Origin of the sequence: Nocardia sp. 348MFTsu5.1 (assembly GCF_000383535.1) — a bacterium.
Classification (GTDB): domain Bacteria; phylum Actinomycetota; class Actinomycetes; order Mycobacteriales; family Mycobacteriaceae; genus Williamsia; species Williamsia faeni.
Window position 1 is genome coordinate 288,358 of sequence record NZ_KB911512.1, and the last position, 56,385, is coordinate 344,742.

Sequence of the window (56,385 nt, forward strand, 5' to 3'; positions counted from 1 at the left end):
TCGAGCGGGAAGAACGCATTCCCGATGAATACGTCAAGGGTTTCGCAGAACTAGGGTGCTTCGGTCTGAAGATCTCTGAAGATTACGGCGGAGTGGGTCTCACGCAAGTTGCCTACAACAGGGCACTGATGCTCATCGGCTCGGTGCATCCCTCCCTGGGTGCACTCATGTCCGCCCATCAGTCGATCGGCGTGCCCGAGCCGCTCAAGCTTGCCGGTACGCCGGAGCAGAAGGCGCGGTTCCTGCCGCGCTGCGCGAAGGGTGCGATCTCGGCCTTCCTGCTCACGGAACCAGACGTCGGATCCGATCCCGCTCGAATGGCGAGTGCCGCGGTCCCGATCGAGAACGGCGAAGCCTACGAACTCGATGGTGTGAAGTTGTGGACCACCAATGGCGTCGTCGCGGAGTTATTGGTAGTGATGGCACGGGTGCCCAAGAGCGAGGGTCATCGCGGCGGAATCTCTGCCTTTGTCGTCGAGGCGGCCGCCCCTGGAATCACTGTTGAACGGCGCAATAGGTTCATGGGATTGCGTGGTATCGAAAACGGTGTCACCCGAATGCACCAGGTCCGTGTGCCGAAGGAGAACTTGATCGGGAGTGAGGGTGACGGCCTGAAGATCGCCCTCACCACGTTGAACGCTGGGCGGCTGGCGATTCCCGCGATGTGCTCGGCCGCCAGTAAGTGGAGCCAGAAGATCGCACGTGAATGGTCTGCAGAGCGCGTGCAGTGGGGCCGGCCTGTGGGTGAGCATGCGGCTGTCGCGAGCAAACTTTCGTTCATCGCGGCGACCAACTACGCACTCGAAGCTGTCCTCGACCTGTCGGGGCAGATGGCCGACGAGGGTCGCAACGACATCCGGATCGAGGCGGCGCTCGCGAAGCTGTGGGCCAGCGAGATGTCGTGGCTCGTCGTCGATGAGTTGGTTCAGATCCGTGGCGGACGGGGTTACGAGACGGCCGATTCGCTCAAAGCGCGCGGCGAGCGAGCTGTCCCGGCAGAGCAGATGCTGCGCGATATGCGGATCAACCGCATTTTCGAAGGGTCGAGCGAGATCATGCGGCTCCTCGTCGCGCGCGAGGCGTCCGATGCGCACGTCGTTGTGGCCGGTGACCTGTTGAATTCCGAGGCAGCTCTGAGAGCGAAGGCGAAGTCTGCAGTCAAGGCCGGCGGCTTCTACGCCAAGTGGATGCCGCAACTCGTCGCAGGCAAGGGGCAGTTGCCGAGGTCGTACAGCGAGTTCGGCTCGCTGGCAACACATCTGCGCTTCATCGAGCGCAGTTCCCGCAAACTGGCTCGCTCGATGCTGTACGGGATGGCCCGTTGGCAGGCCAAGCTGGAGTATCGGCAAGGTTTCCTCGGCCGGATCGTGGACATCGGCGCCGAGTTGTTCGCCATGTCCGCGGTGATCGTTCGCGCGGAAAGTCAGCGCACCGACGACGCTGCACAAGGCGAAGCGGCCTACCAGTTGGCCGAGGCCTTCTGCGAGCAAGCAACGCTGCGAGTGGAGACACTGTTTGCTGCGCTGTGGCGCAACACCGACGATACCGACGGCAGGATCGCTGCCGGCCTGCTCGACGGTAAGTACACCTGGATGGAGGAAGGTGTGCTCGACCAGAGCGAGGGGACCGGACCGTGGATCTCGGGGTGGCAACCCGGTGCGTCGACAGAAGAAAACGTATCGAAGCCATTCTTGCCCTCCACCAAGCCTGTCATTTAACGCTTTTGGTGGAGCTGCCGGAAAACCCTGACCTTCGGCGCGTTCGGTCAGTTGCCCATGTCGACTATGGCGACCGTTGACTCGCCGCGGCCCGGTGGAGGAGTGTGAGTGAGTCGGGTTCGACCCGTCGGCGCCGCTGGGCGCCTCCCGAGGAGAAGGGTGTCGACCGTGTATGCACGCTCTACGACCATTCATGCACATCCGTCGTTTATCGACGTCGGGATCGTGCACATTCGCGATACCGTGATGCCCGCGCTCGCCGGCATCGAAGGCTGCGCCGGACTGTCTCTGCTGGTCGACCACGGCTCCGGCCGATGCATCGCCACCAGCTCCTGGATGGACGAGGACTCTCTTCGCGCGAGCGAAGGGCAGGTCTCGCAACTCCGCGACGCCGCGGCCGGCGTCTTCCACGCCACCATGACCGTTGCGCAGTGGGAGATCGCCGTTGTGCACCGCGAACATCGCTCGCACCGCGGCGCCGGTGTGCGCGTCACATGGCTCGAGTTCGAGCCGGGTGACCAGGACCGCGCTGTCGATGTGTACAAGTCGGAGTCCGTCTCCGCGATGGCGGAGCTCAGTGGGTTCTGCAGTGCCAGCCTGCTGGTCGATCCTGCCGCTGGTCGCGCGGTGTCGTCGGTGACCTTCGACACCGCCCAGGCGATGAGCGGCAGCAGGGACAAGTCCGAGACCATCAGAACGTCGGGAATACGCCAGTCTGGTGCGCGGCTGCTCGAGGTCGCAGAGTTCGAGTTGGCGATCGCTCATCTGCACGTACCTGAAATGGCCTGACAACGATCGACGCTGCATGCGCAGCTCGCCATGCCGCGTATGCGTACAGCTCATGGTGGCGCACCGCCCTCGCGCTGGGGACGAGCGAACCCACACCTCCGCGCCGATGTCCTCTGCGGACATCCGACCTCCGGGCTGCGCAGCCGTCGAGAGCGAGATCGAAACCCTCGCGGCGGGACGGAGGGCTTTTCTCATTTCTGTGGCCGAGGGGGGTCGCGAAGTGAATTGATATGACCTCGGCGACAATTGGGTCCATGACCATTTATGTCTCGAGTCCGCAGATCCCGTACATCCTGACCTTCGAGGATGCCGAGCGCGATGACGTCGCGCGGGAGATCGAACGCAGCATCGTCGGCGCGAACGAGACCATCGCGGTGCCGGGAACGTCCGACTACATCGAAGAGGTCGTGCCGCCGCTGGTGCTCACCCTCGACGCCGACGACTCCGCGTTTGTCATCAACTGGGGTCAGGTGGCGTTTGTGGAGATCACCGAGGACGACCCGAACGAGGTCGCCGCCAGCGCGTTCCAGCGGCCGTATCTGGAACTCAGCGCGTCAGACGAGGCCATCGATGACGACGACGAAGACTTCGACGAGGATACCGAGGCGAGTTAGTTGTTGACCTGTAGGTCGAGAACTGGGCGAACCACTTCTGACGCGGTTTCGGCGGCGGAGTGCAGCGACACGATCGGGTACATCGGTGGCTCGTCACCAGGGAACAGGGCTGTGGGGCCGTAGATCCAGTCGGTGTACGAGTAGTCGTGGGTGTCGCGGGCACGCAGCAAGACATTGCGTTGTTCCCGTGCCACACCTTCGAGATGCCACAGCTCTCCCCACTCGCGTGCGGTCGTCAAGACCCGTCGGCAGTGCTCAGGACGCACGGCTTCGTATGCGGTCAGGGCGGCATCCCAGTTGATCGTGTCCTCGGAGTTGCGCTGGCGGGCAACGTGTTCGGCGAGTACCCAGCCATCTTCGATGGCCATGATCGCGCCCTGGGCCATGTATTGCAACGGTGGATGCGCCGCGTCGCCGAGCAGCGCGATCCGCCCCTTGACCCACGTCATGATGGGGTCGCGGTCGTACATCCGCCACCACTTGTCGCGCCACATGAGGGGGATACCTTCACGCACGGCAGAACACGCGCTGCTGAACGAGCCGTCGAGCTCGTCGGGTGTGCCCCAGTCGTCCTCACCGGCAAGGGCTTTGGGTGATTCGAAGACGGCGACCTGGTTGAGCATTTCTCCGCCACGTAGTCCGTAGTGAACAAAGTGGTGGCGGGGCCCGACATAGACCACGACCTCGGACAGGTCGATGGGACGATCGACCAGCTCAGCCACCGGAACCGTGCCACGGTACGCGACGTAGGACGACGAGACCGGTTCGTCGTCGACCAGCAGCTTGCGGGCGACCGAGTGCAGGCCATCGGCTGCGATGACCACCCCGGCCTCATGCTCGTCACCGTTGGCCAGGCGCACCCGCGCGCCGGTGGCGGTGTTTTCGTAGGCGACCGCCTTGGCGTCGGTGACCAGCTCGACACCGGCCCGCTCGCAGGCCCGCAGGAACAGACCGTGGAGATCGCTGCGGTGAATGACCATGTACGGGAATCCATATCGACGTTCGAGGTCGACCAGGTCCAACTTGGTCAGATCGGTGGAGTCGACGGCATCGCGCATGACCATCGCCCGCGGGACGACGCCGAGGCTCTTGGCCTCGTCGAGCAAGCCGTAGTCATCGAGGATTCGCGTGCAGTTCGGTGCGAGCTGCAGGCCTGCGCCCACTTCACCGAACTCCGCCGACCGCTCGAGGACTCGCACGGTGAGACCCTGCCGGGTCAAGGCGAATGCAGCGCTGAGGCCGCCGATTCCGCCGCCGACGACGATGACGTCAGGTGTAGTCATGATGTGGTCCGTTCAGAGCCAGGCCGGCAGTGCCGGCGCGGGAGATCCGTCAGAGGTCGACAGGTCGATGGTGCGGCCGCTCAAATAGGCGACCAGATCGGACAGCGGTGCCGTGATGGCCACCGCGGGTTCTGCGCCCGGCAGATCCCACGCGATGGCGCTGTCGGTGGGTTCGAGGTGCAGTGCCACCGCTGGCGTAGCGGAGCGTTTGGCCACGATGTCCGTACCGATCGCCGCCAGGAAGTCCGTGGGCAGGTCGGCGAAGGTGACGGCCATGCCGAGGTCAACAGCGTGGACGCACACCTCCCTCGCCCGCAGCCACGGGATCTCCGTGGCCGGGACGGTCCGACCTTGAGCGGTCACGATCGACCGCTCCCACTGCTCGTCGGAAAGCTGGGACATGGCTTCCTCGAGCTGGTCCACAGACGATCGCGCCCACGCGAGCAGCGCAGACGTCGATCGCCGAGATCCTTCTTCGATCCCTTGGGCGCGGGCCTCGGGGGACGCGTACATCGGAGTCTCGACACCGGTCTTCGCCCAGTGCACGAGGTTGCCGAGCGCATCGGCATTCGCGGCGACATGGGCGACCAGTTGCCGGCGAGTCCAGTCCGGTAGAGCTGACCCGGCAGCCAATCCGGCTTCGTCGAGGCGGTCGACCGCGGAGAGGTAGAGTTCGGTTCCCCGCTGCATCCACCGCCGCGCGTCGGCAAAGCTGCGGCTCATTCCTTCACGACCTTGTTGGTGCACGAACCGAGGCCCGAGACACTGGTCACGACGGTCTCGCCGCCGACCAGGTAGACCTTCGGGTCGCGGGCGTGCCCGACACCGGCGGGGGTGCCGGACGCGATGAGGTCGCCGGGGTTGAGCCGGATGACGGTCGAGATGTATTTGACGAGTGTGACCGGGTCGAACAGCAGGGTGCCGGTGTCGTCGCGCTGCATGACCTCGCCGTCGACGGTGGTGGTGACCTCGAGGGCCGGGCGCACTCCGCCGACCTCGTCGGGCGTCACGACAAACGGGCCGACCGGGGTGGAGGAGTCCCAGATCTTGCCCTGGGTCCACTCGATGGTGCGGAACTGCCAGTCGCGTACCGACACATCGTTCATCACGGTGAAGCCGGCAATCGCTGACTCGGCCTCGGCATCGTCAGCGCGGCGCACCTGCTTGCCGATGACAACAACCAACTCGACCTCCCAGTCGAGGGCATCGGTCTCGGCAGGTTTGACGATGTCGTCGTTCGCGCCGATCAGGGTGTCGGCGAACTTGGGGAACAACGTCGGGTACGACGGGAGCTCGCGACCCATCTCCTTGATGTGGTTCTTGTAGTTGTGGCCGACGCACACAACCTTCGACGGCTGCGGGACCACCGGCGCGAAGTCGGCGCCTTCGAGTGGATAAGTCGTGGCGCCGTCGGCGTGCGCCGCCTGGGCCTGTTGCTCCCAATTGCCCTGGGAGAAGAAGACACCCAGGTCTGCGACGCCCAGGTCGATCAGCAGCTCGCCGTCGAGCTTGACCGCGCGGGTCGTTCCGTTGGAGCGGATGGTTGCGAGTTTCATCGGGTGACCTCCATGTGGTCGAGTTGAAGCGCCTCGAAGATCGGGGCGTCGGAAAAACAGAAGAGATCCAGGGCTCCGGAGTCGGAGTCGGTGGTTCCGGCCTGGGATTTCACCGAGAACGGCTGCCAGGACGGCACAACAAAGAGGTCTCCGCGGGACACGGTCCAGCTTCGGTCGCCGACCGTCGCGGTGCCCGAACCGTCGAACACCTGGTAGACGCACGAACCGGTCTGCTTGACCGGGGCCGTCTCGGCGCCGCGGACAACGCGGTGGAACTCGGTGCGCATTGTCGGGAGGACATCGCCGCCGGTGTGGGGGTTGGTGTAGCGGACCGCGGCATGGCCGGGTTCGACCGTGCCGCCGAAGCCTTCGGCCTCGATCGCGAGCTGGTCGTTCAGTGCGCGGTCGGTGAACTCCCACTTGTACGAGAGCAGTGGGCTGCCCGGCGTGAGTGTCGTGGCGCTCAGTGGGCGCAGGCCCGCATGACCCCACAGCCGTTCGGAGCGAGATCGTTCGGGTGTAATCCGCTCGGGGTCGCTGATCGAATCCCGACCGAACTCGAAGAACTGCACCTCGGACTGGTACTGGAAGGGGATGTCGAGGCCATCGATCCAGGCCATCGGCTTGTCGGTGGCGTTGTGATGTGCGTGCCAATTCCAGCCGGCCTGCGGCAGGAAGTCGCCGCGGTTCATCGGGATGGCGTCACCACCGACGACTGTCCAGACGCCGGACCCCTCGACGACAAATCGGAACGCGTGCTGGGTGTGGCGATGCTCGGGAGCGTCCTCGCCGGGCATCAGATATTGGATTGCCGCCCAGAGTGTGGGGGTGGCGAAGGGACGTCCGCCCAGGCCGGGGTTGGCCAGTGCGATCGCGCGGCGTTCACCGCCACGGCCGACGGGCACGAGGTCGCCGGCCTGTTCGGCAAGGCGCACCAGGTTCGACCACTTCCACAGATGCGGGACGGCGCGGGATCGCGGATGCGCCGGCATGAGGTCACCGATCTCGGTCCACAGTGGCACGAGCAGTTCGGACTCGAAGCCGCGGTAAAGCGCTTCCAGCGCCGGCGTCACATCGGGCTGATTCGGCGCAACCGCGGGGTGCAGCCGTACAGGATTGTCGGTCGAAGTCATGGCACAAGAGTGACCCAGGACCACACTGGCAGAACAACATATTCTGCTATACAGAATGACATGGAGAAGTCGCAGAAGAGTCTGCCGACCTATGCGATTGCCAGCGTGGACAGCGCGTTGAGGCTCGCCACCGTCCTGCAACTGGAAGGTGAACTCACCGTCGCGGAGGCGGCCGAGCGACTCGGCGTCGCGCGTTCGACGGCTCATCGGCTGTTGCAGATGCTGGTTTACCGCGACTTCGCGGTGCAATACCCGGGGCGACAGTACGGTGCCGGTCCGGTGCTCCAGTTGGCCGAACACTCCCGTTCGGCGACCTCTCGGCTCAGGTCAGTCGCGCTGCCTCATATGGAGCGACTGGTGCAGGCGGTGGACGAGTCGGCCAATCTGACCATCCGCACCGGTACCGAGGTGCGTTTCATTGCGTCGGTGGAGTCCGGGCAGGCGCTGCGGGTCGGGTCACGCGAAGGCATGGTCTTTGCCGCCGACCGCACCTCGGGCGGAATGTTGTTGCTGGCTGAGATGTCCGACGAGGAACTGGACGCGGCCTATTCGGTCCGCGACGACGCGGAGCCGGCCGAGCGTCCAGACCTGGCTCGCTTGCGGTCCGAACTGGCCCGGATCCGAAAGCAGAGATTCGCGGTCAACCAGGGTCGCTCCGAACGCGGCGTTGTCGCCGTGGGCGTCCCGGTGTGTGACTCCGCCGGTAAAGCCGTTGCTGCACTGTCGGTTTCGATCCCGTCAGTTCGCTATGACCGGCAACGGCTGCCGTCGCTGGTGGCCACTTTGCGCATGGGGGCCGATGGAATCGCATCGGACCTGGCCCACCGACTCTGACGGTGCCGCCGGTCGCCTCGGCAGGACCTCCAGGAGCAACGACATGCACTTCGTGCATGTTCTTCCATGCAAAATATGAGTTGGATTTATGTGAGTGGGATCACTTCACTGAGTGCATGTCCAAAAGCCAGCCCCCAACATCCGGCATCGATCTGTTTGCCGATGACATCCTGACCGACCCCTATCCCACTTTCGCCCAGCTCCGCGACCTCGGCGCGGTGGTCCATCTACCCACCAATAACGCCTTCGCCCTGACCCGATACGACGCCATCCGGGCTGCCCTCGGCGATCCCGAGACGTTCTCGTCTCGGACGATCGGCTTCAATCCAGCGGTCAACGAGGCGTTGCAGGGCACATCGTTGGCCTCTGATCCACCAGTCCACAAGGAATTGCGGAAGGCTCTCACCGAGAATCTCTCACCGCGAGCACTGCGAGGACTGAAGGTTCAGATCGACGCGAAGGCGCAGACGCTGGTCGCAGAGCTGGTTGCCAAGGGATCGTTCGAGGCGATCGATGCGCTCGCCCGCGCGCTTCCGCTCGAGATCGTCGCCGACCTGATCGGCTTCACCGGATCCGTGCGCGACAACATGTTGCGGTGGGGCCAGGCGGCAATGGAGGTCATCGGCCCGATGAATCAACGCACTGCGGAGAACTTCCCGATCGCCGGCGAGCTCTACGGCTGGTGCTCCGAGGTCAGGGCCGAGGACCTGGCGCCGGGCTCTGTCGGTCGAGGAATCTTCGATGCCGAGGAGAGGGGTGATATCCCGCAGAACGCCGCCGGCCACATAATCCATCAATACCTGGGGGCGGGCGTCGATACCACGATCGCCGCGATCGGCAACGTCGTCGCGCTCTTCTCGGCACACCCCGACCAGTTCGATCTTGTCCGAGAGAACCCAGCACTTGTACCGGCGGCGTTCAACGAGGTCCTCCGATTCTGGGCGCCCGTCCATGCCTGGGGCCGGTTCGTCACCAAGGACGTCGAGATCGAGGGGGCACTGGTGCCGGCCGGATCCCAGGTGGCGATCCTGTTCGGCGCCGGCAACCGTGACCCGAGGCACTACGACCATCCCGACACCTTCTCGATCGAACGGAATCCGATCGACCATCTCTCCTTCGGTTACGGCACCCATGGTTGTGCCGGCCAGGGCCTGGCCCGCCTGGAAGCGCACGCCGTCATCGGCGCGCTGGTCGACCAGGCCCGGCGGTTGGTGGCTGCCGAGCCGGTCCGGATTCCCAGCAACATCACTCGTTCCATCGATGAACTGAAGATTCTGGAGGTTGTCCCCGCATGAGAATCGTGCTTGATCGGATGCGCTGTGAGGGCCACGGCCTGTGTGAAAGTGTCGCTCCCGAGGTCGTGCACCTGGATGACGAGGGGGAACTCGTCGTCGATGTCGAAGACCTTCCCGATAGCAGTGCGGAACTCGCTGCCGCCGCTGTCCGGGCCTGCCCGGTGGCCGCGTTGAAGCTCACCGGTGTCTGACATCGGGGATTCGGCCCGCGGCCCGTGAGTACAGTCTGTGTGGATGAACCCGCCCCACGATCAGACGGCGAGCGACTCCGGTCTGGATCGCCTCGCTTCGGTGAACCTCAATCTGTTGGCGCCGATGCTGGCATTGCTCGAGGAAGTATCGGTCACCCGTGCCGCCGTGCGGGTGGGCATGTCGCAACCGGCGATGAGCCATGCGCTGGGGCGGATGCGCCGCCTGGTCGGTGATGATCTGGTGGAGCGGCAGGGGAGTGGGCTGGTGCTCACTCCCCGCGCCGTGGAGCTCATTGCACCCTTGCGTGAACTGCTGAGGCAGACAGCACGATTGGTGGACTTTCCAGGGTTCGATCCTCGTGAAGACAGCCGGACCATCACGGTGGCGATGACCAGCAGTACCGCGTTCGTGGTCGGCGCGCGTCTGGCGCGGCTGGTCGCCGAACGGGCTCCGAACGCGACTCTGCGGATACGCAACTTCACCTCGCCGCAGCCCCAGGACTTCATCGACGGCGGGGTCGATGCGGTCCTCGTGTCGGAGGCATTCACCTCGCCTTACCCGCGGCGGCGGTTGTACGAGAATCGTTGGGTCGTGATCGCGCATCCGGACACCGACCCCGATGCGTCGGCGCTGGACCTGCTCACCTCGCTGCCCCACGTCGCGTACGACACCCCGCAGCGAGTGTCGCCGTATGCAGCGATGGACGCGGGTGGTCTCGACTACCGGATCGGGCAGTTCGTGTCCGATTTCCTGCTCATTCCACATCTGGTTTCCGAAGTGAAAGGTGTTGCTGTGCATACCTTTCGGGTTGCCAGCGCGATGCGTGATCTGGTTGATATCCGGATCGAGGAGTTTCCGTTGCCGGTCCCGGCGCTGGGTGTCGACGTCGTCTGGAATCCGCGGCTGGCGGATGAGAAGTTCATCGCGTGGTTGTGGGAGATCTTCGTCGAGGTAGCGACTTTCGAGTAGGTGCCACCGAGATCTTCTGCACCACAAGCTGAATGGCGAACAGATCTACTCCGCCGCGCCGAGCAGGCGGGTCCAGGAGTCGATCAATTCGGAGATCATCTGCTCCTGTGTGAGTTTCCAGTCGGCCCCGTCCCAGCGTTGAGCGACAAAATCGAGTTCGGCCATGGCGAGGGTGCCGCGAAAATATCGAACCGAAGGGTCGAAACGGCCGGCCTGGTCGAGGCCGTCCTCAATATCGCTGATGGCCTCTGTCAACCACTGTTCGACGAGATCGCCCAAGGCGGGATCGATGACCACGGCGTCACGACCGATGCGGATGATCGGCCGGATGTCGGGCCAGTGCGTCACCGCGTCACGTAACCAGTCCCCGATCGCCTCTCGGGTGCCCTTGGCCACGACAGCGACCAGATCGGGTGCGGTCGAGCCATGTTCGGTCGACCGATTGCGCTGGAGGACCTCGTTCAATTGTTCATCGAACAGCGCCTTCATCAGGTCGGATTTGGACGGGAAGTACGCGTAGAACGTCGGGCGCGTGGTGCCGGCGGTGTTCGCGATGTCGTCGACTGTGGTGGTCGCGTAGCCCTTCACCTGAAAGAGATCCAGGGCCGAGGTCAGCAGAAGCTTGCGGGTCAGCTGCTTCTGCGCCGCACGGAGGTTGCTCATGAAGCAACCCTAGGCCAGGGCGATTGCCTTCCGTGGGGTGTGGACCACCGATTTCTGAAATCCTTGACACAACGTAAAGTTTTATGACACCTTGCTAAATCAGCGCGTGATTGGCATCACAGATGCCGATGGCGGCACATGAATCCCCGAGCAAGGAGCTCTCACACGATGAGTGACACAACTGCGCGATCACCGCGCTACCTGGCGACCCTCGTCGCCGCATGTCTGGCCGTCATGGTGGCCCAGGTGGCGTATTCGCTGCCCGGTTCACTGAACGGGACGTTTCAGCAGGAGTTCAACATCTCCGGGGCTGAGTTGACCTGGATCAGTGCGGCTTTCGCCACTGCGATGGTCGTCTTCGAGCTGACGTTCGGTGTGCTGGGCGACATGTTCGGCCGTAAGCGCCTGATGCTCGGTGGAGCGGGGCTGATCGTTGTCGGGGCGGCCTTGAGCGCAAGTGCGCAACAGGTCGAGGTGATGTGGATCGGGCAGATCATCTCGGGCATCGGTGCCGGTGCCCTCTATCCGATTTCGCTGGCCATGATCGCGGCAGTGGTGCCGGATGCCCAGGCGCGAGCCAAGGCGATTGCGCTGTGGGCGGGATTCCTGTCACTCGGTGCTGCTGTGTCGCCGATGATGGCCGCCGCACTCGCCGAGTACGCCAGCTGGCGCTGGGCATTTGGCGTTGTGATCGCCTTCGCGCTCTTCTCGTTGGTGGTGTCTCTCGGCGCGCAGGACTCGTCCTCCCCGGAAGGCCGCAAACTCGACATCCCAGGCCAGGTCACGCTCGCTGTCGGCCTGATCGCCCTGCTGTGGGCGTTGACCCAGGGCTCCGAAGAAGGCTGGGGTAATGCTGCGATCATTGCCGGTTTTGTCATCGGAGCGCTGTGCCTGATCGCGTTTGTCGTCATCGAGCTGCGCACCGAGGTGCCGCTGCTGCACCTGAACCTGTTCGCCAACCGCGCATTTGCCATCACCGGTCTCACCGCTGTTGTCGGGATGTTCGCCTTCCTCGGCACCTGCTTCTCGATGAGTATCTGGCTTGGTGCGGTGCAACATGTTTCGCCGCTCAAGATCGGCCTGCTGTTCCTGGTCATCCAGGGGCCGGCGTTCCTGTTGGTGCCGCTCGTGTCGCGGCTCATCCACAGTGTCTCGCCGCGCTGGGTGCTGACATCAGGCTTCGGGTTGATGGCCCTCGCCGGGTATATCTGCTCGCAATTCGATGTCGAGACCTCGACGTGGACCGACTTCATCGCGCCGATGTTGTTGCTCGGCATCGGATTTGCTTTCACGGTTGCCTCGATCACCGCCGTGGCGATCAACACCGTTCCGCTTCGTCTTGCCGGAATGGCCAGCGCCACGACCAACCTCTTGCGCGACTTCGGCTTTGCTCTCGGTCCCGTACTGGTCGCAGCGGTGGCGAACAGCGTCGCCAACGGCCTGCTCCGCGACGGCCTCGGAGCTGCAGCGGCGCAATCGAATCTGGGTGCGGCTCACACCGGTGCGGTCATGGGAATCGGTGAGGAGGGTGGCGCCATGGCGCTCAATTCGATGCCGGTGATCCCAGTGCCCACCGATCCGTCCCAGGCGCCCGGACCGGACAACCCCATGTTGCAGATGCCGGTGGCGATCAAGGAACTGGCGTTGACCTCACTCGGTAGTGGCTACAGCCTCGGGTTCCTGGTGTGCGCAGTGTGCGCTGCCGCCTCGGGTGTCCTGACATTGGTCGGCCTTTTCGGAGCGAAGCCGGAGTCGAAGCTGGCCGCTGACCTGGGTACCGATGTGCTCCACGAAGTGGCGGGCGTCGCTGGCGACGTGGGCGCTGATCCGGATCCGCGTAGCAAGCTGCGCCGGGAGGACTCCAGCGCCGCGCGTTGACTTTACGTTTAATTTGTTAAGTTTGCATACCGATAACCTACTTGACACTATGTAAAACAAAACATAGTGTGATGCTCACCACGCCATGCAGGGCATGGTGCCGACGAAAGGGAAGTGCCCGATGAAGAGCACGCAAAGCGCCGAGAGCAACGCTGTCAACACAGTGCTCGGCCCCGTCTCTGCTGATGAATTGGGTGTCATCTCGGTTCACGAAGCCTTGCTGTCCGTGATGCCGGGTGCGGAACATGCCTTCGACATCACCATCAACCGCGCCGAGATCTTCGAGACCCTCGCGGCGAAGCTGACGGGGTTCCGTGAGAACGGAGGGCAGACGATCGTCGACAGCAGCGGCATGTTCGGTGGGCGCGATGTGAAGCTGTACGAGGCTCTTTCGCGCACAACCGGTGTCCACATCGTCGCGTCCACGGGTATGGGCCCGGAAGAGATGCTCGGCGGGTACTTCCTCACACCGCAGACCAATCCGCCCACCCCGTGGCCGGCGGAGAAGTTCGCCGACCTGTTCACCAAGGAGGTCACCGAGGGCATGGTGGTTCCGCGGGTGGAGCGACGCGGTGCAGCGGGGCTGGTGGTGACCGCCGCGAACCACGCAGGCATGACGGCCACCGAGGAAAGCCTGTTCCGTGGCGCCGCCCGGACCGCACTCGCCACCGGCGTCGCGGTCTCCATTCGGTACGGCGCCGACGCGGTGGCCGACCTCGGCGTCGTCCTTGACGAGAATGTGCCCGCCGACCGTGTTGTCGTGGGCGGTCTCGATCGCAAGGATGCGGTTGCAGCCGGGGCGCCACTGCAGATCGCTCGCCGCGGCGCTTATGTCGCCCTGGACCACGTGGGTGCCGACGATGACGTCCACCTCACCGACCCCGAACGTGCCGCCCTCGTGATCGAGCTGGTCGAAGCCGGCTTCGGCGATCGGATCCTGCTGTCCAGCAACGCTATCGGCGTCGCCAAAGGTCAGCCCGAATATGATCTCCCGTTCAGCTACATACTGTCGACCTTCGCGCCGCTTCTCGCCGCGCAGGGTCTGTCCGACAAGGACGCCCAGCGCATTCTCGTCGGCAACCCGCGCGATCTACTGTCTGCGCGCTGATCTGCCGGCCTGGCCGAAATCCATGAATTCTTCGTCTTACCTGAGGTGATTGTTGTGTCGAGTGTGAACACCGTCCTGGGGCCGATCCCCGCCGAAGAGCTGGGAATCGTGGCCATCCACGAGCACATCGGGTACGGGATGCCCGGATCCGAGCTGGACACCAAATGGTGGAAGACCCCGGAGGAGCGGTACAACGAGACCGTTCCGAAGCTGCGCAAGTTCCATGAGTACGGGGGCGGCACCTTCGTCGATGTCACCGGTATCTGTAACGGTCGCGACATCGATTACTACAAGTCGTTGTCCGCCAAGACCGGCGTCAACATCGTCGCCTGCACCGGATTTGTCGGCGGCGACACCGCGTTACCGTTCTTCGAACGGGCGAGTGTCGAGTACCTCACGCAGCAGTTCATCCACGAGATCACCGTCGGCATCGGGAACACGGGCAGCCGTGCCGGCGTCATCAAGGTAGGCGTGAGCCGTGGTGGTCGGATGACGGACCTCGACAAGCGAATCTACCGTGCCGCCGCTCGCGCTGCCCTGACCGCCGGTGTACCGATCCTGACGCACCTGGCGATCGACGCCGAGAATGCCATCGCCATCTTCAACGAAGAGGGCCTCCCGCTTGATCGGGTTCTGTTCGGGCACGTCGACGACGGTGTGAACGCGGAGAAGACGCGCGACACCTGGATTGCCGAACAGGGCGGACGCGTCGGCTTCGACACCTTCGGTTACGAGACCGAACTCCCGGACCCGCCGTTCTGGGCCCGACCCCGCAAGGAACGCCTGGACCACTTCCTCCGCTTCCTGGGCAAGGGGCACCTGGACATGGCACTCGCCGGCGTCGACGCCAACTGCAGCCCGCTCGGGTGGCCGGGAGTCAAAGGCCACACCGTGAACTACCTCTTCGAGGACCTCATCCCGGACCTGCGCGAAGCCGGTCTGGACGAGGCCACCATCAGCAAGCTCTTCGTCGAGAACCCTGCCGACTTCCTGACGATCCAGAACTGACAGACGCTTTTCGAACAGAGAAGGACAAACCCATGAAGACCACAGAGCTCAACAATCTGAACATTGCGATCGTCGGCGCGGGTTACGCCGGTGCGGCGGCGGCCAAGGCCCTGAGCCTGCTCGGCGCCGACGTCAATGTGTACGAGCAGGCGAGCCAGATCCGAGAGGTCGGAGCCGGTATCGGTTTGCGTCCGTCCACCATGGCGCGTTTTCGCGAGTGGGGCATCTTCGATGCCGTCGCAAAGGTCAGTTCACCGAGCGACTACTTCGAGATCCTCACGGGCACCGGCGATCCGATCATGAAGGAAGGCTGGCCGGCCATCCCGGGGGACATCGAAGGGACCAAGACCCACCTGATCCATCGCGGCGATTTCATCGAAGCCCTCCTCGGTGTGCTCCCTGAAGGCATGGTGCACCTCGGTCACAAACTCTCGACCGTCGAGGACCTCGGTGACCGTTCGGTCCTGACCTTCGCGGACGGAAAAACCGTTGAAGCCGATCTTGTCATCGGTGCCGACGGCATCAAATCGGTTGTGCGTCAGCAACTGTTCAGCGACAAGGGTCCGGTCTTCTCCGGTGAGCACGCCTACCGCACGGTGATCTCCGCCGACGATGCCTACGGCATGGTTGTCGACGACAACCTCCGGATGTACATCGGGCACGGCACCAAGGTGTACCTGTTGCCGCTGCGCCACCGAAACCAGGTCTCCTTCGACATCACTGCCCTGCGTCCGGACAGCACGTGGGCGCCGCAGATCACGAAGGATGATCTCATCGCGACCGTGGAAGGCTTCGACGAGCGGCTCGTGAACATCGCTCGCAACCTCGACATGAACGCTGTGAGTGTTCGGGCGGTCTACGACATCGATCCGGTCGAGCTGTGGCACACGGACTCGGTGGCGCTCGTCGGCGACGCAGCACACTCGATGCTGCATCATCAGGGCCAGGGCGCGAACTCGGCGATCATGGACGCGGGCGGTCTCTCCGACGCCCTGCAACGGGCCGATTCCGTCAAGGAGGCGCTGGCGCTGTACCAGGCAACTCGTAAACCGGAGACCGATGAGCTGCAGCGGATTTCACGTCAAGGTTGGACCGAAGACGAAGTCGAGGATGTGTTCCCCGGGCAGAAGACCGGCGCCCACACGCCGGCAGCCAAGTAGAGACGAGGTCAACGACATGCCATTGAACTCCCAGATTGCGGACGTCCTCGCCAACCTGCCGGCACCACCCGAGGGTCCTCTCGACCCGGTAGTGATGCGGGCAGGGGAGGAGGATCAGGTCGCGCCGGTGAGTTTGCGTCTGCCGCTGCATGCCGTGGAGGACGTCGTGGCCGGGGAGGTGCCGGTCCGGATCTACACGCCGGCTGCCGCCGACTCCTATGGAGTGCTCGTCTACTTCCACGGTGGCGCGTTCTTCCTCGGCAGCGTCAGCACCCACGACCATGTCGCCAGGAACCTCGCGAAAGAGACCGGCCTGAAGGTCATTTCGGTCGATTACCGCAGGGCGCCGGAGGCGGCCTTTCCGGCCGGACTCGATGATTGCCTGGCCGTGGTGAAGTGGGTTGCCGACAACGGTGACGCGCTGACGTGGAATGGTCAGACGCTCGCGCTGGCCGGTGACAGTTCCGGCGGCACGTTTGTGGCGGCCGTTGCTGCACTGGCCCACGACGAGGGCTTCGATCGCATCACCCACCAGGTGCTGTTCTACCCGTCACTGGACCTGGACTTCGATGTCGATCGTTATGCGTCGTTGCGGCACAACGCCGAAGGCTATGGCGTGGAGACCGCCGGGCTGAAGTACTTCAACTCGTTCTACTTCGACAGTGGCGCGGACGCGGCTGACCCGCGGGTCTCTCCGATCAAGCGTGAGGACCTGACCGGACTGCCGCCGGCACTTGTCATCACCGCGGAGTTCGATCCCATGCGTGACGAGGGTGAGCTCTACGGTGAGCGGTTACAGAAGGCCGGAGTTGCGGCAACGATCAGCCGGTACGCCGGAGCCAACCACGGATTCATCCAGAATTTCTCGTGGATCCCGGAATACCACAAGGCTTTCGAGGAGACAGCAGCGTTCCTACGGTCCACAGGGGAGTGACATGACTTCCGACGTGAGAATCCATCCGCTCGTTTCCCCGTGGGGCCGATTCGGTCTCTATAGCTTCTTCATCGATTCGGAGCAGCCGGCGATTGTCGACACCGGGATCGCGTCCTCGCCCGCCGAAGGGATGGCTCCGGCGCTCGAGGCGCTGGGCCGCCGCATCGAGGATGTTCGCTGGATCTTGTTGACCCACGGACACATCGACCACATCGGTGGGGCACATGCGCTGTGGGAGATGGCCGGTCGCCGTGCACAAGTCGTGATCGGTGAGGCCGACGCGCCGCTGCTGCGGTCGCGGCGAGAGCATCTGCGCCAGTACACCGATGTGCGGAGGCAGTACCTGAACGACGCCGACGGCGAGGCCAAGCAGCTGGCCGCCGCCGAAGCGGTCATCTCCGGCGAGATGGAACCGACCATGGTGGTTCGCGGTGGTGAAACCATCTCTCTCGGTGGGGATGTCACGGTGACGGTGCACTCTATACCGGGCCACACCGCGGGGTCTGTCGCCTACGTCGTGAACGGTCAGAACGATGTCTTCGTCGGTGACGCCGTGCAGGTTCACGGCGCGGCCAACGGGTTTCCCGGCTACGAGGATCCGGTGGCCTACCGGTCGAGCCTGGAGTATCTGCGTGATGAGGTCCGTCCGAATCACCTGTATCTCGGACATCCGTATCGCCGGGCGGACGGTGTGCCCTACGGTGTCGAGCTCGATCGCGAGCAGGCGTCCGAGGCCCTCCGGCAGAGCGTCGACATCGAAGGTGGTGTCCAGGGTGCCGCGCACCGATGCCTCTGCGGGGGTCTGCAAGAGACGGATTCGGTGTATTCGCCGTTCGCACCGGTCGCCGGTGAGCTCGGATACGAGGGAGATCCGACCCTCGAACCGTCGCCATTCTTCACAACGTTGCACGGATACCGCACTCAATTCTCCCAGAAGCCTTGACAGAGAACAGGAGTCACGGACTCATGGACGTAATCAACACTTTTGACGCGGGTGGTCAGATCATCCGCATCCGCAAAGACCTCCGGATCCCGATGCGCGATGGGGTCGAGCTGGCGGCAGATGCCTACGAAGGTGTCGATGACAAACCCCGTCCCGCTCTGGTGGCATTGAGCCCCTACGGCAAGGAGTTGCAGGCGCTGGCCCTCACAACTCCGCCGCAGCGTCGCCCCAGCCCGATGTGGGACGGCTGCATCGAGGCCGGCGACATCGCTCGCATCGTCGACCAGGACTACGTCCACGTCATCGGCGACCTGCGCGGCTCCGGAGCTTCCGAGGGCGATCACATCGGCAACTACAACGCCGGTGGTGTCTCGCTCGGTCAGGACGCCTACGACTTCATCGAATGGGTTGCAGCACAACCATGGTGCGACGGCAACGTCGGCATGGTCGGCATCTCGTACTTCGGTTCGATGCAGGTTCTCGCCGCCGCAGAACGCCCACCGCATCTGAAGGCGATCTTCGTCAGCGGCGGACATTACGACTTCTATGAGACCACCTATCACGGTGGTGTCATGTGGTTCATGCCGCGTGCGGCCCGTGAAGGCCGAGGCGGCGACTCCGGTTGGGCGTTCACCGACAACGTGAAGTCGCGCATGCTGGAGACCTACTCCCCGGACGAGATCAAGAAACGCGTCGCCGAGCGCCTCACGGATCCCGACGTCGCGGCGTGGCCCAACCTGGTCCATACGCTGAATTACCCTAAGCACCACGAAGCCTGGTTCGACATCGTGATGAACGAGGTCGATGGTGACTGGTACGAGGAGCGCAATCCGATCACGTTGGCGCCGAACATCGACATCCCGGTCTATCTGCAGATCGACCAGGGTCGCGGCTGGACCATGGACGGCACGATCGAGCTCTTCGATGCGTTGAAGGGTCCCAAGAAGCTGGACATCGGGCCCTACCCGCCCATGCAGTCACGCCCGTTCATCGAAGAGCACGACAAGATGTTCCGCTGGTACGACTACTGGATCAAGGGCATCGACAACGGTGTGATGGACGAGCCGGCCGTGAGTGTGTTCGTGGAGGGCTCACGCGAGGTGGTCACCGCAGCGCAGTGGCCGCCGAAGGACGTCGAATACCGATCGCTGTATCTGCGTCCGCGCCAAAAGCTTTCGACCGAATCGGAGCTGATGGGTGCCGAATACGCCGTACCGGATGGCTTCTATCAGGCTCCGCTGACCGTCACCGACAAGGTCGAGATCCTGAGATGGGAGACGCCGGTGTTCGAAGAGCCTACGGAGATGATCGGCACCGGTGCCGCGCACATCTTCGCCGAGATCGATCAGTCGGACACGAATTTCATTCTGCGCCTGTGGGATTACGCCCCGAACGGCAAGCGGCAGCTCATCACGACCGGGTACCTCAAGGCCTCACACCGTGAGCTGGACGAGCGGACCACCGAGGGCAACCCGCATCACCCGCATACGCGTGCGGTGCCGGTGGAACCGGGCACGATCGAGGAGTATGTGTTGCGGCTCTACCCGTTCGCGAACACTTTCATGCCGGGCCACAAACTCACCGTGGAGTTGTCGAACGACGAACCGTTGGCCGACGAGCACAACGCGCTGCTGCCGCCCGATGCGTTCCATCTGCCGGTGGGTCGTCCGGTCACCCACAAGATCTACCGCGACGCCGCCCATCGGTCGCGGCTCGTGCTGCCGTTCACCACGCGCACGACCACCCCGTAACGATCGAAGCCACCGTGGTCATCGAGTGACCACGGTGGCTTCGGGGGTAGATCGTCGGGATCAGGCCGACCTGATCAGGCGAGCACGCTCTCGAGATCCGCGCTGATCTCTTCGGGGGTGACGGTGGGCTCGTAGCGCTTGATGACGGCGCCGTCGCGGCCGACGAGGAACTTGGTGAAGTTCCACTTGACCTCGTCGGTCCCGATGGCTTCCGGACGCGACTTCTTGACGTGGTCGTAGAGGAAGCCGGCATCGGGGCCGAACTCGCCGGGAGCCTCGGCACGCAGGTAGGTGTACAGCGGATCGGCACCCTCGCCGTTGACCTCGATCTTGCCGAAGATCGGGAAGGTGACGTCGAAGTTGACGTTGCAGAACTCGGCGATCTCGTCGGCGGTTCCGGGCTCCTGTCCACCGAACTGGTTGCAGGGGAAGCCGAGGATCTCGAGTCCCTTGTCCTTCTTGTCCCGGTAGAGCGCTTCGAGGCCCTCGTACTGCGGGGTCAGGCCGCACTTGCTCGCCACATTGACAACCAGGAGTACCTGGCCCTCGTATTCCTTCAGTGGCTTGGTGCCGCCATCGGCAGTGGTGGCGGCGAAGTCATGGGTGCTCATCGAGTTCTGTTCCTCACTATGGGGATCTGGGGGGCAAGTCCACTCCACGTTAGCGCGGGGAGACGGCGGTCGCCTCGGCGATGGTCGCTCAGCCCGGAATGAGCGCTTCCCGTGCCGCCGCAGCGAATTCCCGTCCGGGCTCGCCGAAAACCCGGGTATCGGGAAAGTACATCGAGGCCAAACCACTCAACAGCGAACCGCAGGCCCCCGGTCGAACCGCGACCTTGTACCACATCTCGATCGAACATCCGTGAATGGTCCGCGTCCAATCATTCCGATCCTCAATCGCTTTTTTGATCCGGTCAGCATCTGACCTCTTGACGCCGGGTACACCTGGCAGCTTCTCGACAGAGGTGGTGAGATCGGCAGTTGAAGAAGGGTAAGTGATCGAGTGCATCGCGCTCTCCCGTGTGACGGAAAATTGACCACTTGGCCAACCTTATGACGGTCGCACGGAACGGCAGGTCAAGCCACCCTTGATCGAAACTTTTGACATTTTTTTGCCGCGGATATTTGTGATCGTTCATGGAGCGGCCGAGCAACCCATGTTGAATGATCATGAAAATAGGATTTCTTTTAGTTGGACATCGAGGTCACGCGGATGCGGTGTGGAATCTGGGGTTGTTTTACCATCGTGATGACGGCCTCGAGTCGCCGCTGGTCGATCGCGGACGCGCAGTGTGATGGTCACCGCAGGAATCCCGCCGAATCGCACCCACTCCTCGGTGGTCCCAGACCGCCAGATCGACGTCGGCCAACACCGGTCAGATCAAGCCCTCTCGCATCGCGTAGGCGACCGCGTGCGAACGATTGCGCAGCTGCAATCGCGTTGTCACGTCATGCAGGACGTTCTTCACCGTCCGCTCGGAGTAGCACAGCCGACGTGCGATTGCCGTGGTGTCGAGGCCGTCGGCAACCAGTCGCAGGACCTCGACCTCACGTTCGGCCAGACCGGAGTACTGGAGGCCGCGGGGAGCGCGTGCTTGACGCTGCATCCGCCCGACCTGGTCGAGCAGACTGCCGAGCAGATCCGCGGGGACCACACCGCCACCGGCGGCCACCCGGCGGATCTGTGCGATCAGCGCGTCGGCATTCGCGTCGGCGCGACGCACCAGGCCGGCGACCCCGGACTCGGCTGCATCCACGACGGTGGTGTCGTCGAGGACCCCGAGTACCAGCATCGTCCGCGGAACTCCGCCGCGCTGCAGGGCGCGCAGATTGCGCTTCACCGCATCGTCGAGACGGTCGGCCACCACAATCGCGACTTCGGCCGAATCCACGTCGGATTCGTCGACCAACCGGATCTCCGGTCGCATGTGCAGTTGGCTGGCCACCCCGGCCTGAAGGATGGTGTCGTTCGAGTACACGTAGGTCAGGATGCGATGCTGCATCCCGGCAACCACCTTGTTGTCGTTCACAGTGACACCCCGGATGACAAGGTTGCCGGTGAAGATGCGGGCGCCGATATCACCGAGTCGACGAGCACCGCGGTGCCTGCCTCCCAGACCGATTGGAATGGCTTGACGACCTGATCCGATTCGGACGACCCGTCTTTCGTACAAGCGGCGAGGGTGAGAATGATGCCGGCGACGAAGACTGCGAGTGTCACCGTCGACGACTTCAGCAGATCGCGAAGCGGCGTTTGAGGAATTCCGGTCTGTCGGGACATGTACTGATCGTGGTCGCCCGACGATGCGACAACGCGAGTAGCGCACTACCCGAATATGCGGGTACACGCGACGGTTGGGGTGCGTATCACCCCAACCGCCTGCGTAGTTGCCGACCGTGCATCCTGTGCGCCGGCAGGATCAGTGTGCGAAGTGTTGCTTTTCGGACAGGTGGCCGGTGGCGTTGAGCTTGCGGAGATCGGCGATGACCTGGACGAGGTGCTGGTGCAGGACGCGTGCCATGTCGCGTGAGAATCCTTCGCGGACAACAACTCTCAGAACTGCCAGGTTGGTGACGTTGTCGGGCATCGTGTAGGCCGGGACCTGCCAGCCGTAGGCGCGTAGGCCATGGCTGATGTCGAATGCGGTGAACTCGCAGGATTCGTGGAGTCTGAACGTGACCACCGGGATGGCGGAACCGTCGGTGATGATCTCGATTTCGTCTTCTTCGGCGATCTGCCCGGCGAACCACTGTCCGGTGGCGGACAGCGACTTCATGATGTCGGTGTAGCCCTGCCGGCCCAGGCGGATGAAGTTGTAGTACTGCCCGATCACCTGATTGCCCGGCCGCGAGAAGTTGAGGGTGAACGTCGGCATGTCGCCGCCGAGATAGTTGACCCGGAAGACGAGGTCCTCGGGCAGCCACTCCTTGTTGCGCCAGACAACGAATCCGACGCCGGGGTAGGTCAGGCCGTACTTGTGGCCGGAGACATTGATGGACACCACGCGGGGCACCCGAAAGTCCCATTCGAGTTCCGGATGCAGGAACGGAAGCACAAAGCCGCCGCTGGCGGCATCGACGTGGATCGGTACGTCCACGCCACCGTCGGCCGCCACCTTGTCGAGTGCGTCCGCGATGGCTTTCACCGGTTCGAGCTCACCGGTGTAGGTGGTGCCGGCGATGACCACAACGCCGATCGTGTTCTCGTCGACGGCGTCGATCACCTGCTCAGGGGTGATGACGTAGCGGCCCTCCTCCATGGGGAGGTAGCGGGGCTCGACTTCGAAGTAGCGGCAGAACTTCTCCCACACCACTTGCACGTTGCTGCCCATGATCAGGTTGGGAGTGCCGGGGGTGCCGCTCTGCTTGGCTTTCCACAGCCATTTCAGGGCCAGGCCACCGAGCATGACTGCCTCGGACGAACCGATGGTGGAGGTGCCGGTGGCGCTGGAGGCGTCGGAGGGATCGAGATCCGGTGCGTTGAACAGATCGGCGACGATGGCGACGCAGCGTTCTTCGATGGCGGCGGTCAGCGGGTACTCGTCTTTGTCGATCATGTTCTTGTCGAACGTCTCGGCCATCAATTTCTCGGCCTCGGGGTCCATCCAGGTGGTGACAAACGTCGCGAGATTGAGGCGGGAGTTCCCGTCCAGCATGAGTTCGTCGTGGATGAATCGATATGCGACACCGGGATCCATCGATTCCTCGGGCATCTTCAGGGCCGGCACACCCGACACCGCAAAGCGGCCGGTATAGGCGGGAGTAATAGTTCCGCGGTCGAGGTCTGACATCCCAGTGAACTCCATCGTTGGCAGCTGAAAACAGAACGGCCGAGCGTGATCTGCTCGAATGTTACCGGTCCGGCGCAGGTGCGGCTTGATGTTTTGGCCGTGGCCACAATTCGGCTCGTGACGGATTGAAGGGACTGCGAATCGGTGGAGTAGCGGCACATACTTCTGGCGCCGGTAATGTTTGAACTCTGACCGTCGACGTGAGGAGTGCACGATGGGTCCCGGAAACAAGAACGATCCCGAGAATTCCGACCATCCGACGTGGGGTGGCGGTCAGGATCCCGCGCAGCCGCAGCAACCATATTGGGGCCCACCGCCGGATCAACAGGGTTACGGGCCCAGTGGCACCACGCAGATGCCGTCACAGGATTCCGGTCAGTCTCCTCAGTATGGTCAGTCTCCTCAGTACGGGCAGCCGCAGTACGGCGGTGAGCAGTACGGCAATCAGTACGGCGGCAATCAATATGGCCAGCCGGTTGTCGGTGGTCAGCCCGCGTACAGCCAACAGCCCGACTACAGCCAGCAGTATCCGAATGCACCGTACGGCGGAGGCGGACCTCCCTACGGTGAACCTCCCTACGGTGGGTATGGCGGCGACGGTCAGCCACCGGGCGATGGTGGGAGCAAGAAGGCCGTCTGGATCATCGTGGGTGTCGTGGCGTTCTTGGTCCTCGTCCTGGGCGGAGTCTTCGCAGCAGTGGCGTTGTCCGGTGATGACAACGACGACCCGGGCGTCGCCACGTCATCGACGGCCACATCGGATGCGACAAGCACCGACGAGACCGAAATCGACTCGACCACAACAGAGGCCACGACCACCACTACCGGTGAATCGTCGGGCAGCGTCACGTATGAGGTCACCGGCAACGTCGATTTCATCATCTACACCAGCAGTGATGGGCAGGAGACAGTTGTCGATCCGAGTGTTCCCTGGTCGACGACCGTGGAAGCCACCGGTCGTGAGTTGATGGTCAGTGCCATGGCGGCCGACGGCAGCGATGTCTCCTGTTCGATCAAGGTGGACGGGAAGACGGTTGCAGAGGACAAGGGTGCATTGGCGATTTGCGTGAGTCTCGACGGAAGCTAGCGGCGAATCGATGACCGACCCGGACGAACGCGCGCGGATGTCCACCTCGTTCGGGGAGCAGGCGCGTGCCTACAGCCGCGGCCGGCCCGACTATCCGGCCGCGGCAGTGGCCGGGCTGCTCGACGCGGACGCCCGGGTCGTCGCTGATATCGGTGCCGGCACAGGCAAACTCACCGCATCGCTGATCGATGCGGGCCGCACGGTCTACGCGGTCGAGCCCGACGCGGAGATGCTCGATGTCCTGAAAGCGCAGTTGCCCACCGTGCGCGGCCTGATCGGAACAGCCGAGCAGATCCCGTTGGCGGACAACGCCGTTGACGCGCTCGTGTTCGGTCAGGCGTGGCACTGGGTGCGTCCGGACGTCGCGGCAACCGAGGCCGCACGAGTGCTTCGTCCAGGCGGCACATTGGGCTTGATCTGGAACATCCGTGATGAATCAGTGCCGTGGGTGCATCAATTGACGGCCATCGTGACAGCCAGCGAAGCCGAACTGTACGTGGCCGCCGGAGTACCGGAATTGGGTGCCGGATTCGGTCCGTTGATGCACAAGGTCGTTCGCTGGGACCGCACATTGACCGGCCCACAATTGCTGGCCATGGTGGCCTCCCGCAGCGCCGTCATCACCGCGACGGACACCGATCGGGCCCGAATACTTGCGGAGGTCGAAGCCCTTGCCGCCGACGTATCCGATGAGGACGGAAACATCGTCCTGCCCTATCTCACGCATACGTACCGTGCTGAATCGGCTGACTGAACGGCCCTTAAACCCCGGTTGGGTCGATAACTGATAACCGGTTCGCCTACCGTGGAGTGGTGAGTTCCCCAGACGTGTCCCAAGTGCCCGCTCAGCCTGCGCCCGCCGCGGGCGACAACGGCGACTTCAAAGCCATGATGACCTGGCGTGGCATCGGCGCCGAACGTCTGGAACAGGTTCGGGTGACAGTGACCGGCCACCGGATCAAGGCATATGGCCGGATCATCGCCGCTGCCACCGCCGACCACGAGGCATTCAGTGCGTCGTACGACCTGATCACCACCGACACCGGCCTCACCAAGCGGCTGTCGCTGCACCTGGTGCGGGCCAGTGGCGACACCCAGATCTCCATCACGCGCGACGGGCAGGACGTGTGGCTGGTCCAGACCGCCCGCGGTATGCAGCGCAGCGACTTCGGTGGCGCCCAGGATGTCGACCTGGCACTGAGCCCATTCCTGAACGCACTGCCGATCCGCCGGCTCGGCCTGCAGGACCCGTCCGCGAAGCCGGTGGTTGTTCCGGCGGCGTACCTGTACCTGCCGTCCGGTGAGTTCGCGGCGGAGTCGTTGCAGTACACCCCCGGCAAGTCCGGTCTCAGCATCGTCGGGCCGGTGGCTTCGACCACCATCACCGTCGACCAGAACGGATTCGTCCGCGATTACCCCGGTCTGGCCGAGCGGATCTAGCCAGTCCAGACGGCCCCGTCGCGGGCCGCATTGCGCAGGTCGGCCTCCCAGCCGGGTGCGCCGATGGTCACCGCCACCGGTGGCCCGTCGACACCGTTGACCTTTTCGTAGTGCATTCGGGCCCGGTACCCGTCGGCCACCAACGTCTCGACGGTGCCCTGATCACGCAGCTGATCGCGGGCGTATGTCAGTCGATCGATGGTTTCGCTGAGCGCGATCAGCAGCGCCGTCGAGTTCGCTTCGAGCATCGCGCGCTGTGCGGTCGGGGAGGTCCCGGCCACGCGGGTGCCGTCCCGGAATGAACCGGCCGCCAGGCGCAGCGCCAATTCGCCCTCACCCGCGCCGACCACGGCGGTGACCGCTGCCGTCAGGTGCGGCAGATGCGAGATCCCGGCGACTGCCCGGTCGTGTTCGTCGGATGCTGCCGCGACCACACGCGATCCGACATCGAGCGCGAGCTGCGCGACCATCTGCCAGACCTGCGGATCTGCGCCGTCGTCGGTCCCGACGACCCACACCGCGCCGGAGAACAGGTCGGGGTCGGTGGCCGGCCAGCCGGACTCGGACGTACCGGCCATCGGGTGCCCACCCACATAGCGATGGCTCAGCCCGTGAGCGTGTGCCGCATCGGCAACCGGCTGCTTCACGCTGACCACATCGGTCAGGGGGCAGTCGGGGGCGTGCTGGGCGACCATCGCGACGAGCCCATCGATCGTCGGGGCCGGTGTCGCCAACACGATCAGCGCAGACGTATCCGCGGCCCGGCGGAGCGTCGCGACGAGGTCCGCGGAGGCGTCGTAGCCGTCGGCGAGTGCGGCGTCCACCGTCTCCTGGGACCGGTTGTATCCGAACGCGGTACGGCCGGCTGCCACCGCTGCGCGGAGCAGGGAACCGCCGATCAGACCGAGACCCAGAACGCAGATAGATGGCTGCTGTGTCGGAGCGCTGTGTGTCACCAGTTCAGATTCGCATATCGCCGCTTCCGGCAATGCCGGGTGGCGGTTGTCAATAGAGTTGGGTTTACCGGTTCCGCCCGCTACCGTGACCGCTATGGCTGGTGCGCGCGCGGATGAAGTAGACGGCTTTGCCATTGCGGTCGTCCGGGAGGACGGCAAGTGGATCCTCACCGCGTTGGACAGCAACTCCCTCGGTGAACTGCGGGAGACCGAAAACCTCTTGCGTGGCTTGCGTAGCGCCGGTGCGGTGTTCGGGCTCCTCGATGTGGACGACGAGTTCTTCATCGTCGTACGTCCGTCACCGTCGGGGACAAAGCTGTTCATCTCTGATGCCACCGCCGCCATCGACTACGACATCGCGGCCGATGTGCTCGAGGTTCTCAACGTCGACATCCCCGATATCGACCCCGACGAGCTTGCCGACGTCGAGCCCTGGGAGGAAGGCGATCTCGCGATCCTCTCCGACCTCGGTCTGCCCGACTCGGTGATGAGTGTGATCGTCGGCGATACCGATCTCTACGCGGACGAACAGATCGGGATGATCGCAGCGCGTCTGGGTTTTGCCGACGAGTTGTCGAATACGCTTGAGCGCCTGGGCCATTAGACCTCTGGGCTCACATGAATGCCGATGAGCAGCTGATCGAGGCCGCGCTCGCCGCAGCCGCCCAGGCCGATCCCCGGGATGTACCGGTGGGTGCGGTGATCGTTGATCCGCAGGGCCGGGTGATCGCCGCCGCCGCCAATGCCCGTGAGGCCACATCCGATCCGACGGCTCACGCGGAGGTTCTCGCGATCCGGCAGGCCGTCGCGGTGCTGGGCGACGGCTGGCGGCTGACCGGCTGCACCATCGCCGTCACCCTCGAGCCGTGCACGATGTGCGCCGGCGCCATCACCCTGGCCCGGCTGGACCGGCTCGTGTTCGGGGCCTGGGAGCCCAAGACGGGCGCTGTGGGATCGCTCTGGGACGTCGTCCGCGATCGCCGCAACACCCACCGGCCCCAGGTCCGGGGCGGCGTCCTCGAGGACCGATGCGCCGCGGTGCTGCGCGACTTCTTCGCCGGCCACCGACCTTCCTGACCGGGTTCCGGGACGCGCTCCACTCGTTTTGCACCGCCCGGGCCGCGCGCCCACCTCTTTCGCACCGTCCGCACGAAATTGTCGATGGACGGTGCGAAAACGGGTGGGTCTGTCACTTGCCGCGAACCGGGAGTGGTTTAGGACTGGCGATCGGCTGGGTATGCGAGGTGTGTACCGAATTGCGGTCATCTGAACGAACCTTCAGGAGGAATTGTCATGGGTGTTTCCGACAACGCCAAGAACAAGGCAGAAGATCTCAAGGGACGCGGCAAGGAGGCTGCAGGAAGCCTGTCCGGCGACGACAAGCTCAAGCACGAGGGTCAAGGCGACCAGGCCAGCGCGAGCACCAAGCAGAAGGTCACCGACGCAGCCGACGCCGTCAAGCGCAAGACCGACGAAGTCAAGGACAAGCTGACCGGTCACTGACATTCGGGCGGAAAACGGCCAAAAGCGGCTCTGACCAGCCGATTGTAGTCCTGGGCCACCGCTGCGGTAATGTCTTCCGCGGTGGCGTGTCCGAGCGGCCGAAGGTGCAGCACTCGAAATGCTGTGTACGGTAACCCCGTACCGAGGGTTCAAATCCCTCCGCCACCGCCATCAAAATCCCCTCACCATCAGGTGGGGGGATTTTTGGTCTCTCGACATCTGAGATCCGGCGAACAGTGGTATGCGACGATGACCGGATGCTCCCGGCAGCAGGTTCAAATCCATCGCCGAACTGTGAGATTTCTGCGGTCCTCGAATTGGAGAAGAAGTGTCAATCGTTCTGAAGGACGTCACTGACGTCATCGACAACTACAGCGGGCTGTCGCGTAAAACTCTGGAATACGGCTTGGTCACGAAATCGATTGTCGCAGGTGCAGCCAAGGAACCCGGATTCTCGGTCGACAGCTGGGCGCCGCTGGCCGATCTGATCGCCGTTGACGACTTCGTGCGGGTCGGCAACTTCAAAGAGGTCATGAACTGGACAGATTATGTGGGCTTCCTGACTGCCTGGGCTGCGAACGCCGATTGGGACTGCTCGTTCAAGCGGGTCACCGAGGTCGGAAACATCGTGTTTCTCGAGTTGGAGGAGCGCAGCACGGTCGGGGAGTTCAAGAGCGTGGTCAATTCCTTGACGGTCTACGAATACGACGACAACGCGAAGATCCGGCACCTTGATGTGTACCTGCAGATGCCATTGCCCGAAGGAGACATGTTCGGCAGCTATGACGGGGTGGAGATCTCGGGGTGAAATTGCGATTCCGGGGCCGGCCAGTACACTAGTGCTCTGCATCACAGGGATGACAACGGGTGGACTGAATCACAGCGTGATTCGGCAGTCCACCGGAGCTCGGTCGTCTGATGATGCCTCGAACGCATAGGAGCCTGGTCGCAGTGGATGAACGTTTGTACCTCTCGAAGCCACCCGTGATGTCTTCGTCGTCGGCGAGGGCCGGCCAGACAAGGCTCCATGCCATCGTGTCGTCGCAGAAGAACAGGTGGACGATCAAGTTGAGGAGCTCGGACTTTCGATCGATCGTCGGGCTTCCCTGGGTGATCTGAACGACCCGCGCACGTTTCTGGCGTGTCGACACATCGTCGCGCTGGTCAGCGGGTAGGCGGGTCAGTGGTTCGGTAGTACGCAGGCGGTATCGAGTCCGAGGACGCGATTGAGCCGGCCGAACGCCAGCCATGAACCCAGGCACATACTCAGCTCGACAATTTCGCGCTGCTCGTAGGCGGCACTCATCCGCGACCAGAAATCGTCGTCGAGGCCGTGATGGTCCACCGCGTACCGTTCGGCGTACTCCGCGGCCAGGCGAGTGCGGACGTCGAAGGCCTCGGTGGTGCGCCAATTCTCGACCGCATCAGCGAACGTCGGCTCGACCTTTTCGCCGTCCCGCTCGGTGCGCCAGTCCTGGCAGAAAATGCAGCCGTTGATCTGCGCGATCCGGAGCCGCGCCGCCTCGAACTCTCGAAGGCCCAGCGTGGAATCCGAATAGACCTTCATCGAGAAATTGGCTGCGGCTCCACCGATCACCGGCACCATCTCGCCCCACACGTAGGTGATCGGGTCTTTGCCCTCGGGTACGTCGATTCTCATGTCGGTGTCTTCCTGTTCAGTTTGCCGAACGCCGGTGTGAGTGGAACTTCGACTGCGTCGGACAGACCAGGGCCGCCCGCGGAGCTACCCGATAGATATCACCAATCTGCCTACCGCCGTGTTCGTTTCCAGCGGCGGCTCTGCCGGCAAACCAACGATGCCACGTCGCAGGGCTTGATGGCCAGTGCTCCACTTTGTATGTCTGACGCCTCGGAGATCACACTCATGTGAACAAGGTAGCGTTTTCATCAAATTGTTGCGTAAATCACTAGTGCGGAATAGCTTTCATGTAAGAGTGAGGAGCGTGGACATGGTGGCTGACCAAGATTTGAAAAACCATTCTGCGGCGGCAGTCGGCGCGACGGAGGTCGTCTCGGTACCAACGCTCGGCGGTCTGATCGACGGCGTGGCGGCAACGCTTTCGCTGGGTCCGATCGCCCGAACCAGTGCCTCATTCGCGGTCGAGGCCGCGAAGATTGTTGCCGGAAAGTCTGAGATAGCCCCTGCCAGAGGTGATCTGCGGTTCAAGGACCGGGCATGGACAGAGAATCCGATCTACTCGCGGGTCGCTAAGCTCTACCTCGCCGGATGTAAGGCCACTGATTCCATGGTCGAAGCGGTCGCTTCGAACGCGAGTGACGAGCGTGCCGAGCGGACCCGATTCGTCATGAACGTCGTGACGAGTGCCGTCGCACCGACGAACACCCTGCTGGGGAATCCGGCCGCGATCAAGAGAACCTTCGACACCGGCGGAGTAAACCTGGTGCGTGGTTTCAAGAATCTTGCCGGGGACGTGCGCCACAACGGCGGTATGCCGTCGATGGCCAAGCGTGGCGCGCTCAAGGTCGGCGAGGATCTCGCTCTCACGCCGGGAAGTGTCGTCGACAAAGACGACGTCGCCGAGGTGATTCACTACTGGCCGACGACTGACACCGTGCTCGAGCGACCCACGCTCATCGTGCCGCCGCCAATCGGGCGCTACTACTTCCTGGATCTGCGGCCGGGCCGCTCGTTCGTCGAGTACGGAGTCTCCCGTGGCATGCAGACCTTCATCATCTCCTGGCGAAACCCCTCGTCGGACCAGTCGGAATGGTCGGTCGACACCTATGCACAGCGGATCCTCGACGCCATCGCGACTGTCCGCGAGGTCAGCGGCGCCGATGAGGTGAATGTGATCGGATTCTGCGCGGGCGGCATCCTCAACACCGCCGTGCTCAACAAGTTGGCAGCGACAGGTGATTCGTCGGTGGGTTCTGTTTCGTACGCCGTGACCCTGTTGGACTTCGGCCAGTCGGCCCCGATCAGCGCGTTCTCGTCGGCTCGGTTGATCGACTTCGCACGTTGGCGGGCCAAGCAGGTGGGAGTGACCAGTGCGCGCGCCATGGGAAGTGCCTTCACGTGGATGCGGCCGAACGACTTGGTCTGGAACTACTGGGTCAACAACTATCTGATGGGCGAGGATCCACCGGTGTTCGACATCCTGGCCTGGAACGCGGACGGCACCAATCTTCCCGGAGCTCTGCACCGTCAGTTCCTGGACATCTTCCGCCACAACCCGATTCCGACGCCCGGTGGTTGGACGGCGGTTGGCTTGCCGGTGGATCTGCGCACGATCAAGATCCCGGCGTATGTCGTCGGAGCTGTGAACGATCACCTCACGCCGTGGAAGGGGACCTTTCGGACCGCTGAGCTGCTCGGCGGGGACAATACCTACGTGTTGTCCAATGCCGGGCACATAGCTTCGCTCGTCAATCCGCCGGGAAATCCCAAGGCCTCCTACTTCGTCGGGTCCATGGATTCGGGTGGCCCAGACGAATGGCTCGAGGGTGCCACGAAGAAAGCCGGGTCGTGGTGGGAGAACTGGGCCGACTGGGTGACCGAACGGGCCGGTCGACGTGTGGAGGCGCCGACGTCGCTCGGTTCAGCTCAGCACCCGCCCCAGTGTGCGGCGCCAGGGACGTACGTTCGTCAGGCAAACTAGATCCGAACTGGTTCCACCGGCGTCCGGGCGTCAGTCTGTTGAAGGGCAACAAGGCGTGACGCGCATAGTCCCCGAAACCTGTTGGGTGACTGCGAAAGCGACTCGATGTCCGACCTCAGCGAACGAACACCGCGGCACCGTCGGCAAGATCGAGCAGCGGCTGCGGGAAGATGCCGATCAGAATGGTCGCTGCGGCGGTGATCCCGATGGTGACGGAGGTGGCGAGGTTGGGCATCACCACCCGCGGGGCGTCGGCGTCGGGTTCGGTGAAGAACATCACCACGATCACCCGGATGTAGAACACCACCGCGATTGCGCTGCTTAGGACACCGACGATCACCAGGGGTACGGCGCCGCCGGACGCCGCGGCCTGGAATACCGCGAACTTGCTGACAAACCCACTGGTCAAGGGGATTCCGGCGAAGGCCAAGAGGAACAACGCGAAAACCGCTGCCACCGTTGGTGACCGACGTCCGAGGCCGGCCCACCGCGCCATCGCGGTCACCTCGCCCGAATCGTCGCGGACGAGCGTCAGCACGGCGAACGCTCCCACCGTGCTGAAACCGTAGGCCACCAGGTAGAACATGGTCGACGACAGACCATCTCGGCTGACGGCGATCACACCGGTCAGAATGAATCCGGCGTGCGCGACGGAGGAATACGCCAGCATCCGTTTCATGTCGGTCTGGGTGATCGCAACAACTGAACCGACGATCATCGTCGCGATTGCGACCACCGACATCACCGGGCGCCAATCGTCTTTCAGTCCCGGCAGCGCGACATAGAAAACGCGCAGGACGGCGCCGAACGCCGCGATCTTGGTGGCCGACGCCATGAACGCGGTGATCGGGGTGGGCGCACCCTGGTAGACGTCGGGGATCCAGTAGTGAAACGGCACCGCGCCGATCTTGAACAGAAGTCCTACCGAGACCAGTCCGGCACCGATCAATGCGAAGGTCCGATCACCGGACTCTGCGGTGATCGCGGCAGCGATCTCGTCGAGCTGAACAGATCCCGCATACCCGTAGAGAAAAGCGGCGCCGAACAGGAAGAAGGCCGACGAAAATGCCCCCAGCAGAAAGTATTTGAGTGCCGCCTCCTGCGACAACAGGCGACGCCTGCGGGCCAGGCCGCAGAGCATGTACAACGGCAAAGACAACACTTCGAGTGCGATGAACATCGTCAGCAGATCGTCCGATGCGGGGAACAGCAGCATCCCGCCCACGGCGAACATCACCAGTGGAAAGACCTCGGTCTGGATGACCCCGGCCCGGGTTGCGGTCTGCTCGTTCTCGCTGCCGGGTACGGTCGCGGCCGCAGATGTGAACGCGTCCAGAACGTTTCGTCCGCCCGGGGCGGTCGAACCCACCGCGACATCGGCTGCGACACCGACGGATGTCCGTTGCGCGATGAGCGGGATCGCCAACGCCGACACCACGAGGATGGTGCCCTGCAGCAGCAGGGCGGGCCCGTCGACAGCAACCGCACCCACAGCGGCGGATACGCGGGTACCGGCAAGTGCCACAACAGCTATGAAGGCGGCGGCCAGACCACCGATACTCAACACCAACTGCCCGCCGTAGCGGTACCGGGTCGGTGCGAATGCCTCGACCAGCACTCCGGCCACCGCCACCCCGAAAACGATCAGCATCGGGGAGAGCTGGGCGTATTCGATGGACGGTGCCGGCAGCACGTCTACAGCAGAGTTCATCGTGGTCCTCCTCCGTCGGGTTCGGCGACGGCAGGCGTCGGGTCCGGTTCATGGATGACGGTCAAGGTGTGGCCGACAGCCGGATCGATCACATCCAGGATCGGTTTGGGGTAGATCCCGAGGACCAGGAGCAGAGCGATCAACGGTGTCACGACCATGAGCTCGCGGCGCCCCAGGTCGCCGATCTGTTCATTGCCTTTCGTGACCGGTCCGGTCATGATCCGCTGGAACATCCACAACACGTAGAGGGCCGCCAGGACCAGCGCGATCGTCGCGCAGATCGCGGCCACCGGGTAGCGGCTGTAAGTGCCGATCAGAACCAGGAATTCACTGACAAACGGTCCCAGGCCCGGCAGCGAGAGGGTGGCGAGTCCGGCGACGAGGAAAGTGCCGGCCATGATCGGCGCAACCTTCTGGACGCCGCCGTAGTCGGCGATGTTGCGGGTGCCGCGCCGGGTCACCAGGAATCCGGCGATGAGCATGAGTGCGGCGGTGGCGATGCCGTGGTTCACCATGTACAGCGTCGATCCGGCTTGGCCCTGGCTGGTCAGTGCAAAGATGCCGAGGATGATGAAGCCGAAGTGCGAGATCGAGGTATAGGCGATGAGCCGCATCATGTCGGTCTGCCCGATCGCGAGGATCGCGCCGTACACGATGCCCACCACGGCGAGGATGATGATCAGCGGCGTGAAATACCTTGTGGCGTCTGGGAACAACTGCACACAGTAGCGCAGCATCGCGAACGTCCCGACCTTGTCGACCACCGCCATCATGAGTACTGCGCCGGCGGGTGTGGCCTGGACGGCGGCATCGGGCAACCAGGTGTGCAACGGCCACAACGGCGCCTTCACCGCAAAGGCGAACATGAACCCGAGGAACAGGGCCTTGGCCACGGTGGGATCGATGTCGAGTGATCCGGACGAGATCGCTTCAACGATCACGCGGAAGTCGAAGGTGCCACTTCCGTGGTCGGTGGTCACCACGTACAGGCCGATCACCGCCGCCAGCATCACCAGACCGCCGGCGAGGTTGTAGAGCAAGAACTTCATCGCCGCGCGGGTCCGCTCTCCGGCATCACGCGGACCGCCGAACCCGGCGATGAGGAAGTACATCGGGATCAGCATGGCTTCGAAGAAGATGTAGAAGAGCAGGATGTCGAGTGCGGTGAACGAGATCATCACCATTGCCTCGACGAGCAGCATCAGGGCCACGTAGCGGTGCGCGGCCCGTCGGCGATCCGCGTCGGCGTCATTCCATCCGGCGATCAGCAGGAGCGGCAACAACACCGCGGTCAGTATCACCAGGGCGAGCGCGATCCCGTCGATGCCGAGTGCGTATCTGGCACCGAAAGCCGGTATCCACGACTTGGATTCGACGAACTGGAACTGCTCTCCACCGGTGTCGAAGCCGATCGCGAGGCCGATCGAGATGGCGAGGACCACCGCCGAGGTACCCAGCGCGATCCACTTGACGTGCTGGCGCATCCGGGGTGGCAGTGTGAGGATGATCGCGGCCCCGACGGCGGGCACCGCCCACAGAAGGGTCAGCCAGGGAACGTCGCTCACCGCACACTCACCACCATCATCATCGCGATCAGCAGGGCGGCACCGGCGAACACGGACAGTGCATACGAGCGGACGAACCCGGTCTGCAGCCGGCGCGTGCCTGCCGAGACCGCCGCGACCGCCGCGACAACACCGCGGACAACGCCGTCCACGCCTTTGGTGTCGACCACACCGAGTGTGCTGGTGAGCTTTTGGCCGGGACGCATGAACGCGGCCTCGTTGAGCGCATCACCATAGAGATCCTGACGGGCCGCCTCGGTCAGCGGCGATACGTCGTCGGGGGCGACCTCGGGAATGGTGCGTCCGGCGTACTGGCGGTAGGCGATACCCACACCGATGAGCACTATTGCCAGGGTGCTGACGATGAGCACCCACTCGGGTACGGCGAGGTGCTCATGCTCTTCACCGACAACGGGTTCCAGCCAATCCTGAAGCGCGCTCCCGAGAACCAGTAGACCACCGGCAAACACCGACCCGAGCGCGAGCACGATCATCGGTGCCGTCATCAGGGACGGTGATTCATGCGGATGGGTGTCGTCTTTCCATCGCTTCTCGCCGAAGAACGTCAAGAGCATCACGCGTGTCATGTAGTACCCGGTGATCCCGGCGCCGAGGATGGCGATGCTGCCGAGAATGATGCCCTTGGCCCCGCCTGCCGCCCAGGCGGTTTCGATGATCTTGTCCTTGGAGAAGAATCCGGAGAACGGCGGAATGCCGATGATCGCAAGGTATCCCAGCCCAAAGGTGACATACGTGATCGGCATCAGCTTGCGCAGGCCGCCGAATCTGCGCATGTCGGTCTCGTCGTTCATGCCGTGCATCACCGAACCGGCCCCGAGGAAGAGACCGGCCTTGAAGAAGCCGTGGGTGATCAGGTGCAGGATGGCAAACGCGTACCCCGCCGGACCCAGGCCCGCGGCGAGCACCATGTAACCGATCTGGCTCATCGTCGAGGCGGCCAGCGCCTTCTTGATGTCGTCTTTCGCGCAGCCGATGACGGCGCCGAACAGCAAGGTCACCGCACCGACGATCACCACGCCCAGTTGGGCATTCGGTGCCAGATTGAAGATCGGGCCGGACCGGGTGATGAGGTAGACACCGGCGGTGACCATGGTGGCCGCGTGGATCAGCGCGGAGACCGGGGTCGGACCTTCCATGGCGTCACCGAGCCACGACTGCAACGGAACCTGGGCCGATTTGCCGCAGGCCGCGAGCAGCAGCACCAGACCCAGTGCCGTGAGCGTGCCTTCACCGGCCTCGCCGGCTCCGCCGAAGACCTCAGAGAATCCGACCGAACCGAACGTCGCGAACATGATCATCATGCCGATCGCCAGGCCCATGTCACCGACCCGGTTGACCACGAAGGCCTTCTTCGCGGCGGCGGCCGCGGTGGGACGTTCGTGCCAGAAACCGATCAGCAGGTACGACGCCAGACCGACACCCTCCCAGCCCAGGTACAGGCCGAGGTAGTTGTCGGCGAGCACCAGCAGCAGCATGGCCGCCAGAAAGAGGTTGAGGTACGCGAAGAATCGGCGTCGTCCAGGATCCGATGACATGTAGCTGACGGAGTAGATGTGGATCAGTGACCCGACTCCGGTGATGAGGAGCACGAAGCACATGGAGAGCTGGTCGAGTTGCAAACCGAAGTCGACCTGTAGCTCGCCGACCGGCACCCAGGTGAACAGTGTCTGATCCATCGAGCGATCGTCGGCGGACTTGCCGAGCATGTCGAAGAACAGGACCACGCCGAATGCGAACGAGGCCAGTGCCATGACGCAGCCGAGCAGATGTCCCCACTTGTCGCTGCGCCGGCCACCCAGCAGCAGAACCGCGGCTCCGGCGAGGGGGAGAGCCGGCAGAATCCAGATGAGTTTGTCCATGGCGTGATCAGAGTTTCAGCAGATCGGCGGCGTCGACCGAGGTCGAGCGACGGGTGCGGAAGATCATCATGATGATCGCCAGGCCGACAACGACTTCGGCGGCAGCAACCACCATGGTGAAGAAGGCGATCACCTGGCCGTCGAGGTTGCCGTGCATCCGGGCGAAGGTGACGAACGCGAGGTTGCAGGCGTTGAGCATCAACTCGACGCACATGAACACCACCACCGCATTGCGCCGCACCAGGACGCCGCCGGCTCCGATGGTGAACAGGAGCACCGAAATATAGAGGTAGTTCTCGGGATTCATGAGCGACGCTCCGTTCGGCGCATTCCGGGACCGGGTGCCGTCGGGTCGCGAGGGACGAGGACGTCGCTGATGGACAGGTCGGAGTAGGAGCCGTCGGGTAGCAGTGCAGGCATGTCGACCGCGTTGTGGCGGGCGTAGACACCGGGATTGGGGAGCGGTGTGGTGCGGTCACCATCACGGAATCGCTGGATCGACATCTCCCGCTGGGAGCTCTTGGGGCCGAGGCGTTCCCGGTGGGCCAGGACCATGGCACCGAGTGTGGCGGTGATCAGCAGTGCGCCGGTCAATTCGAATGCCCAGAGGTAGCGGATGAAGATGATCTCCGCCAATCCTTCGACGTTGCCACCGGCGTTGGCCTCCTCGACTCCCACAAACGCCGTGACGGAGGCGCTGCCCACACCGGCGATGAGGAGGATCCCGAATCCGAGTCCGGCGATGATCGCGCCGAGGCGTTGTCCCCGAAGGGTTTCGACGAGTGAATCCGACGAATCGACACCTACCAGCATGAGGACGAACAGAAAGAGCATCATCACCGCGCCCGTGTACACCACCACCTGCGCGACGCCGAGGAACAGTGCGCCCTGCGCGATGTAGAAGACGGCCAGGATGATCATCGTCATCGCCAGGAAGACTGCCGAGTACACGGCTTTTGCCGAACACACCACTCCGAGCGCACCCAGCACGGCGATCGTGCCGAGGATCCAGAACTGCACTGCTTCAGTCGTTGACGTCTGAGTCAGCGGCTCAGCGGCGAGTATCGGTGCGGACAACAGACTGTTCACTGGCGGATCTCCTTCAGGTCTCGTCGTCGGGGTGTCACCGTCGGGGGTGTCACCGTCGGGGGTGTCACCGTCGGGGTGTCACCGGGGCGTGGTCGGCGGCATCACCTCGCCGATCACATTGCCGCGGTAGTAGTCCTCGTCGGTGCTGCCCGGGGCCATCGCGTGGGGCGGCGGTGTCATGCCGTCGGCGAGTGGCGCGAGCAGTTTGTCTTTACCGAAGATCAGATCGGCCCGATTGTCGTCGGCCATCTCGTAGTTGTTGGTCATGGTCAGGGCCCGCGTCGGGCAGGCCTCCACACAGAGACCACATCCGATGCAGCGCAGGTAATTGATCTGGTAGACAACGCCATAGCGCTCGCCCGGCGAGTAGCGGTTGTCCTCGGTGTTGTCGGCACCTTCGACGAAGATCGCGTCGGCCGGGCAGGCCCACGCGCACAGTTCGCATCCGATGCACTTCTCCAGTCCATCGGGGTACCGGTTGAGCTGATGGCGGCCGTGGTAGCGGACTGCGGTGGGCGTCTTCACCTCTGGATACAGCTCGGTGTTGTTCTTCTTGAACATCGACAGGAAGGTGACGCCGAAGCCGGCCAGCGGCTCGAGTGGGTTACGCATCGCTGCTCTCCTTGATCGGTGGCACCGGGAATCCGCCGGCCATGGCATCGAACGGCACCATGCGTTCGACGAGTACTGGTTCGGCGCGACGTAGATCGCGCTTGCCGCGGAACACTTTCCACAGCAGGACGATCAGGGCGAGGGCGATGACCACCCCGGCCACACTGATGACGGCGGTGGCGTCGCTGTACCCCTCGTTGCGGATCGCGCGCACGGTGGCGACGATCATCACCCAGGTCAGTGAGACCGGGATGAGGACCTTCCAGCCCAGTGCCATGAACTGGTCGTAGCGCAGCCGGGGCAGGGTGGTGCGCAGCCAGATGAAGAAGAACAAGAATCCCCAGACCTTGGCCACGAACCAGATCAGTGGGAACCATCCCGAGTTGGCGCCATCCCAGAGCGAAATCGGCCAGGGCGCATGCCAACCACCGAGGAACAGGGTGGCCGCCAGCGCCGAGACCGTGGCCATGTTGACGTATTCGGCGAGCATGAACATCGCGAACCGGAGTGAGGAGTATTCGGTGTGGAAGCCACCGACCAGTTCACCCTCGGCCTCCGGGAGATCAAAGGGAGCGCGGTTGGTCTCACCGACCATGGCGAACACGTAGACGACAAACGAAGGCAGCAGCAGGAATACGTACCAGGTGTCATCCTGTGCCGCCACGATGCCCGACGTCGACATGGTCCCGGCATCGAGGAAGACCGCCGCGAACGTCAGGCCCATGGCGATCTCATAGGAGATCACCTGCGCGCTCGACCGCAGGCCGCCGAGCAGCGGATAGGTGGATCCGGAAGACCAGCCGGCGAGCACGATGCCGTACACCCCGACGGAGGTGACCGCGAGGATGTACAGGACGGCCACCGACAGGTCGGTGAGTTGCAACGGGGTCTCGTGCCCGAAGACCGACACCTCCGGGCCGAACGGGATCACCGCATACGCCATGATGGCGGGCACCACCGCGATGATCGGTGCGAGCAGGTAGATCGGTTTGTCGACGCCGGCCGGGATGATCCCTTCCTTCAGTGCGAGTTTCACACCGTCGGCCAGGCTTTGGAGCAGACCCATCGGACCGACCCGGTTGGGACCGACCCGAGTCTGCATCCATGCCATCACCCGGCGCTCGGCGAGAATGCCGACCAGCACGGTCAACACCAGGAAGACGAAGATCGCCAGGGCCTTGACGAGGATCAGCCACCACGGGTCGTGGCCGAAGGCGGACAGATCGGTCATGAGCGTTCCACCCTCGCTGCCGGCGCGATCTGAACCGCTTGTCCCACAACCGGACCGAGGGCGGTGTAGAGGGAGCTCCCCGGTGAGTTGAGCGGCAACCACACGACACGATCGGGAAGGTCGGTGACCTCCAGCGGCAAGGTGATGGAACCGTGTTCGCTGCTCACCGTGACCAGTTCTTCACCCCGGACTCCGTTTTCGGTGGCGGTGGCCTCGGACAGTCTCACCACCGGGCGCCGCGCGGTCCCGGCGAGATGTGGTTCACCGTCCTGCAACCGGCCCGAATCCAGCAGCATCCGCCAGCTCGCGAGAACGGCTTGTCCGGGTTGGGTTCGAGGGACCTCGGAAGACGGGGTCGCAGAGGCTGTTTCGAAGTCACCGTCCCAGGGTCCGAGGCGGCCGAGTTCGTCGCGTGCGTTCATCGCATCAGGGAGGTCAATGCCGCGGCCCATCCGTCGGGAGATCGCGTCGAGGACGCGTTGATCGGGCATCGCGCTATCGCTGGGCAGGGCCGCGTCGAATGAGCGCGGACGTCCCTCCCAGTCCACGAACGTGCCGTCCTTGCGGACCACCGGTGACACCGGGAACACCACGTCCGCGAGGTCGGTGACGGTGCTTTCCCGCATTTCGAGGCTCACCACGAACGGGGCTGCGGCAAGTGCGGCCAGCGCCGCGTCGGGGTCGGGCAGATCGGCGAGTTCCACACCTCCGACCACCAGGGCGCCGATGTCGCCGGTAGCCGCGGCCGCGAGGATCTCGGCGGTATCGAGCCCGGGCGTGGGTGGCACCTCCGTACCCCAGACCTGCCGCACCTGTGCTCGTGCGACCGGGTCGCTGACCGGCCGGCCTCCGGGCAGGAGATTGCCGAGGGCACCGACCTCGAGTGCTCCCCGTTCACCGGCCCGTCGGGGCACCCATCCGATTGTCGCGCCGGTGGCGTCGGCGAGCTCGCCCACCGCGGTCAGCGCACCGGGAACCTGTGCCAGCCGCTCTCCGACGAGGATCACCGCGCCCGGCGCCTTGAGGTGATCGGACGTGCGAAGTTGTTCCAGCGCAGCGGGTTCGGCGCCGGGGACGACCTTGATGAGGCCACCGGACATCTTCCGCAGGCCGTTGCTTGCGAAAGGCGCGATCGAGATCACGGTCAATCCGCGCTTGCGAGCCGCTTTGCGCAGGCGCAGGAAGATGATCGGTGACTCTTCTTCCGGTTCGAAGCCGGCCAGTAGTACCGTCGGCGCCTTCTCCAGATCCGAATAGGTCAGGGCCATCGGGCGTCCGGCGATCCGGGCCGACAGGAAGGACGCTTCTTCGGACGAATGTGCCCGGTTGCGGAAGTCGATATTGTTGGTGCCCAATACCGTTCGGGCGAATTTCCCGTAGGCGTAGGCATCCTCGGCGGTGGTGCGTCCACCGACCAGTACGCCCGCTCGGGTGCCCGCGGTCTTGAGACCGGCAGCCGCAGCGGCAACCGCTTGGGGCCACGACGCGGTGACCAGGTTGCCGTCGGCGTTCCGGATCAGCGGAGTCGTGATCCGGTCCCGCGATGTCTCGTACGTGAACGCCCAGCGGCCCTTGTCGCAGTTCCACTCCTCGTTGACCTCGGGGTCGTCGCCGGCCAGGCGGCGCAGCACCTTGCCCCGCCGGTGGTCCGTGCGTTGTGCACAGCCGTCGGCGCAGTGCTCGCACACACTGGGGCTGGAGACCAGATCAAAAGGGCGGGCCCGGAATCGATAGGCCGCACCGGTCAGCGCACCGACCGGGCAGATCTGCACCGTGTTGCCGGAGAAATACGATTCGAAAGGTGCATCGTCGGCGATCCCGACCTGCTGCTGGGCGCCGCGTTCGAGGAGATCGATGAACCGGTCGCCGGCCACCTGATCCGAGAATCGGGTGCAGCGCGCACACATCACACAGCGTTCGCGGTCGAGGAGGACTTCCGAGGACAGCGGAATCGGCTTGGGGAACGTACGTTTGGCGCCCTCGAACCGGGATTCGGCCTGCCCGTTGGACATCGCCTGATTCTGAAGGGGGCACTCGCCGCCTTTGTCGCAGACCGGGCAATCGAGGGGATGGTTGATCAGCAGCAGTTCCATGACACCGCGCTGCGCTTTTTCCGCCTCCGGTGATGTCAGTTGCGTCCGGACCACCATGCCGTCGGAGACGGTGGTCGTGCAGGAGGCCAGAGGTTTGCGCTGGCCCTCGACCTCGACGAGGCATTGCCGGCAGGCGCCGACCGGATCGAGGAGGGGGTGGTCGCAGAACCGGGGGATCTGCACACCGATCAACTCGGCCGCCCGGATCACCAACGTGCCCTTGGGAACTTTGAGCTCGGTGCCGTCGATGGTGACGGCGACCAGGTCGGTGACGGCCGCTTCGGAGGATGAATTGTTGGTCAGCGTCATGGGGCACCTACCGGTTCGAACAACGTGGACGTGGCCGGATCGAACGGGCATCCTCCGCCGCGGACGTGCTCGATGTACTCGTCGCGGAAGTATTTGAGAGAGGACATGATCGGGCTGGCCGCGCCATCTCCCAGCGCGCAGAAGGACTTGCCGAGGATGGCCTCGGAGACGTCGAGCAATTTCTTCAGATCGCCTTCGGTGCCGGTGCCGTCCTCCAGCGCCCTCAGGATTTGGACCAGCCAGTAAGTGCCCTCGCGGCAGGGCGTGCACTTGCCGCACGACTCGTGGGCATAGAACTCGGTCCACCGCAGGACCGCGCGGACCACGCAGGTGGTGTCGTCGAAGATCTGTAATGCCTTGGTGCCCAGCATCGAACCGGCAGCGCCGACTCCCTCGTAGTCGAGGGTGACGTCGAGATGTTCCGCGGTGAAGATCGGGGTCGAGGATCCGCCCGGTGTCCAGAACTTGAGCTCATGACCGCCCCGGACGCCACCTGCGTACCCGAGCAATTCGCGCAGTGTGATCCCCAGCGGTGCCTCGTATTGGCCGGGTGTGGTGACGTGACCGGACAAAGAGTACAACGTGAACCCGGGCGACTTCTCGGTTCCCATGCTCTGGAACCATTCGTTGCCGTGCAGGATGATCGGCGGAACGCTGGCGATCGACTCGACGTTGTTGACCACCGTCGGGCTGGCGTAGAGACCGGCAACCGCCGGGAACGGGGGGCGCAGCCGGGGCTGGCCCCGACGTCCTTCGAGGGAATCGAGCAGGGCGGTTTCCTCGCCGCAGATGTACGCGCCGGCGCCGGCGTGGACCACCAACTCCAGGTCGAATCCCGATCCGAGGATGTCGCGGCCCAGAAGTCCGGCGTCGTACGCCTCGCCGACCGCGGTCTGCAATCTCCGCAATACCGGGATCACTTCGCCCCGAACGTAGATGAACGCGTGCGATGCCCGGATCGCGTACGCCGCGATGATCATCCCCTCGATCAGCACATGCGGTGTCGCCAGCATCAACGGCATGTCTTTGCACGTTCCGGGCTCTGACTCGTCGGCATTGACCACGAGGTAGTGCGGCTTGCCGTCACCTTGCGGAATGAACGACCACTTCATACCGGTCGGGAATCCGGCACCACCGCGACCACGCAGACCCGACTCCTTCACCGTGGCGATCAGGTCGTCGGGGTCCATGCCCAGGGCCTTGTCGAGGGCCTGATAGCCGTCGTGGCGCCGGTAGGAGTCGAGGGTCCAGGACCGCGGCTCGTCCCAGTATCGGGACAGGACTGGTGTCAGTGGCATCTCAGACCCCGTCGCCGATTGCTGTGCCGGAAGGGTTTTCATTGGCCGCCCGCAGGCCGGCCAGGGTCGGGTCGCCGGGGAGGGCGGCGTCGGAGGCACCCTCACGCTCGTCGGGGAAGCCCGCCAGAATCCGCGCGGTCTCGCGGAACTTACACAGCGGGGCCCCTCGGCTCGGTGTCACCTGTTCACCGCTGCGCAACGCGTCGATCAGGTCGCGGCTGGATCGGGGTGTCTGATTGTCGAAGAACTCCCAATTGACCATCACCACGGGTGCGTAGTCGCACGCCGCGTTGCATTCGACGTGTTCCAGCGTGATCAAGCCGTCGGAGGTCGTCTCACCGGCCTCCACACCGAGGTATTCGTGCAGATCCGCCAGGATCTGATCTCCGCCCATCACGGCACACAGTGTGTTGGTGCAGACCCCGACCAGGTAGTCGCCGGTCTCCTTACGTCGATACATCGAGTAGAAGGTCGACACGGCCGTGACCTCGGCCGGAGTGAGGTCGAGTTGTCGTGCGCAGAAACCGATTCCGGCAGGGGTGATGTACCCGTCGACGCTCTGTACGAGGTGGAGCAACGGCAGCAATGCCGATCGTGCGCTCGGATACCGCGCCATGATCTGCGTTGCGTCGTCGTTCAGTCGCGCGACCACATCGTCGGGGTAGCTGTGTGACTCCGCGGCCACCTCGCGCGGCGTACCGAAATCGATGAATACGGGCTCGGCGGTCATCGGTCAACACCTCCCATGACGGGATCGATCCCGGCCACAGCGGCGATCACGTCCGAGATCATTCCGCCCTCGCACATCGCCGCCACCGCTTGGAGATTGGTGAACGACGGATCCCGGAAGTGGACGCGATAAGGTCGCGTGCCACCGTCCGAGACCATGTGGACGCCGAGCTCACCGCGGGGAGATTCGATGGGGATGTAGACCTGACCGGGCGGAACTCTCATGCCCTCGGTGACCAGTTTGAAGTGGTGGATCAGACCTTCCATCGACGAACCCATGATGTCGGAGATGTGCTTCGGGGAATTCCCCAGGCCGTCCTCGCCGACGGTGAGTTCGGCCGGCCAGGCGATCTTCTTGTCCTCCACCATGATCGGTCCGGGGCGCAGGCGGTCGAGACACTGCTCGACGATCTTGAGGGACTCCTTCATCTCCTTGACCCGGATCTGGTACCGGCCGTAGGAATCGCAGGCGTCATCGGTGATGACGTCGAACTCGTAGTTTTCATACCCGCAGTAGGGCGATGACCGGCGCAGGTCGTGGGCGAGGCCGGTGGCCCGGAGTACCGGCCCGGTGACGCCGAGAGCCATGCATCCGGTGAGATCGAGATAGCCGACGCCCTGCGTCCGGGCCTTCCAGATGTAGTTCTCGCTCAACAGATCTTCCATGTCGCGAAGCCGCCCGGGCAGGACCCGGAGCACTTCGCGCACCTTTTCGACCGCGCCGTCGGGGAGATCCTGGGCCAGTCCACCGGGGCGGACGAAGGCATGATTCATCCGAAGGCCGGTGATCATCTCGAAGATGTCGAGGATCAGTTCCCGTTCCCGGAAGCCGAAGAGCATCGCGGTGACAGCACCGAGTTCCATACCGCCGGTCGCCAGGGCCACCAGGTGGGATGCGACGCGGTTGAGCTCCATCAACATCACGCGGATGACGGTGACCCGCTCGGGTATCGCGTCGGTGATGTCGAGAAGTTTCTCCACGCCCAGGCAGTAGGCCGTTTCGTTGAAGAACGGTGACAGATAGTCCATCCGGGTCACGAACGTGACGCCCTGGGTCCAGTTGCGGAACTCGAGGTTCTTTTCGATTCCGGTGTGCAGGTAGCCGATACCGCACCGCGCTTCGATGACGGTCTCGCCCTCGAGCACGAGGATCAGCCGCAGCACCCCGTGGGTCGACGGATGCTGCGGACCCATGTTGACGACGATCCGTTCCTCGCCCGCACTGGTGGCCGCATTGACGACGTCATCCCAATCCTGGCCGGACGCACTGTAAATCCCGGGATCTTTGTCAGTTGTACTCATCAGCTGTACGACCTCCGCTGGTCGGGCGGTGCGATGCGGGCACCCTTGAACTCGACCGGGATGCCGCCGAGGGGGTAGTCCTTGCGCTGCGGATGACCTTCCCAGTCGTCGGGCATCTGGATCCGGGTCAGTGCGGGATGCCCATCGAACACGATCCCGAAGAAGTCGTAGGTCTCTCGCTCATGCCAATCACACGTCGGGTAGATCGCATAGAGCGACGGGATGTGTGGATCGGCATCCGGCACAGCGACTTCCAGTCGGATGCGCCGGTTGTGGGTGATCGACAACAACGGGTAGACGGCGTGGAGTTCCCGGTCGGTCTCGTCCGGATAGTGCACGCCGCTGACGCCGAGGCACAGTTCGAACCTCAGCGCGGGTTCGTCTCGCAATGCGCTGGCCACAACTCGTAGATGCTCGCGCCGCACGTACAGGGTCAATTCGTCGCGGAACACCACGACCTTCTCGACTGCGTCGTCCAGTCCCGGCGCGCCCCGCGTGGTGAGAGCCTGACCGAGGTGATCGACCACGTCGTCGAAATAGCCGCCGTACGGCCGGGGAGTGCGGTCGGGCATGAAGATCGGGCTGACCAGCCGGCCGTAACCGGAGGTGTCACCGCTGCCGCTGACGCCGAAGAGTCCCCGGCGGGTGCCGATCGCCTCGCGTCCGGAATCGCCTTCTGTGCTCGGAGGTGTCATCGCAGCAGGCCCTTCATCTCGATGGTCGGCGTGGCCGACAGCGCAGCCTGCTCGGCTGCGCGGATGGCCTCGTCGCGATCGACACCAAGCGGCATCTCCTGGATCTTCTCGTGCAGTTTGAGGATTGCGTAGAGCAGCATCTCGGGGCGCGGGGGACATCCGGGCAGATAGATGTCGACGGGTACCACATGGTCGACGCCCTGGACGATGGCGTAGTTGTTGAACATGCCACCCGACGACGCGCAAACACCCATGGCGAGAACCCATTTCGGTTCTGCCATCTGGTCATAGATCTGGCGGAGCACCGGCGCCATCTTCTGACTGACCCGGCCGGCGACGATCATCAGGTCGGCTTGCCGCGGAGAGGCCCGGAAGGCTTCCATTCCGAAACGGGCGATGTCGAAACGTCCGCCGCTGGTGGCCATCATCTCGATCGCGCAGCAGGCCAGGCCGAAGGTGGCCGGCCACAGCGAGCCCTTGCGCATGTACCCGGCCAGACCCTCGACCGTGGTCAGCAGGAATCCGCTGGGGAGCTTTTCTTCAATACCCATGATGGACACTCTCTTTCGGGCAGTTTGCTCGTGCGAGCCGTCAGTCCCAACTCAGTCCGCCGCGCCTCCATTCGTAGGCGTACGCCACCGAGACGTTGAAGATGAACAGCGCCATCGCGATCAGACCGAACAGGCCCAGGGAGTCGAAGTAGACCGCCCAGGGATACAGGAACACGATCTCGATGTCGAAGATGATGAACAGCATCGCGGTCAAGTAGTACTTCACCGGAATGCGCTGCCGGGTAACGGCTCCCGAGGCTATGTCGTTTCCCAAGCCGCCCAGGGGATTTGGAATGGGCTCGATCCCACACTCGTAGGCCTCGAGTTTGGCGCGATTGTATCGACGGGGACCGACGACGCCCGCGAGAACGGCTGATCCCACCGCGAAGGCAAGTGCGATCAGGCCGAGTACCAGTATCGGTACGTATAGGTCCATGTGTGCGGTTGCTCCTTCCCAGCGAGTGGTTGCGGAGTGGGTGTCGACGCTCGGACAGAGCCGACAAATCAGGTCGATGTTCGTGCTCGGACCACACGAGGCTGTGTGTGATCTGAACCACAGACTACAGTCGGCCGGGCCTACGGTGACACCGTTACGAGCCCGGATGGCCGTGCCGATTTGTAATTGCAGTTATCTGGATCGCTCATATAAGGACGCGCTCGACAGGTCGGGAGGAGTGTGAGGCAGGGGGTCGGACGAGGGGGCTACGAAGCCGAACGCAGGACCGTGACCACGGCTTTGGTGAGCGCGAAGGGATCGATCGGGCGTGACACCACTGCCTCCGCCTGTGACCAGGCCGCCAGCCATCGATCTTCGGGACGGCCGGTGAGGAGGACGATCGGCGGACAGTCGTCGATCTCGTCCTTCAGTTGGCGCGCGATGCCCATCCCACCGGCCGGTGCCGCTTCGCCGTCGAGGATCACCAGGTCGACACTTCCGGCGTCCATCTCGCGGATCACGCCGGGGCCGGTGGCCACCTCCACGTAGAGAAAGGGGTCGAGGCCGTCGGGTGGGAAGTCTCCGAGGGCGGCGATGATCTGCCTGCGGGTGCTCGCGTCGTCGCTGTAGACGAGGACACGTTTGACATCCAGGCGATTGTTGGTGCGCACCGGTGATTCGGTCACGTCGCCGATGCTACTCGCGCATCTGTATCGGCCGCAGGGGGTTTGGTCTTGTTGGCCGGCCACCAGAAGGCACTCCGCTGTAGTACCGAGAGGCCCGGGACCAACATCGGTGCCATCACGAGCGAGGCCAGCAGGACGCCGATGGCCACACCGGCGCCGAGCTCCTGGAGGTTCTCGAGGCCGGTGAGCGTCAGGGACGCGAACGTCAGCGCGAGGATGGTGCCGGACGCCGAGACGGTGGGTCCGTCGTTGGAGATGGAGATCCTGGCGGCCTCGGCGGGCGTATGGCCGTTCTGGAACTCTTCCCGGAGTCGTTCGGCCAGCAAGATGTTGTAGTCGGTGCCGATCGCCACCACAAAGAGGTAGAGCACGATCGGGGTCGAGAAGTCGATGCCTTCGTATCCGGCGCCGTGCAGGAAGACGATGACAAGCGCACCGAGGGTGGCGGCGAATGTCAGACCAACGCAGACAAGCAGGTTGAGCGGTGCGAGTACGGACAGCAACAGCAGGCCGAGGATGACGCCGACGATCACCACGGCGACCGGGAAGACCAGGGCGGTGTCGGAGCCCAGCTGGGAACGGACGTCGACAAGTGTTGAGGTCTGGCCGCCGACAAGCACTTCGGCATCGGGTATCGCGCTGTGGGCGGTGTCCCGGACCGGGCCTTCGACGAGGTCGAGCGCCTCGGCCGTATACGGGCCGTCCACCAGGATGACGTTGATGAGTGCGGCGGTCCCGTCCTGGCTGAGCTTGGGTGGCGTCACCGAGGCAACACCCGGGATCTTGCTGAGATCGGTGCTGAGCGTGGCCAATTCGTCCTGCGGTACCGGGCCGGGTGTCTTGACATACACCTGGGTGGGACTCAGCGCGCCCGGCGGCAATGATGCCGACAGGGTGTTGAAGGCCTCCTGTGACGGTGTGTCGGAAGGCATTTCATCGAGGGTGTCGTAGGTGGATTTGTAACCGGTGCTGAAGATCGCGAGCACGATCAGCCCGGCGGCGATGGTGACCACCACGACAACGGGGCGGTGCCCGACGAATCGGCTGATCGGACCGAACGGCGACCGCTTCGGTTCGGGGCCCGGACCCAGCGGCCAGAAGAGGTGTTTGCCGAGGATTGCGCAGACCGCGGGTATCAGCGTCAGCGCGGTCACCAGCATCAGTGCGACGCCGATGATCAACCCGGGCGCAAGCGAATTCAGTGATCCGAGTTCGGCGAGGAACAGTGCGGAGAACGCTCCGATCACCGTCAGCGCCGACGATGCCACCACCCGTCCGACCACTCGGGTCGAGAGGATCAGGGCGTGGTGGTGGTTGTCGCCTTGCCTGAGCTCCTCTCGATACCGGAAGAGCAGGAACACGATGTAGTCGGTGCCGACGCCGAAGAGCACCACCACGAGGATGGCGTCGAGGGAGGTGCTCACCTCGAAGTCGAACAGTTCTGCGGCAAAGGCGGTGACGCCGCGGACCGCGGTGAACACCACGCCGATCACGATGATCGGCATGACCGCGATGATCGGGCTGCGGAACACCAGGCCGAGGGTGAGCAGGATGATGACCACGGTCGCGATCGTGATCACGTTCTCCGCGTCGTCGTAGGCGGAGTTGCTGTCGACCAGGATCGCCGCGTTCCCGGTCAGACCTGCCTCTAGTCCGGTGCCCTCGAGTGCCGTGGTGGCGGCCGTCCGGACCAGCGGAACCGCGTCGTTGACGATGTCGTCTCCGGGCTGACCGGCGAAGGCGACCTGCAGTGCCGCGATCTTGCCGTCGGGCGAGAACGACTGCGGGCTGCCGGTGACCGCGGTGACGCCGGGGATCTTCTCGTTCTGCAGGGTGGTCGCCAGACCGAGCGCGGCCTGCTGGTCGGTGGGCGACAGGGCGGCATCGTCGGTTCGGGAGATCACCAGCGTGCCGGTCGCGCCCGAGGTGGCGGGGAAGTATTCGGTGCCCAGCTCCTGAGCCTTTATCGACTCGAACGAAGTGGGCAGGAAGTCCTGATTGTTTCCGCTGGTGTGGTCGTCGAGATCTGGCGAGAACACGATGATGGCCACCGCGACCACAACCCATCCCGCAATGACCCGCCAAGGATGACCGACAACGATGCGCGCGATGACTGCAAACATTCGAATCCCATTCGATGGCAACGAATCTGGAACTGGTTGTGGCGACCGCTGCCGAATGTCGAGATGGGTGTCGGCGCGCGAGGCAAATCTGACGCGACAGAACGGGGCAATTTTAACGCGATTCCAGTCGGCGAATGAGGTAACCGGGTATTCGGCTGTGGTCGCGTCTACCGGGATTGCAGGGTGGATAGGATCGCGGGATGACTGCTGCGAACGATGTTGTTCTTGCCCGGACCGAGGGTCACGTCACCACCTGGACGCTGAACCTGCCAGAGAGCCGCAACCCGATCTCGGGGGACGATGTGGTGAACCGCCTCGTGGAGCTGGTCGCCGCTGTGAATGTCGATCCGCAAACGCGCGTGGTCATCCTCACCGGCGCCGGCAGTGCGTTTTCCGCGGGCGGCAACGTCAAGGACATGGTCGACCGCAACGGCATGTTCGGCGGGAAGCCGCACCAGATCTTCCAGGGCTACCGGCGTGGGATCCAGCGGTTGGCGCGGGCGGTGTACACCTGCGAGGTACCGATCATCGCGGCCGTCAACGGACCGGCGGTGGGCGCGGGCTGCGACCTGACGCTGATGTGCGACATGCGCGTCGCCTCCACCAAGGCCTTCTTTGCGGAGAGCTTTGTGAAGCTCGGAATCATCCCGGGCGACGGCGGCGCCTGGCTGTTGCCACGGGCGGTCGGCGCCGCGCGCGCTGCCGAGATGGCGTACACCGGCGATCGCGTCGACGCTGCAACCGCTCTGGAGTGGGGCCTGGTCTCGCGGGTCGTCGAACCGGAGGAGTTGCTGGCCACAGCTCAGGAATTGGCCGCGCGGGTGGCGGTGAACCCGCCGCACGCACTGCGGGCCACCAAACGTCTGCTGCGCGAATCCGGGCGGCAGGACTTCGACGGATTCCTGGAATTGTCAGCGGCCTTGCAAGCGCTGTCCCATCCCACCGAGGACCATCGGGAGGCCCTGGCCGCCTTCAACGAGCGTCGCGTGGGGGACTTCACCGGAGAGTGACCCGATCCGTGCAGGCTTTCCGATTCCACACCGGTGCTGCAACACCGGTATTCGGACGAAAAGCCTGCACGGACAGGGTTGGTCAGGTCGGCCTGAGAACTCAGACCAATTCGAGGATGGTGGCGTTCGCCATGCCGCCGCCCTCGCACATCGACTGCAGGCCGAACTGAATCCCGTTGTTACGCATGCGGTGAATCATCGTGGTCATCAGGCGAGCACCCGATCCACCGAGCGGATGGCCCAGTGCCATGGCGCCACCCTCCGGGTTGAGCAGGCTGTAGTCGGCGCCCGTGGAGCGCTGCCAGCCCAGTGACACCGAGCCGAATGCCTCGTTGATCTCGAAGGTTCCGATGTCGTTGATCGACATCCCGGCGCGTTGGAGGACCTTGGCCGTTGCCGGGATCGGTCCCTTGAGCATGGTGATCGGGTCGGCGCCGACGACGGACACCGAGTGCACCCGGGCCAGCGGCGTCCAGCCGTTGGCTGCCGCGATCTCGCTGGTGGTCACCAGCAGCGCGGCCGATCCGTCGGAGATCTGCGAGGCATTGCCCGCGGAGATGACGCCGTCTTCCTTGAACGGGGTCTTGAGCGCACCGAGCTTCTCCAGGGTACCGCCGCGTCGGACACCTTCGTCGGTGGTCACCACCGTGGTGGTCCCATCTTCGTTCGTCACCGTGATGGGCGCGATCTGGTCCTTGAAACGACCTTCGTCGATGGCCGCACCGGCGCGTTCGTGCGAGTCGAGGGCGTGCTGATCGAGATCGGCGCGGCTCAGACCGAATTCGTCGGCGATCATCTCCGCGCCGACGCCCTGATTGAACTCGAAGTGGTTGTAGCGCTCACGGACCATCGGGCCGTACGGCTCGCCGTGCAGCCCACCGGCACGCGTTGCGCCCATGACGACCCGGGACATCGACTCGACGCCACCGGCAACGGCGATGTCGTAGTGTCCGGCGATGACGCCGGCCGCGGCGAGATGAACGGCCTGCTGCGACGACCCGCACTGGCGGTCGACGGTCAAGCCGGGCACCGATTCCGGCCATCCGGCTGCCAGCACCGAGTACCGGCCGATGGACGCGGCCTGCTCGCCGACCTGGGAGACACAACCCCAGATCACGTCGTCGACGGTCGCGGGGTCGAGGTTGTTGCGGGCGGCCAGGGCCTGAAGAACCTGTGCCGACAGGTCGACCGGATGGATTCCGGCAAGTCCGCCATTGCGTTTGCCCACCGGGCTGCGGACGGCGTCGACGATTACTGCATCACGCATATGCGTTTCACTCCTGGATCAGTTTGTTGAAATTGACGAACGAAAGAGGTTATATACCAAGCGATTTCGCGATGATGGTCTTCATGACCTCGCTGGTGCCGCCGTAGATGCGCGAGACGCGGGTGTCCGCGTAGAGGCGGGCGATGGGGTATTCGGTGACGTAACCGTAGCCGCCGTGGAGCTGCAGGCACTTGTCGATCACCCGGCCGGCGCCCTCGGTGCAGAACAGTTTGGCCTTCGCGGCGTCGGGCACGCTGAGCTGACCGGCATCGTGCAGTTCCAGCGCGCGATCGGCCATCAGCACGATGGCATCGACGTCGGTGGCGCACTCGGCGAGAACGAACTTGGAGTTCTGGAACGACGACAACGGCTTGCCGAAGATGGTGCGTTCCTTCACGTAGTTGATGCCGTGCTGCAGTGCGGCCTGCGCGGCGGACGAGGCCTGCAGCGCGATGGTCAGACGCTCCTGGGCGAGGTTGTGGGTGAGGTAGTTGAACCCTTCACCCTCGTCGCCGAGACGGTCGGTGACCGGCACCCGCACGTTGTCGAACGACAACTCGGCGGTGTCGGAGGCCTTGAGGCCGATCTTCTCGAGCTTGCGGCCCACCGAGAAACCCTCGGAGGTGGTGTCGACACACAGGATGCTCAGCCCCCCGCGCCGGTTCTCCGAGGTGCTGGACGCGGTGCGGCAGACCACCAGGATGAGGTCGGCGAGTGCGCCGCCGGTGATGAAGGTCTTCGACCCGTTGAGGAGGTAGTACTCACCATCCTCGGACAGCTTGGCCGTGGTGGCGATGTTGGCCAGGTCCGAGCCGGTGCCCGGCTCGGTCATCGCGATCGCGGTCATGATGTCGCCGGAGATGAATCCGGGGAGCCAGCGCTTCTTCTGCTCTTCGGTCGCGTATTCGACCAGGTACGGCAGGATCAGATTCGAATGCACCGAGTACGAGCCGAACGTGACGCCGGCGCGGGCCGCCTCTTCGGTGACGATCGCGGTGAACTTGAAGGAGTCCGAGCCGCCGCCACCGAACTCCTCGGGGGCCTCGATACCGAGGATGCCCAGCTCGCCGAGGCGGTTGTAGAACTCGCGGGGTGGATGCCCCTGCACCTCCCACTCGTGGTGCACAGGTACGACCTCGCGACTGATGAAATCGCGGACGACCTGGCGAAACGCCTCATGTTCTTCGTTGAACACCGTCCGTTGCACTACCACTCCATCCCCGGATGCCTGTGCGTCGGTCGATCCGAACGCCGTGCATGCGGCAACTCGAACATAGAGCAACCGGGGGATGGAGCGATAGGGCTAAGTGAACGGCTAGCCCAGCGGAATCTCGTTCATGCCGTCGTTCAAGCAACCCGACCAGGTCTGGAAGTCGCCCGCGAATCCGGGGCCGTCGGTGCAGCTAGCCGGGTCGACACCGTTGACTTCCACCGTGCCGCCGGGTCCGGCGATGCCGATCGACAATCCGGGATTCTGGCCCGTCATGTTCACTACGGCTCCGGGTCCGAGTGCGATTGCCGCCGGCCCGGAAAAGTTGTCGCCGGACACCGTGGCCACACCGCCGTCGACCGTGATGGCCAAGGTCAGGCCGGTCGGCCCGGAGCTGACCGTGCAGTTTTCAGCGGACGTGTATTGTCCGGGCAGGCCTGGACAGACCGAGACCTGCGGAGCGGCGGAAGCGCCTGGTGCGGCCGCGAATGCGATGGCCGCGGCCCCGGCGGCAGCGAGAACACCTGCGGTTGTGCGCGCAATTCGGATCATCGGAGTACTCCTCATCTGGTGCGGTTGTGCGAACACCTGGTATTCGCCGCCGCACCTGATGTGGACTGGTCCCGACTCGAATCTGTTGACCGTCAGTCGACGGGATTCGAATCAGATTGTGCTGCAATCGCATCGAGCAACTGTTTGGCGACCCACTCCAGGGAGGCGATGTCGCGGGGCAGGCTTGCCTGTTCGTAACCGATGAGTAGGTACAGGGCCCAGTTGGCGAACCGGTGTGCCTGCTCGGGATCCCCCACGAGTTCGAGGGTCGACTCGTAGAAGATGTCGTAACGATTCTTGTCCACTGCCTCCTGGATCGGCCGGACATCACCGCTGACGTTGCTCCAGGTCCGGATTGCGGCCTCGGCTCCGTGCGGGAGCGAAAGCCCGATCTGGACCAGCGCGCTCACCCGCTCGAACGGTCTCGCTATCGACCGGGCGTACTCCATTTCCTGGACAGTCCTGGTCTGGAGCCAGTACTGCAACAGCGCTTCGGTGTACTCGCCCCAGTTCTTGAAGAAGTGATAGAACGATCCGGTTGTGACGCTCAGACTTTGGCAGACCTCGGACAGCTTCAGTGCGCCGTATCCGGATGTCGCCAGGATTTCGAGGCCGGCTTCGAAGTAGGCGTCACGTGAGGTTGATGTGGACATGGGTTACTCGATCGAGAATGCAATGGTGTCGGTGCCCATGATGCAGCGCGAGAGAACTCCGCGGGTTTGCGAGGGGCCGCAGTCCCAACCGTGCACCTGCTGGGCCTTGCCAGTGGCGATCATGGGCGCATATTCCTTGGCGATCTTCATGGCCACGGCGCAGTCGATCGAACCGTCGCCGAGGATGACCACGTGCAACGTCCCGTCCGGGCCGTTCACGGTGTCGCACCGCGTCCCTCCGAGGTCGGGCAGACGCTTGGATTCCGGAATCGAGGTGGCCGGCGGCAACGACGGGCCCGGAACCGCGGGTGCGTTCGAGTTCTGGGACACCGTCGAACCGGTCTTCGTCGGTGTCGCGTCGGTGGCAACCGACTGCGGCTGGGTCGATGTCGTGCCATCCGATTGTGCGGAATCGCCGGAGCAGGCGGACAGTGAGACAGCCAGGGCTCCGGCGACAACCGCGGCTCCGAGGAGCCTGGAGATTGCTGCGCGCATGCGCCAACCGTATCGAACCGCGGCCGTTTGCCCGGGAACCTCCGAACCGAGTTCGTCGCGGACCCTGCGCTGATAGGAATCCAGTAGTTGCTTGCGCACCGAAGACCCGGGGGACAACACCTGATGAGTGATTCGTCGACAGACAGTGGGCCGGTTCTCGTCGATCATCGCGGCGCGGTGCGGCTGATCACCCTCAACCGTCCACATCTGCGGAACGCCATCGACTTTCCGATGCGGTACGCCCTTGCCGAGGCCATCGAACAGGCCATGGACGACGCCGATGTCCGGGCGCTGGTGATCACCGGTGCCGGTGGCGCGTTTTGTTCCGGCGGAGACATCTCGACGATGGGCCCGCTGACCCCGGATCAGGCCCGAACGCGACTCGAGGCAGCGCAGCGGGTGATCAGAGCGATCTGGAATGGCTCCAAGCCCGTGGTCGCGGCGGTGGAGGGCCCGGCGTTCGGCGCCGGTGCGGGACTGGCGCTTGGCTGTGACCGGGTGGTGGCCGCTCGTGACAGCTCATTCGGTACCACTTTCACCGCCGTCGGCCTGTCCGGTGACATGGGCATTTCCGTCAGCCTGCCGGCCCGAATCGGACTACCTGCAGCCAAGCAACTGTTGATGTTGCCGCGGCGCATCGGCG

Annotated in this window: 56 protein-coding genes and 1 tRNA gene (2 of these 57 cut by a window edge); 25 read left to right on the forward strand and 32 right to left on the reverse strand. The window is 64.0% G+C overall.

What is annotated here, in order from left to right:
- From H290_RS0109800 to H290_RS0109810, 3 genes are all read left to right on the forward strand, one after another.
- Positions 1 to 1,718, forward strand: the 3' portion of a protein-coding gene (locus tag H290_RS0109800) for an acyl-CoA dehydrogenase family protein (RefSeq protein ID WP_020106621.1). 232 nt of this gene lie to the left of the window's left edge; 1,718 of the gene's 1,950 nt are visible here — the last part of the coding sequence; its start codon lies off the left edge, out of view; its stop codon occupies positions 1,716 to 1,718.
- Positions 1,719 to 1,877: 159 nt separating this feature from the next.
- Complete coding sequence (locus H290_RS0109805; RefSeq protein ID WP_155976780.1) at positions 1,878 to 2,507, forward strand: hypothetical protein; 630 nt, start codon at positions 1,878 to 1,880, stop codon at positions 2,505 to 2,507.
- 254 nt (positions 2,508 to 2,761) lie between these two features.
- Positions 2,762 to 3,121, forward strand: coding sequence for a hypothetical protein (locus H290_RS0109810; protein ID WP_020106623.1), 360 nt, complete (start codon positions 2,762 to 2,764; stop codon positions 3,119 to 3,121).
- Here H290_RS0109810 and H290_RS0109815 read toward each other — a convergent pair.
- Genes H290_RS0109815 through H290_RS0109830 form a run of 4 tightly spaced genes read right to left on the reverse strand, consistent with a single transcriptional unit; the run spans position 3,118 to position 7,093 of the window.
- Positions 3,118 to 4,404 carry an FAD-dependent oxidoreductase gene (locus H290_RS0109815; protein WP_020106624.1) on the reverse strand — a complete coding sequence of 429 codons (1,287 nt, stop codon included), beginning with the start codon at positions 4,402 to 4,404 and terminating at the stop codon, positions 3,118 to 3,120. The genes H290_RS0109810 and H290_RS0109815 overlap by 4 nt on opposite strands.
- Positions 4,405 to 4,416: 12 nt before the next feature.
- Entirely contained in the window at positions 4,417 to 5,127 is a 711-nt protein-coding gene (locus tag H290_RS0109820) for a maleylpyruvate isomerase family mycothiol-dependent enzyme (RefSeq protein WP_020106625.1), read from the reverse strand.
- Positions 5,124 to 5,960, reverse strand: coding sequence for a fumarylacetoacetate hydrolase family protein (locus H290_RS0109825; RefSeq protein ID WP_020106626.1), 837 nt, complete (start codon positions 5,958 to 5,960; stop codon positions 5,124 to 5,126). The genes H290_RS0109820 and H290_RS0109825 overlap by 4 nt, the downstream gene beginning before the upstream one ends.
- On the reverse strand, positions 5,957 to 7,093 hold the full coding sequence (locus H290_RS0109830) for a cupin domain-containing protein (RefSeq protein ID WP_020106627.1): 1,137 nt from the start codon (positions 7,091 to 7,093) through the stop codon (positions 5,957 to 5,959). The genes H290_RS0109825 and H290_RS0109830 overlap by 4 nt, the downstream gene beginning before the upstream one ends.
- A 60-nt stretch (positions 7,094 to 7,153) precedes the next feature.
- Between H290_RS0109830 and H290_RS0109835 the strand changes: the two genes are divergently transcribed.
- The 4 genes from H290_RS0109835 to H290_RS0109850 all read left to right on the forward strand — a co-directional run bounded on the left by H290_RS0109835 (position 7,154) and on the right by H290_RS0109850 (position 10,383).
- The gene (locus H290_RS0109835) at positions 7,154 to 7,927 is read left to right on the forward strand and encodes an IclR family transcriptional regulator (protein ID WP_020106628.1); all 774 of its coding nucleotides are present in this window, start codon (positions 7,154 to 7,156) and stop codon (positions 7,925 to 7,927) included.
- Positions 7,928 to 8,043: 116 nt separating this feature from the next.
- A complete protein-coding gene (locus H290_RS0109840) occupies positions 8,044 to 9,222 on the forward strand; it encodes a cytochrome P450 (RefSeq protein WP_020106629.1) in 1,179 nt (392 codons plus the stop codon).
- Positions 9,219 to 9,413, forward strand: coding sequence for a ferredoxin (locus H290_RS0109845; RefSeq protein WP_020106630.1), 195 nt, complete (start codon positions 9,219 to 9,221; stop codon positions 9,411 to 9,413). The genes H290_RS0109840 and H290_RS0109845 overlap by 4 nt, the downstream gene beginning before the upstream one ends.
- 43 nt (positions 9,414 to 9,456) lie before the next feature.
- Positions 9,457 to 10,383, forward strand: coding sequence for a LysR family transcriptional regulator (locus H290_RS0109850; RefSeq protein WP_020106631.1), 927 nt, complete (start codon positions 9,457 to 9,459; stop codon positions 10,381 to 10,383).
- Positions 10,384 to 10,428: 45 nt separating this feature from the next.
- On the opposite strand, the gene H290_RS0109855 is transcribed toward H290_RS0109850, so the two are convergent.
- On the reverse strand, positions 10,429 to 11,046 hold the full coding sequence (locus H290_RS0109855; protein ID WP_020106632.1) for a TetR/AcrR family transcriptional regulator: 618 nt from the start codon (positions 11,044 to 11,046) through the stop codon (positions 10,429 to 10,431).
- A 168-nt stretch (positions 11,047 to 11,214) separates the two neighbouring features.
- On the opposite strand from H290_RS0109855, the gene H290_RS0109860 reads away from it, so the two are divergent.
- The 7 genes from H290_RS0109860 to H290_RS0109890 all read left to right on the forward strand — a co-directional run bounded on the left by H290_RS0109860 (position 11,215) and on the right by H290_RS0109890 (position 19,828).
- A complete protein-coding gene (locus H290_RS0109860; RefSeq protein ID WP_020106633.1) occupies positions 11,215 to 12,924 on the forward strand; it encodes an MFS transporter in 1,710 nt (569 codons plus the stop codon).
- 121 nt (positions 12,925 to 13,045) lie between these two features.
- A complete protein-coding gene (locus H290_RS0109865; RefSeq protein ID WP_020106634.1) occupies positions 13,046 to 14,032 on the forward strand; it encodes an aryldialkylphosphatase in 987 nt (328 codons plus the stop codon).
- A gap of 54 nt (positions 14,033 to 14,086) precedes the next feature.
- Entirely contained in the window at positions 14,087 to 15,040 is a 954-nt protein-coding gene (locus H290_RS0109870) for an aryldialkylphosphatase (RefSeq protein ID WP_028463006.1), read from the forward strand.
- A gap of 32 nt (positions 15,041 to 15,072) precedes the next feature.
- On the forward strand, positions 15,073 to 16,200 hold the full coding sequence (locus tag H290_RS0109875) for an FAD-dependent monooxygenase (RefSeq protein ID WP_020106636.1): 1,128 nt from the start codon (positions 15,073 to 15,075) through the stop codon (positions 16,198 to 16,200).
- A 16-nt stretch (positions 16,201 to 16,216) separates the two neighbouring features.
- Positions 16,217 to 17,134 carry an alpha/beta hydrolase gene (locus H290_RS0109880; RefSeq protein ID WP_020106637.1) on the forward strand — a complete coding sequence of 306 codons (918 nt, stop codon included), beginning with the start codon at positions 16,217 to 16,219 and terminating at the stop codon, positions 17,132 to 17,134.
- 1 nt (position 17,135) lies between these two features.
- Positions 17,136 to 18,077, forward strand: coding sequence for an MBL fold metallo-hydrolase (locus H290_RS0109885; RefSeq protein ID WP_028463007.1), 942 nt, complete (start codon positions 17,136 to 17,138; stop codon positions 18,075 to 18,077).
- 23 nt (positions 18,078 to 18,100) lie between these two features.
- The gene (locus tag H290_RS0109890; RefSeq protein WP_020106639.1) at positions 18,101 to 19,828 is read left to right on the forward strand and encodes a CocE/NonD family hydrolase; all 1,728 of its coding nucleotides are present in this window, start codon (positions 18,101 to 18,103) and stop codon (positions 19,826 to 19,828) included.
- A 74-nt stretch (positions 19,829 to 19,902) separates the two neighbouring features.
- On the opposite strand, the gene H290_RS0109895 is transcribed toward H290_RS0109890, so the two are convergent.
- The 4 genes from H290_RS0109895 to H290_RS0109915 all read right to left on the reverse strand — a co-directional run bounded on the left by H290_RS0109895 (position 19,903) and on the right by H290_RS0109915 (position 23,618).
- Entirely contained in the window at positions 19,903 to 20,439 is a 537-nt protein-coding gene (locus H290_RS0109895; protein WP_020106640.1) for a glutathione peroxidase, read from the reverse strand.
- Positions 20,440 to 21,203: 764 nt separating this feature from the next.
- Positions 21,204 to 21,857 carry a response regulator transcription factor gene (locus H290_RS0109905; protein ID WP_020106642.1) on the reverse strand — a complete coding sequence of 218 codons (654 nt, stop codon included), beginning with the start codon at positions 21,855 to 21,857 and terminating at the stop codon, positions 21,204 to 21,206.
- On the reverse strand, positions 21,854 to 22,108 hold the full coding sequence (locus H290_RS0109910; RefSeq protein WP_020106643.1) for a hypothetical protein: 255 nt from the start codon (positions 22,106 to 22,108) through the stop codon (positions 21,854 to 21,856). The genes H290_RS0109905 and H290_RS0109910 overlap by 4 nt, the downstream gene beginning before the upstream one ends.
- Positions 22,109 to 22,247: 139 nt before the next feature.
- Entirely contained in the window at positions 22,248 to 23,618 is a 1,371-nt protein-coding gene (locus H290_RS0109915) for a glutamate decarboxylase (protein ID WP_036518570.1), read from the reverse strand.
- Positions 23,619 to 23,832: 214 nt separating this feature from the next.
- Between H290_RS0109915 and H290_RS30175 the strand changes: the two genes are divergently transcribed.
- The 3 genes from H290_RS30175 to H290_RS0109930 are packed head-to-tail and all read left to right on the forward strand — an operon-like array spanning position 23,833 to position 26,145.
- Positions 23,833 to 24,705 carry an MmpS family transport accessory protein gene (locus H290_RS30175; RefSeq protein WP_020106645.1) on the forward strand — a complete coding sequence of 291 codons (873 nt, stop codon included), beginning with the start codon at positions 23,833 to 23,835 and terminating at the stop codon, positions 24,703 to 24,705.
- 10 nt (positions 24,706 to 24,715) lie between these two features.
- Positions 24,716 to 25,459: a class I SAM-dependent methyltransferase gene (locus H290_RS0109925; RefSeq protein WP_020106646.1), complete on the forward strand. Its 744-nt coding sequence runs from the start codon at positions 24,716 to 24,718 to the stop codon at positions 25,457 to 25,459.
- Positions 25,460 to 25,515: 56 nt separating this feature from the next.
- Positions 25,516 to 26,145, forward strand: a complete 630-nt coding sequence (locus H290_RS0109930) for a putative glycolipid-binding domain-containing protein (RefSeq protein ID WP_020106647.1) — start codon at positions 25,516 to 25,518, stop codon at positions 26,143 to 26,145.
- Here the strand turns inward: H290_RS0109930 and H290_RS0109935 are convergent.
- Entirely contained in the window at positions 26,142 to 27,101 is a 960-nt protein-coding gene (locus tag H290_RS0109935) for a prephenate dehydrogenase (protein ID WP_028463011.1), read from the reverse strand. The genes H290_RS0109930 and H290_RS0109935 overlap by 4 nt on opposite strands.
- Before the next feature lie 94 nt (positions 27,102 to 27,195).
- Here H290_RS0109935 and H290_RS0109940 point away from each other — a divergent pair, with 94 nt between their 5' ends.
- From H290_RS0109940 to H290_RS0109960, 5 genes are all read left to right on the forward strand, one after another.
- On the forward strand, positions 27,196 to 27,705 hold the full coding sequence (locus H290_RS0109940) for a tRNA adenosine deaminase-associated protein (protein ID WP_020106649.1): 510 nt from the start codon (positions 27,196 to 27,198) through the stop codon (positions 27,703 to 27,705).
- A gap of 14 nt (positions 27,706 to 27,719) precedes the next feature.
- The gene (locus H290_RS0109945; RefSeq protein ID WP_020106650.1) at positions 27,720 to 28,178 is read left to right on the forward strand and encodes a nucleoside deaminase; all 459 of its coding nucleotides are present in this window, start codon (positions 27,720 to 27,722) and stop codon (positions 28,176 to 28,178) included.
- 216 nt (positions 28,179 to 28,394) lie between these two features.
- Entirely contained in the window at positions 28,395 to 28,604 is a 210-nt protein-coding gene (locus H290_RS0109950; protein ID WP_020106651.1) for a CsbD family protein, read from the forward strand.
- An 80-nt stretch (positions 28,605 to 28,684) separates the two neighbouring features.
- Positions 28,685 to 28,775, forward strand: a tRNA-Ser gene (locus H290_RS0109955).
- Positions 28,776 to 28,932: 157 nt separating this feature from the next.
- Positions 28,933 to 29,412, forward strand: a complete 480-nt coding sequence (locus H290_RS0109960) for a hypothetical protein (RefSeq protein WP_020106652.1) — start codon at positions 28,933 to 28,935, stop codon at positions 29,410 to 29,412.
- A gap of 372 nt (positions 29,413 to 29,784) precedes the next feature.
- On the opposite strand, the gene H290_RS0109970 is transcribed toward H290_RS0109960, so the two are convergent.
- Positions 29,785 to 30,264, reverse strand: coding sequence for a carboxymuconolactone decarboxylase family protein (locus tag H290_RS0109970; protein ID WP_020106654.1), 480 nt, complete (start codon positions 30,262 to 30,264; stop codon positions 29,785 to 29,787).
- 310 nt (positions 30,265 to 30,574) lie between these two features.
- On the opposite strand from H290_RS0109970, the gene H290_RS0109975 reads away from it, so the two are divergent.
- The gene (locus tag H290_RS0109975; RefSeq protein WP_020106655.1) at positions 30,575 to 32,245 is read left to right on the forward strand and encodes an alpha/beta fold hydrolase; all 1,671 of its coding nucleotides are present in this window, start codon (positions 30,575 to 30,577) and stop codon (positions 32,243 to 32,245) included.
- A 115-nt stretch (positions 32,246 to 32,360) separates the two neighbouring features.
- Here H290_RS0109975 and nuoN read toward each other — a convergent pair whose 3' ends face one another.
- The 16 genes from nuoN to H290_RS0110055 all read right to left on the reverse strand — a co-directional run bounded on the left by nuoN (position 32,361) and on the right by H290_RS0110055 (position 50,555).
- Positions 32,361 to 33,956, reverse strand: a complete 1,596-nt coding sequence (gene nuoN, locus H290_RS0109980) for an NADH-quinone oxidoreductase subunit NuoN (RefSeq protein WP_020106656.1) — start codon at positions 33,954 to 33,956, stop codon at positions 32,361 to 32,363.
- A complete protein-coding gene (locus H290_RS0109985) occupies positions 33,953 to 35,521 on the reverse strand; it encodes an NADH-quinone oxidoreductase subunit M (RefSeq protein WP_020106657.1) in 1,569 nt (522 codons plus the stop codon). Before H290_RS0109985 ends, nuoN begins: the two co-directional genes overlap by 4 nt.
- Positions 35,518 to 37,401 carry an NADH-quinone oxidoreductase subunit L gene (gene nuoL, locus H290_RS0109990; RefSeq protein ID WP_020106658.1) on the reverse strand — a complete coding sequence of 628 codons (1,884 nt, stop codon included), beginning with the start codon at positions 37,399 to 37,401 and terminating at the stop codon, positions 35,518 to 35,520. Before nuoL ends, H290_RS0109985 begins: the two co-directional genes overlap by 4 nt.
- Positions 37,402 to 37,408: 7 nt before the next feature.
- Positions 37,409 to 37,708, reverse strand: coding sequence for an NADH-quinone oxidoreductase subunit NuoK (gene nuoK, locus H290_RS0109995; RefSeq protein ID WP_020106659.1), 300 nt, complete (start codon positions 37,706 to 37,708; stop codon positions 37,409 to 37,411).
- Positions 37,705 to 38,466 carry an NADH-quinone oxidoreductase subunit J gene (locus H290_RS28255; protein ID WP_051121948.1) on the reverse strand — a complete coding sequence of 254 codons (762 nt, stop codon included), beginning with the start codon at positions 38,464 to 38,466 and terminating at the stop codon, positions 37,705 to 37,707. Before H290_RS28255 ends, nuoK begins: the two co-directional genes overlap by 4 nt.
- Before the next feature lie 102 nt (positions 38,467 to 38,568).
- Complete coding sequence (nuoI, locus tag H290_RS0110005) at positions 38,569 to 39,102, reverse strand: NADH-quinone oxidoreductase subunit NuoI (protein ID WP_020106661.1); 534 nt, start codon at positions 39,100 to 39,102, stop codon at positions 38,569 to 38,571.
- Entirely contained in the window at positions 39,095 to 40,333 is a 1,239-nt protein-coding gene (nuoH, locus tag H290_RS0110010) for an NADH-quinone oxidoreductase subunit NuoH (RefSeq protein WP_020106662.1), read from the reverse strand. Before nuoH ends, nuoI begins: the two co-directional genes overlap by 8 nt.
- Positions 40,330 to 42,735 carry an NADH-quinone oxidoreductase subunit G gene (locus H290_RS0110015; protein ID WP_020106663.1) on the reverse strand — a complete coding sequence of 802 codons (2,406 nt, stop codon included), beginning with the start codon at positions 42,733 to 42,735 and terminating at the stop codon, positions 40,330 to 40,332. Before H290_RS0110015 ends, nuoH begins: the two co-directional genes overlap by 4 nt.
- Positions 42,732 to 44,033: an NADH-quinone oxidoreductase subunit NuoF gene (gene nuoF / locus H290_RS0110020; RefSeq protein ID WP_020106664.1), complete on the reverse strand. Its 1,302-nt coding sequence runs from the start codon at positions 44,031 to 44,033 to the stop codon at positions 42,732 to 42,734. Before nuoF ends, H290_RS0110015 begins: the two co-directional genes overlap by 4 nt.
- A gap of 1 nt (position 44,034) precedes the next feature.
- Positions 44,035 to 44,763 carry an NADH-quinone oxidoreductase subunit NuoE gene (nuoE, locus tag H290_RS0110025; RefSeq protein ID WP_020106665.1) on the reverse strand — a complete coding sequence of 243 codons (729 nt, stop codon included), beginning with the start codon at positions 44,761 to 44,763 and terminating at the stop codon, positions 44,035 to 44,037.
- Positions 44,760 to 46,064, reverse strand: a complete 1,305-nt coding sequence (nuoD, locus tag H290_RS0110030) for an NADH dehydrogenase (quinone) subunit D (protein ID WP_020106666.1) — start codon at positions 46,062 to 46,064, stop codon at positions 44,760 to 44,762. Before nuoD ends, nuoE begins: the two co-directional genes overlap by 4 nt.
- On the reverse strand, positions 46,064 to 46,759 hold the full coding sequence (locus H290_RS0110035; RefSeq protein WP_020106667.1) for an NADH-quinone oxidoreductase subunit C: 696 nt from the start codon (positions 46,757 to 46,759) through the stop codon (positions 46,064 to 46,066). The genes nuoD and H290_RS0110035 overlap by 1 nt, the downstream gene beginning before the upstream one ends.
- Positions 46,756 to 47,310: an NADH-quinone oxidoreductase subunit B family protein gene (locus H290_RS0110040; protein ID WP_028463014.1), complete on the reverse strand. Its 555-nt coding sequence runs from the start codon at positions 47,308 to 47,310 to the stop codon at positions 46,756 to 46,758. Before H290_RS0110040 ends, H290_RS0110035 begins: the two co-directional genes overlap by 4 nt.
- Before the next feature lie 40 nt (positions 47,311 to 47,350).
- A complete protein-coding gene (locus H290_RS0110045; protein ID WP_020106669.1) occupies positions 47,351 to 47,746 on the reverse strand; it encodes an NADH-quinone oxidoreductase subunit A in 396 nt (131 codons plus the stop codon).
- A gap of 266 nt (positions 47,747 to 48,012) precedes the next feature.
- Positions 48,013 to 48,432, reverse strand: a complete 420-nt coding sequence (locus tag H290_RS0110050; RefSeq protein ID WP_020106670.1) for a response regulator transcription factor — start codon at positions 48,430 to 48,432, stop codon at positions 48,013 to 48,015.
- A complete protein-coding gene (locus H290_RS0110055) occupies positions 48,429 to 50,555 on the reverse strand; it encodes an MMPL family transporter (RefSeq protein WP_020106671.1) in 2,127 nt (708 codons plus the stop codon). Before H290_RS0110055 ends, H290_RS0110050 begins: the two co-directional genes overlap by 4 nt.
- Before the next feature lie 200 nt (positions 50,556 to 50,755).
- Here H290_RS0110055 and H290_RS0110060 point away from each other — a divergent pair, with 200 nt between their 5' ends.
- Positions 50,756 to 51,565 (forward strand): crotonase/enoyl-CoA hydratase family protein, encoded by an 810-nt coding sequence (locus H290_RS0110060; RefSeq protein ID WP_020106672.1) that lies wholly within the window; start codon positions 50,756 to 50,758, stop codon positions 51,563 to 51,565.
- Between the two features lie 100 nt (positions 51,566 to 51,665).
- Here the strand turns inward: H290_RS0110060 and H290_RS0110065 are convergent, their stop codons facing one another.
- The 5 genes from H290_RS0110065 to H290_RS28260 form a co-directional block, all read right to left on the reverse strand.
- A complete protein-coding gene (locus H290_RS0110065; protein ID WP_020106673.1) occupies positions 51,666 to 52,832 on the reverse strand; it encodes an acetyl-CoA C-acyltransferase in 1,167 nt (388 codons plus the stop codon).
- Between the two features lie 49 nt (positions 52,833 to 52,881).
- A complete protein-coding gene (locus H290_RS0110070) occupies positions 52,882 to 54,039 on the reverse strand; it encodes an acyl-CoA dehydrogenase family protein (protein WP_020106674.1) in 1,158 nt (385 codons plus the stop codon).
- 108 nt (positions 54,040 to 54,147) lie between these two features.
- Positions 54,148 to 54,594 (reverse strand): hypothetical protein, encoded by a 447-nt coding sequence (locus H290_RS0110075; RefSeq protein ID WP_020106675.1) that lies wholly within the window; start codon positions 54,592 to 54,594, stop codon positions 54,148 to 54,150.
- A gap of 92 nt (positions 54,595 to 54,686) precedes the next feature.
- Positions 54,687 to 55,247 (reverse strand): TetR/AcrR family transcriptional regulator, encoded by a 561-nt coding sequence (locus H290_RS0110080; RefSeq protein ID WP_020106676.1) that lies wholly within the window; start codon positions 55,245 to 55,247, stop codon positions 54,687 to 54,689.
- Positions 55,248 to 55,250: 3 nt separating this feature from the next.
- Entirely contained in the window at positions 55,251 to 55,742 is a 492-nt protein-coding gene (locus tag H290_RS28260; protein ID WP_036518582.1) for a hypothetical protein, read from the reverse strand.
- Positions 55,743 to 55,865: 123 nt separating this feature from the next.
- Here H290_RS28260 and H290_RS0110090 point away from each other — a divergent pair, with 123 nt between their 5' ends.
- Positions 55,866 to 56,385, forward strand: partial view of an enoyl-CoA hydratase/isomerase family protein gene (locus tag H290_RS0110090; RefSeq protein ID WP_028463015.1) — the 5' portion only. Its footprint extends 272 nt past the window's final position; the window shows 520 of its 792 coding nt (coding positions 1–520); its start codon is at positions 55,866 to 55,868; the stop codon falls past the right edge of the window.

What these genes read in the sequence shown, in the direction of transcription:
- H290_RS0110055 (WP_020106671.1), bottom strand. Translation starts at nt 50,555, where the DNA reads ATGTTTGCAGTCATCGCGCGCATCGTTGTCGGTCATCCTTGGCGGGTC.
- H290_RS0109945 (WP_020106650.1), top strand. Translation starts at nt 27,720, where the DNA reads ATGAATGCCGATGAGCAGCTGATCGAGGCCGCGCTCGCCGCAGCCGCC.
- H290_RS0110080 (WP_020106676.1), bottom strand. Translation starts at nt 55,247, where the DNA reads ATGTCCACATCAACCTCACGTGACGCCTACTTCGAAGCCGGCCTCGAA.
- H290_RS0109970 (WP_020106654.1), bottom strand. Translation starts at nt 30,264, where the DNA reads ATGAGAATCGACGTACCCGAGGGCAAAGACCCGATCACCTACGTGTGG.
- H290_RS0109875 (WP_020106636.1), top strand. Translation starts at nt 15,073, where the DNA reads ATGAAGACCACAGAGCTCAACAATCTGAACATTGCGATCGTCGGCGCG.
- H290_RS0109840 (WP_020106629.1), top strand. Translation starts at nt 8,044, where the DNA reads ATGTCCAAAAGCCAGCCCCCAACATCCGGCATCGATCTGTTTGCCGAT.
- H290_RS0109825 (WP_020106626.1), bottom strand. Translation starts at nt 5,960, where the DNA reads ATGAAACTCGCAACCATCCGCTCCAACGGAACGACCCGCGCGGTCAAG.
- H290_RS0109885 (WP_028463007.1), top strand. Translation starts at nt 17,136, where the DNA reads ATGACTTCCGACGTGAGAATCCATCCGCTCGTTTCCCCGTGGGGCCGA.
- H290_RS0110035 (WP_020106667.1), bottom strand. Translation starts at nt 46,759, where the DNA reads ATGACACCTCCGAGCACAGAAGGCGATTCCGGACGCGAGGCGATCGGC.
- H290_RS0109835 (WP_020106628.1), top strand. Translation starts at nt 7,154, where the DNA reads ATGGAGAAGTCGCAGAAGAGTCTGCCGACCTATGCGATTGCCAGCGTG.
- H290_RS0109880 (WP_020106637.1), top strand. Translation starts at nt 16,217, where the DNA reads ATGCCATTGAACTCCCAGATTGCGGACGTCCTCGCCAACCTGCCGGCA.
- H290_RS0109925 (WP_020106646.1), top strand. Translation starts at nt 24,716, where the DNA reads ATGACCGACCCGGACGAACGCGCGCGGATGTCCACCTCGTTCGGGGAG.
- H290_RS0109940 (WP_020106649.1), top strand. Translation starts at nt 27,196, where the DNA reads ATGGCTGGTGCGCGCGCGGATGAAGTAGACGGCTTTGCCATTGCGGTC.
- nuoI (WP_020106661.1), bottom strand. Translation starts at nt 39,102, where the DNA reads ATGCGTAACCCACTCGAGCCGCTGGCCGGCTTCGGCGTCACCTTCCTG.
- H290_RS0109865 (WP_020106634.1), top strand. Translation starts at nt 13,046, where the DNA reads ATGAAGAGCACGCAAAGCGCCGAGAGCAACGCTGTCAACACAGTGCTC.
- H290_RS0109850 (WP_020106631.1), top strand. Translation starts at nt 9,457, where the DNA reads ATGAACCCGCCCCACGATCAGACGGCGAGCGACTCCGGTCTGGATCGC.
- nuoE (WP_020106665.1), bottom strand. Translation starts at nt 44,763, where the DNA reads ATGACCGCCGAGCCCGTATTCATCGATTTCGGTACGCCGCGCGAGGTG.
- nuoN (WP_020106656.1), bottom strand. Translation starts at nt 33,956, where the DNA reads ATGAACTCTGCTGTAGACGTGCTGCCGGCACCGTCCATCGAATACGCC.
- H290_RS0109890 (WP_020106639.1), top strand. Translation starts at nt 18,101, where the DNA reads ATGGACGTAATCAACACTTTTGACGCGGGTGGTCAGATCATCCGCATC.
- H290_RS0109810 (WP_020106623.1), top strand. Translation starts at nt 2,762, where the DNA reads ATGACCATTTATGTCTCGAGTCCGCAGATCCCGTACATCCTGACCTTC.
- H290_RS0110060 (WP_020106672.1), top strand. Translation starts at nt 50,756, where the DNA reads ATGACTGCTGCGAACGATGTTGTTCTTGCCCGGACCGAGGGTCACGTC.
- H290_RS28260 (WP_036518582.1), bottom strand. Translation starts at nt 55,742, where the DNA reads ATGCGCGCAGCAATCTCCAGGCTCCTCGGAGCCGCGGTTGTCGCCGGA.
- H290_RS0109975 (WP_020106655.1), top strand. Translation starts at nt 30,575, where the DNA reads ATGGTGGCTGACCAAGATTTGAAAAACCATTCTGCGGCGGCAGTCGGC.
- H290_RS0109845 (WP_020106630.1), top strand. Translation starts at nt 9,219, where the DNA reads ATGAGAATCGTGCTTGATCGGATGCGCTGTGAGGGCCACGGCCTGTGT.
- H290_RS0110040 (WP_028463014.1), bottom strand. Translation starts at nt 47,310, where the DNA reads ATGGGTATTGAAGAAAAGCTCCCCAGCGGATTCCTGCTGACCACGGTC.
- H290_RS0109820 (WP_020106625.1), bottom strand. Translation starts at nt 5,127, where the DNA reads ATGAGCCGCAGCTTTGCCGACGCGCGGCGGTGGATGCAGCGGGGAACC.
- H290_RS0110045 (WP_020106669.1), bottom strand. Translation starts at nt 47,746, where the DNA reads ATGGACCTATACGTACCGATACTGGTACTCGGCCTGATCGCACTTGCC.
- nuoL (WP_020106658.1), bottom strand. Translation starts at nt 37,401, where the DNA reads ATGGACAAACTCATCTGGATTCTGCCGGCTCTCCCCCTCGCCGGAGCC.
- nuoF (WP_020106664.1), bottom strand. Translation starts at nt 44,033, where the DNA reads ATGCCACTGACACCAGTCCTGTCCCGATACTGGGACGAGCCGCGGTCC.
- H290_RS0109830 (WP_020106627.1), bottom strand. Translation starts at nt 7,093, where the DNA reads ATGACTTCGACCGACAATCCTGTACGGCTGCACCCCGCGGTTGCGCCG.
- H290_RS0109915 (WP_036518570.1), bottom strand. Translation starts at nt 23,618, where the DNA reads ATGTCAGACCTCGACCGCGGAACTATTACTCCCGCCTATACCGGCCGC.
- H290_RS0110065 (WP_020106673.1), bottom strand. Translation starts at nt 52,832, where the DNA reads ATGCGTGATGCAGTAATCGTCGACGCCGTCCGCAGCCCGGTGGGCAAA.
- nuoH (WP_020106662.1), bottom strand. Translation starts at nt 40,333, where the DNA reads ATGACCGATCTGTCCGCCTTCGGCCACGACCCGTGGTGGCTGATCCTC.
- H290_RS0109895 (WP_020106640.1), bottom strand. Translation starts at nt 20,439, where the DNA reads ATGAGCACCCATGACTTCGCCGCCACCACTGCCGATGGCGGCACCAAG.
- H290_RS0110075 (WP_020106675.1), bottom strand. Translation starts at nt 54,594, where the DNA reads ATGATCCGAATTGCGCGCACAACCGCAGGTGTTCTCGCTGCCGCCGGG.
- nuoK (WP_020106659.1), bottom strand. Translation starts at nt 37,708, where the DNA reads ATGAATCCCGAGAACTACCTCTATATTTCGGTGCTCCTGTTCACCATC.
- H290_RS0109860 (WP_020106633.1), top strand. Translation starts at nt 11,215, where the DNA reads ATGAGTGACACAACTGCGCGATCACCGCGCTACCTGGCGACCCTCGTC.
- H290_RS30175 (WP_020106645.1), top strand. Translation starts at nt 23,833, where the DNA reads ATGGGTCCCGGAAACAAGAACGATCCCGAGAATTCCGACCATCCGACG.
- H290_RS0109855 (WP_020106632.1), bottom strand. Translation starts at nt 11,046, where the DNA reads ATGAGCAACCTCCGTGCGGCGCAGAAGCAGCTGACCCGCAAGCTTCTG.
- H290_RS0110015 (WP_020106663.1), bottom strand. Translation starts at nt 42,735, where the DNA reads ATGACGCTGACCAACAATTCATCCTCCGAAGCGGCCGTCACCGACCTG.
- H290_RS0109910 (WP_020106643.1), bottom strand. Translation starts at nt 22,108, where the DNA reads ATGTCCCGACAGACCGGAATTCCTCAAACGCCGCTTCGCGATCTGCTG.
- H290_RS0109950 (WP_020106651.1), top strand. Translation starts at nt 28,395, where the DNA reads ATGGGTGTTTCCGACAACGCCAAGAACAAGGCAGAAGATCTCAAGGGA.
- nuoD (WP_020106666.1), bottom strand. Translation starts at nt 46,064, where the DNA reads ATGAGTACAACTGACAAAGATCCCGGGATTTACAGTGCGTCCGGCCAG.
- H290_RS0109815 (WP_020106624.1), bottom strand. Translation starts at nt 4,404, where the DNA reads ATGACTACACCTGACGTCATCGTCGTCGGCGGCGGAATCGGCGGCCTC.